This window comes from Neolewinella aurantiaca, from assembly GCF_008014675.1.
In the GTDB taxonomy this organism is placed as follows: Bacteria; Bacteroidota; Bacteroidia; order Chitinophagales; family Saprospiraceae; genus Neolewinella; species Neolewinella aurantiaca.
Window position 1 is genome coordinate 173,015 of the sequence record NZ_VOXD01000004.1, and the last position, 57,671, is coordinate 230,685.

At 54.0% G+C, this 57,671-nt stretch carries 47 protein-coding genes (2 of these 47 running past the window's edge); 12 read left to right on the forward strand and 35 right to left on the reverse strand.

From position 1 onward, the window contains the following. The 7 genes from FUA23_RS04140 to FUA23_RS04170 all read left to right on the forward strand — a co-directional run. Positions 1–151, forward strand: partial view of a DUF5916 domain-containing protein gene (locus FUA23_RS04140; protein WP_147929458.1) — the final stretch only. The gene continues 2,492 nt to the left of window position 1, outside the view; the window shows 151 of its 2,643 coding nt (coding positions 2,493–2,643); the start codon falls outside the window, past its left edge; the stop codon is at positions 149–151. Between the two features lie 418 nt (positions 152–569). Further along, on the forward strand, positions 570–866 hold the full coding sequence (locus tag FUA23_RS04145; protein ID WP_262713692.1) for an HU family DNA-binding protein: 297 nt from the start codon (positions 570–572) through the stop codon (positions 864–866). Between the two features lie 249 nt (positions 867–1,115). Continuing rightward, positions 1,116–1,961 carry a transketolase gene (locus FUA23_RS04150; RefSeq protein ID WP_147929460.1) on the forward strand — a complete coding sequence of 282 codons (846 nt, stop codon included), beginning with the start codon at positions 1,116–1,118 and terminating at the stop codon, positions 1,959–1,961. A 135-nt stretch (positions 1,962–2,096) separates the two neighbouring features. Beyond that, positions 2,097–3,059 carry a transketolase family protein gene (locus FUA23_RS04155; protein WP_147929461.1) on the forward strand — a complete coding sequence of 321 codons (963 nt, stop codon included), beginning with the start codon at positions 2,097–2,099 and terminating at the stop codon, positions 3,057–3,059. 213 nt (positions 3,060–3,272) lie between these two features. After that, positions 3,273–3,842, forward strand: a complete 570-nt coding sequence (locus tag FUA23_RS04160) for a GNAT family N-acetyltransferase (RefSeq protein WP_147929462.1) — start codon at positions 3,273–3,275, stop codon at positions 3,840–3,842. Positions 3,843–4,107: 265 nt separating this feature from the next. Next, entirely contained in the window at positions 4,108–5,460 is a 1,353-nt protein-coding gene (locus tag FUA23_RS04165) for a cryptochrome/photolyase family protein (protein ID WP_147929463.1), read from the forward strand. Positions 5,461–5,602: 142 nt separating this feature from the next. Beyond that, complete coding sequence (locus tag FUA23_RS04170; protein ID WP_147929464.1) at positions 5,603–6,856, forward strand: hypothetical protein; 1,254 nt, start codon at positions 5,603–5,605, stop codon at positions 6,854–6,856. Between the two features lie 36 nt (positions 6,857–6,892). On the opposite strand, the gene FUA23_RS04175 is transcribed toward FUA23_RS04170, so the two are convergent. Further along, positions 6,893–8,005, reverse strand: a complete 1,113-nt coding sequence (locus FUA23_RS04175; RefSeq protein WP_147929465.1) for a hypothetical protein — start codon at positions 8,003–8,005, stop codon at positions 6,893–6,895. 153 nt (positions 8,006–8,158) lie between these two features. Then, positions 8,159–9,358 carry an ATP-grasp domain-containing protein gene (locus FUA23_RS04180; protein WP_147929512.1) on the reverse strand — a complete coding sequence of 400 codons (1,200 nt, stop codon included), beginning with the start codon at positions 9,356–9,358 and terminating at the stop codon, positions 8,159–8,161. A gap of 329 nt (positions 9,359–9,687) precedes the next feature. Between FUA23_RS04180 and FUA23_RS04185 the strand changes: the two genes are divergently transcribed. After that, entirely contained in the window at positions 9,688–10,245 is a 558-nt protein-coding gene (locus tag FUA23_RS04185; protein ID WP_147929466.1) for a thioredoxin family protein, read from the forward strand. 98 nt (positions 10,246–10,343) lie between these two features. Here FUA23_RS04185 and FUA23_RS04190 read toward each other — a convergent pair whose 3' ends face one another. The 3 genes from FUA23_RS04190 to FUA23_RS04200 all read right to left on the reverse strand — a co-directional run bounded on the left by FUA23_RS04190 (position 10,344) and on the right by FUA23_RS04200 (position 12,402). Then, positions 10,344–11,324 (reverse strand): glycosyltransferase family 2 protein, encoded by a 981-nt coding sequence (locus FUA23_RS04190; protein ID WP_147929467.1) that lies wholly within the window; start codon positions 11,322–11,324, stop codon positions 10,344–10,346. A gap of 90 nt (positions 11,325–11,414) precedes the next feature. Further along, complete coding sequence (locus FUA23_RS04195; RefSeq protein ID WP_222706988.1) at positions 11,415–11,915, reverse strand: TlpA family protein disulfide reductase; 501 nt, start codon at positions 11,913–11,915, stop codon at positions 11,415–11,417. Then, positions 11,905–12,402: a hypothetical protein gene (locus FUA23_RS04200; RefSeq protein ID WP_147929469.1), complete on the reverse strand. Its 498-nt coding sequence runs from the start codon at positions 12,400–12,402 to the stop codon at positions 11,905–11,907. Before FUA23_RS04200 ends, FUA23_RS04195 begins: the two co-directional genes overlap by 11 nt. A 13-nt stretch (positions 12,403–12,415) precedes the next feature. Between FUA23_RS04200 and FUA23_RS04205 the strand changes: the two genes are divergently transcribed. Both FUA23_RS04205 and FUA23_RS04210 read left to right on the forward strand, forming a co-directional pair. Beyond that, the gene (locus FUA23_RS04205) at positions 12,416–13,120 is read left to right on the forward strand and encodes a glycosyltransferase family 2 protein (protein WP_147929470.1); all 705 of its coding nucleotides are present in this window, start codon (positions 12,416–12,418) and stop codon (positions 13,118–13,120) included. A 6-nt stretch (positions 13,121–13,126) separates the two neighbouring features. Next, on the forward strand, positions 13,127–14,743 hold the full coding sequence (locus FUA23_RS04210; RefSeq protein ID WP_147929471.1) for a cellulose synthase family protein: 1,617 nt from the start codon (positions 13,127–13,129) through the stop codon (positions 14,741–14,743). A gap of 328 nt (positions 14,744–15,071) precedes the next feature. Here the strand turns inward: FUA23_RS04210 and FUA23_RS04215 are convergent, their stop codons facing one another. The 10 genes from FUA23_RS04215 to FUA23_RS04260 all read right to left on the reverse strand — a co-directional run bounded on the left by FUA23_RS04215 (position 15,072) and on the right by FUA23_RS04260 (position 28,854). Next, a complete protein-coding gene (locus FUA23_RS04215; protein WP_147929472.1) occupies positions 15,072–15,452 on the reverse strand; it encodes a DUF3127 domain-containing protein in 381 nt (126 codons plus the stop codon). Between the two features lie 138 nt (positions 15,453–15,590). Further along, positions 15,591–16,070 carry a Fur family transcriptional regulator gene (locus tag FUA23_RS04220; protein WP_147929473.1) on the reverse strand — a complete coding sequence of 160 codons (480 nt, stop codon included), beginning with the start codon at positions 16,068–16,070 and terminating at the stop codon, positions 15,591–15,593. 59 nt (positions 16,071–16,129) lie between these two features. Continuing rightward, positions 16,130–18,352 (reverse strand): RelA/SpoT family protein, encoded by a 2,223-nt coding sequence (locus tag FUA23_RS04225; RefSeq protein WP_147929474.1) that lies wholly within the window; start codon positions 18,350–18,352, stop codon positions 16,130–16,132. Positions 18,353–18,478: 126 nt separating this feature from the next. Then, on the reverse strand, positions 18,479–18,991 hold the full coding sequence (locus FUA23_RS04230) for an RNA polymerase sigma factor (RefSeq protein ID WP_147929475.1): 513 nt from the start codon (positions 18,989–18,991) through the stop codon (positions 18,479–18,481). A gap of 282 nt (positions 18,992–19,273) precedes the next feature. Beyond that, positions 19,274–19,723 carry a GbsR/MarR family transcriptional regulator gene (locus FUA23_RS04235; RefSeq protein ID WP_147929476.1) on the reverse strand — a complete coding sequence of 150 codons (450 nt, stop codon included), beginning with the start codon at positions 19,721–19,723 and terminating at the stop codon, positions 19,274–19,276. A 272-nt stretch (positions 19,724–19,995) separates the two neighbouring features. After that, positions 19,996–23,166 carry an efflux RND transporter permease subunit gene (locus tag FUA23_RS04240; protein WP_147929477.1) on the reverse strand — a complete coding sequence of 1,057 codons (3,171 nt, stop codon included), beginning with the start codon at positions 23,164–23,166 and terminating at the stop codon, positions 19,996–19,998. Between the two features lie 265 nt (positions 23,167–23,431). Continuing rightward, on the reverse strand, positions 23,432–24,553 hold the full coding sequence (locus tag FUA23_RS04245; protein ID WP_147929478.1) for an efflux RND transporter periplasmic adaptor subunit: 1,122 nt from the start codon (positions 24,551–24,553) through the stop codon (positions 23,432–23,434). Between the two features lie 78 nt (positions 24,554–24,631). Then, positions 24,632–27,082, reverse strand: a complete 2,451-nt coding sequence (locus FUA23_RS04250; RefSeq protein ID WP_147929479.1) for a TolC family protein — start codon at positions 27,080–27,082, stop codon at positions 24,632–24,634. Between the two features lie 185 nt (positions 27,083–27,267). Then, positions 27,268–27,864 carry a TetR/AcrR family transcriptional regulator gene (locus FUA23_RS04255; RefSeq protein ID WP_147929480.1) on the reverse strand — a complete coding sequence of 199 codons (597 nt, stop codon included), beginning with the start codon at positions 27,862–27,864 and terminating at the stop codon, positions 27,268–27,270. Positions 27,865–28,353: 489 nt separating this feature from the next. Next, positions 28,354–28,854, reverse strand: a complete 501-nt coding sequence (locus tag FUA23_RS04260) for a GbsR/MarR family transcriptional regulator (RefSeq protein WP_147929481.1) — start codon at positions 28,852–28,854, stop codon at positions 28,354–28,356. A gap of 466 nt (positions 28,855–29,320) precedes the next feature. On the opposite strand from FUA23_RS04260, the gene FUA23_RS04265 reads away from it, so the two are divergent. After that, entirely contained in the window at positions 29,321–30,370 is a 1,050-nt protein-coding gene (locus FUA23_RS04265; RefSeq protein ID WP_147929482.1) for a T9SS type A sorting domain-containing protein, read from the forward strand. Positions 30,371–30,376: 6 nt separating this feature from the next. Here the strand turns inward: FUA23_RS04265 and FUA23_RS04270 are convergent, their stop codons facing one another. Next, the gene (locus FUA23_RS04270; protein WP_147929483.1) at positions 30,377–33,745 is read right to left on the reverse strand and encodes a hypothetical protein; all 3,369 of its coding nucleotides are present in this window, start codon (positions 33,743–33,745) and stop codon (positions 30,377–30,379) included. Positions 33,746–33,909: 164 nt separating this feature from the next. Further along, entirely contained in the window at positions 33,910–34,575 is a 666-nt protein-coding gene (locus tag FUA23_RS04275) for a hypothetical protein (protein ID WP_147929484.1), read from the reverse strand. A gap of 291 nt (positions 34,576–34,866) precedes the next feature. Between FUA23_RS04275 and FUA23_RS04280 the strand changes: the two genes are divergently transcribed. Further along, positions 34,867–37,530, forward strand: a complete 2,664-nt coding sequence (locus FUA23_RS04280) for an AAA family ATPase (RefSeq protein ID WP_147929485.1) — start codon at positions 34,867–34,869, stop codon at positions 37,528–37,530. 65 nt (positions 37,531–37,595) lie between these two features. Here FUA23_RS04280 and FUA23_RS04285 read toward each other — a convergent pair whose 3' ends face one another. The 18 genes from FUA23_RS04285 to FUA23_RS04370 all read right to left on the reverse strand — a co-directional run. After that, positions 37,596–38,495, reverse strand: a complete 900-nt coding sequence (locus tag FUA23_RS04285) for a hypothetical protein (RefSeq protein WP_147929486.1) — start codon at positions 38,493–38,495, stop codon at positions 37,596–37,598. 244 nt (positions 38,496–38,739) lie between these two features. After that, positions 38,740–39,837 (reverse strand): endonuclease/exonuclease/phosphatase family protein, encoded by a 1,098-nt coding sequence (locus FUA23_RS04290; protein ID WP_147929487.1) that lies wholly within the window; start codon positions 39,835–39,837, stop codon positions 38,740–38,742. Between the two features lie 135 nt (positions 39,838–39,972). After that, complete coding sequence (locus FUA23_RS04295; RefSeq protein WP_147929488.1) at positions 39,973–41,028, reverse strand: response regulator; 1,056 nt, start codon at positions 41,026–41,028, stop codon at positions 39,973–39,975. A gap of 4 nt (positions 41,029–41,032) precedes the next feature. Further along, positions 41,033–42,238 carry a PAS domain-containing sensor histidine kinase gene (locus tag FUA23_RS04300; RefSeq protein WP_246144018.1) on the reverse strand — a complete coding sequence of 402 codons (1,206 nt, stop codon included), beginning with the start codon at positions 42,236–42,238 and terminating at the stop codon, positions 41,033–41,035. Between the two features lie 102 nt (positions 42,239–42,340). Further along, on the reverse strand, positions 42,341–42,571 hold the full coding sequence (locus tag FUA23_RS04305; RefSeq protein WP_147929489.1) for a hypothetical protein: 231 nt from the start codon (positions 42,569–42,571) through the stop codon (positions 42,341–42,343). Positions 42,572–42,695: 124 nt separating this feature from the next. Then, positions 42,696–43,100 (reverse strand): CBS domain-containing protein, encoded by a 405-nt coding sequence (locus FUA23_RS04310; protein WP_246144019.1) that lies wholly within the window; start codon positions 43,098–43,100, stop codon positions 42,696–42,698. 41 nt (positions 43,101–43,141) lie between these two features. Then, positions 43,142–43,825, reverse strand: a complete 684-nt coding sequence (locus tag FUA23_RS04315) for a sulfite exporter TauE/SafE family protein (RefSeq protein WP_147929490.1) — start codon at positions 43,823–43,825, stop codon at positions 43,142–43,144. Next, a complete protein-coding gene (locus tag FUA23_RS04320) occupies positions 43,825–44,265 on the reverse strand; it encodes a FixH family protein (protein ID WP_147929491.1) in 441 nt (146 codons plus the stop codon). The genes FUA23_RS04315 and FUA23_RS04320 overlap by 1 nt, the downstream gene beginning before the upstream one ends. 2 nt (positions 44,266–44,267) lie before the next feature. Beyond that, positions 44,268–45,860, reverse strand: coding sequence for a 4Fe-4S dicluster domain-containing protein (locus FUA23_RS04325; protein WP_147929492.1), 1,593 nt, complete (start codon positions 45,858–45,860; stop codon positions 44,268–44,270). 3 nt (positions 45,861–45,863) lie between these two features. After that, positions 45,864–46,772 carry a cbb3-type cytochrome c oxidase N-terminal domain-containing protein gene (locus FUA23_RS04330; RefSeq protein WP_147929493.1) on the reverse strand — a complete coding sequence of 303 codons (909 nt, stop codon included), beginning with the start codon at positions 46,770–46,772 and terminating at the stop codon, positions 45,864–45,866. After that, positions 46,769–46,957, reverse strand: coding sequence for a hypothetical protein (locus FUA23_RS04335; protein WP_147929494.1), 189 nt, complete (start codon positions 46,955–46,957; stop codon positions 46,769–46,771). Before FUA23_RS04335 ends, FUA23_RS04330 begins: the two co-directional genes overlap by 4 nt. Before the next feature lie 82 nt (positions 46,958–47,039). Beyond that, complete coding sequence (ccoN, locus tag FUA23_RS04340; RefSeq protein WP_147929495.1) at positions 47,040–49,196, reverse strand: cytochrome-c oxidase, cbb3-type subunit I; 2,157 nt, start codon at positions 49,194–49,196, stop codon at positions 47,040–47,042. Further along, positions 49,189–49,347, reverse strand: coding sequence for a cbb3-type cytochrome oxidase assembly protein CcoS (ccoS, locus tag FUA23_RS04345; RefSeq protein ID WP_147929496.1), 159 nt, complete (start codon positions 49,345–49,347; stop codon positions 49,189–49,191). The genes ccoN and ccoS overlap by 8 nt, the downstream gene beginning before the upstream one ends. Positions 49,348–49,431: 84 nt before the next feature. Beyond that, complete coding sequence (locus tag FUA23_RS04350) at positions 49,432–51,903, reverse strand: heavy metal translocating P-type ATPase (protein WP_147929497.1); 2,472 nt, start codon at positions 51,901–51,903, stop codon at positions 49,432–49,434. Between the two features lie 61 nt (positions 51,904–51,964). Continuing rightward, on the reverse strand, positions 51,965–53,314 hold the full coding sequence (gene hemN / locus FUA23_RS04355; protein ID WP_147929498.1) for an oxygen-independent coproporphyrinogen III oxidase: 1,350 nt from the start codon (positions 53,312–53,314) through the stop codon (positions 51,965–51,967). 236 nt (positions 53,315–53,550) lie between these two features. Then, positions 53,551–54,771, reverse strand: coding sequence for a glycosyltransferase family 4 protein (locus tag FUA23_RS04360; protein ID WP_147929499.1), 1,221 nt, complete (start codon positions 54,769–54,771; stop codon positions 53,551–53,553). Between the two features lie 517 nt (positions 54,772–55,288). Continuing rightward, entirely contained in the window at positions 55,289–57,124 is a 1,836-nt protein-coding gene (locus FUA23_RS04365; RefSeq protein WP_147929500.1) for a M1 family metallopeptidase, read from the reverse strand. Between the two features lie 168 nt (positions 57,125–57,292). Then, a protein-coding gene (locus FUA23_RS04370; protein ID WP_147929501.1) for an extracellular solute-binding protein crosses the window boundary here: on the reverse strand, positions 57,293–57,671 show its 3' portion. The gene runs 722 nt beyond the window's last position; 379 of the gene's 1,101 nt are visible here — the last part of the coding sequence; its start codon lies beyond the right edge, outside the window; the stop codon is at positions 57,293–57,295.

A 57,671-nucleotide genomic window follows, 5' to 3' on the forward strand; every position in this document is an offset into this window, starting at 1 on the left:
CAGTTCAACGGTGTTTTTGGTATGGTCTCAGGGTACTTCGGGCGGCACCGATCCGGCCAAGGGCGTTTTCTCTGCCTTGTCCGAAGATTTATTTGCCGGAGACCTGCGGAACACTTTTTTGGTAAAGGGAACTTACCGGCTGGTGAGGTAGCAGCGTGCACGATTTAGCTGGTCTTTATCAGGATTTGGCTGTTCTTTAAGTTGGAACTGCAGAGAACATCAATTTTCTTCTGCCTTTAATTCATCTTTCTTCTCGTCTTTTTATCAAACAATCCTGAGCTTGCTTTATGACGTGGCTTACCGTTTTTTTTTAGGGCCGTCTTGGTGGTGTGTTCGATCGCTGCGCAGCCTGATTTGCGCGCACACCCTGTGGAAACAAAGGTTACGGAGAAGGAGATAAGAATAACAATAAAGTAAACCCGTAGCTGTTTCATACGTTGTAGCGATTGTGCATTTGCCTTTGAGAACGCCAAAATTGGGCATTTAAGCACGAAAAACCTTATCAAATCAAAAATTTAGCTCAAAAATGTTGCAAGGGGCTTTCTCCCGACCAATATTTGCCGCTCTTAATCCATATCCAAAATCCTGAACCAATGAATAAAGGAGAACTCGTGGCGTCTATCGCCGACAATGCTGGTCTTACTCAAAGCCAAGCCGAAGCTGCTCTTAGCGCCACTCTCGACGCCATCCAGGGCGCCCTCAAAGGCGGCGACAGCGTAAGCCTCGTAGGCTTTGGTACTTTCTCTGCCAACGAACGCCCTGCGCGCGAAGGCCGTAACCCACGTACCGGTGAGACCATCCAGATTGCTGCTAAAACCGTTGCTAAATTCAAGCCCGGTAAGAAACTCAGCGATGCTTTGAACTAGTCTTAACCGACCAGTTAATCTTAAATGATCAGCGACCCGCTCTCCTTGTGAGGGTGGGTCGCTTTCGTTTTCGGCAAACCCCGGCACGCAGGGAGCGACCTGAAGGTGGAAGAGATCACCGGCAGGAGAGCGAACATCCTCACCATTTCTACCTTATAAAAAGTAATGCACAGTTAACGGCAAAAGACTTAGCTTTGCATTTAACTTATCTCCCGAAAAAATCGTTTTCGGAGAAACAACCAAGATTTTATGGCAGACATCCAAGAACTAGAACGCATCGCCAGCCAGGTGAGACGCGACATCATCCGCCAGGTTTACCTTTGTCAGAGTGGTCACCCCGGTGGTTCCCTCGGCAACGCTGACCTGCTTACAGCGCTATATTTTGAGGTGATGGAGAATGACCCCAGCTTCAATATGGAAGGCAAGGGTGAAGATATTTTTCTCCTCTCCAACGGTCACATCAGTCCGGTGTTTTACTCCGTACTTGCGCACCGCGGTTACTTCCCGGTGAAGGAACTGGCGACTTTCCGCCAGATCAACTCCCGCGTTCAGGGCCACCCAACTACCCACGAAGGACTGCCGGGTATCCGGATCGCATCCGGCTCTTTGGGCCAGGGCCCGTCCGTAGCCTGCGGTATGGCACTCGCCAAACGCATGAACGGAGACGACAAGACCATCTTTGTACTTACCGGCGACGGCGAGCAGCAGGAAGGCCAGATCTGGGAAGCAGCACTCTTTGCTCCCCACAACAAACTGGAGAACCTGGTACTCATCATCGATGACAACGGCCAGCAAATCGACGGACCTACCGAAGATGTACTCAAGCTTGGCAGCTTTGAGGACAAGTACAAGGCTTTTGGTTGGGACATCATGCACATGGACGGCAACAACATGGCCGAGACAGTAAAGGTGCTCAAAGAAGCCCAGGCCAAGCGCAACGGTAAGCCAACCTGTATTGTGATGAAAACAGCAATGGGTAAAGGGGTAGACTTCATGGAAGGAACCCACCACTGGCACGGAAAGGCCCCGAGCGAAGAGCAGACAAAAGTTGCTCTGGCTCAACTGGAAGAAACCCTTGGTGACTTCCCGGCATAACCGGCCCTTCCTTAGCTGCTAACGAGCACCCCGGTTACCTCAACTTGTAACCTTCACTGCTACCGTCCCCCCCCCCCCCAACATTGCACCTGCGCGCCCGCCCAGATGCCTCTCCTAATAAAGAATTTCATAGCTATGCTATCCTTAGATAAATTGCAACAAACTGGCAAAAAAGCCACCCGCGATGGTTTCGGCGCCGGCCTTAAAGCCGCTGGCGATCAGCACGACAACGTAGTCATGCTTACCGCCGACCTGCGCGGCTCCATGAAGTCTGAAGACTTCATCAATACTTACCCCGATCGTTTCATTCAGTGTGGTATTTCCGAAGCCAACATGATGGGCGTTGCCGCCGGTCTTGCTACTTCGGGTAAGATCCCGATGACGACGACTTTTGCCAACTTCAGTACCGGCCGCGTTTACGATCAGATCCGTCAGAGTATCGCTTACAGCGATAAAAACGTGAAGATTTGTGCCAGCCACGCCGGCCTTACCCTCGGCGAAGATGGTGCTACCCACCAGATTCTTGAGGACATCGGTATGATGCGGATGCTTCCCGGCATGACGGTCATCAACCCTTGTGACTACAACCAGACCAAAGCTGCTGTGCAAGCCATTGCCGACCACCACGGCCCGGTTTACCTGCGTTTCGGTCGTCCCGGATGGCCCATCTTCATCCCCGAAGATCAGGAGTTCGTGATCGGTAAAGCGCTGCACCTCAACGAAGGCTCCGATGTGTCCATCTTCGCGACCGGCCACCTCGTATGGCACGCCGTTGAAGCTGCGCGTGAACTCGAAGCCGAAGGCATTAGCGTTGACCTCATCAATATCCACACGATTAAGCCGCTCGACGAAGAGGCGGTGATCGCCAGTGCCAAAAAGACCGGCGCGGTGGTGTCCTGCGAGGAGCACAACAAATACGGTGGCCTGGGCTCTGCTATCGCGGAATGCCTGAGCAAAAACCAGCCTACCTTCCAGGAGTACGTCGCTACTGACGATACCTTTGGTGAGTCTGGAACCGCCGCTCAGTTGCTTGACAAGTACGGCCTTGGTGTCAAAGACATCGTTGCCGCAGCTAAGCGGGCGATTGCGAAGAAATAGTATTCAGCCTGTCGCTGTTTCGATGCACGATAAAACGGCTCTCTTACTTCGGTAGGAGAGCCGTTTTTTTATGGCGCGGACGCAGGTGCAAAAAAAAGTTCAAGAGGCAAGGAGTACCGCTGGCGCGGCTTCAGCCGCAGCCTTTGAAAATAATCTTTGTAAGGCAAGGGCTAAAGCCGAACCTGCTGTAACTTGACCCCAAACTGGTACATCATGGAAAACCCCATCCGCATTACTCTGGCCCGTAAGAAAACCGAACTGAAGCAGATCATTGAACTTCAGAAGAAAAACCTGCTGGAAACAGTAGATGAAAATACGGCCAAAGATCAGGGCTTCGTTACGGCGGTACACAAGTACGAAGTACTGGAAGCCATGAACAATGCCGCCGCGACGGTGATTGCTAAAGACGGCAAATATGTGGTTGGTTACGCCCTTACCATGAAGCGGGAGTTTGCCAACGACGTCCCAGCCCTCACCGAACTCTTCCACCAGCAAGACGAAGCGATCTGGAACGGTAGCCGCCTCGGCGACGAGAATTATCTCGTGATGGGCCAGATCTGCGTCGCCGAAGAAGCACGCGGTCACCGCGTGGCCGACCGGATGTACAAATACATGCGGTCTTGCTACAGCCTGCATTACCCCTACCTCGTTACGGCCATAGATGCCCGAAACACGCGGTCGCAACGCGTGCATGAGCGGGTGGGCTTTAAGGAGCTTGTGCGCTTTTCATCGGAAGAAACGGGGAAGGACTGGATCATTGTCATCTGGGAATGGCGGGAGTGATTTCTGCACTTATTACGATAAAAGGCCGCGGACCGGAAGCTGAAGGCTGCGCTCTTCTGAGCGCGTGGTTTTTTTTGGGGCAAGGCAGACGCATAGGATTCGATTTTAAGCTTTTAACTCGAGACCATAGTCACCGCCTAAGAGCTTGCAACCCAAAACGCGTAGCGTTTTCACTAGCCCGTCCCCCGTGGAGAGGGGATTTGCATCCGATCCGTAAACCAGGGAGGAGAGTGAACCATTTTCCGACATCCGGGATTATAGCACTATGTCTCAACCAACCCTCTTTTGGCACCGCCGCGATCTAAGAATACACGACAACGCTGGCCTCTACCGCGCGCTCAAGGCTGGCGGGCCGGTTATTCCCATTTTCATTTTCGATTACGAAATCCTGACCCAGTTGCCTTCTGAAGACGCGCGCGTCGTCTTTATCCACAATAGTGTGACGGAGTTAGCGGAAGCATACCGGGAGCATGGCGGAGACCTGCGGGTCTACTATGGCAAGCCACTAAACGTATGGGATGAGATCAGAAAGGAGTATGACCTCGCTGCTGTTTATACGAATCGTGATTACGAGCCCTACGCTAAAGTCCGTGACCTGGCCGTAAAGGAATTACTGGCAAAACACGGTGTCAGTTTTCATGACTTCAAAGATCATATCATCTTTGAGAGCGAGGAAGTACAGAAAAACGACGGAGGCCCCTATACCGTCTACACGCCTTACTGGCGTAAATGGAAGACGATGATGGAAAGCCGGATGGTGCCGTTTGAAGGAGGAGAGGTGAGCTTTTACCTCAAGCCTTACCCAACGGAGAAATACCTGAAAAACCTCAGGCAGGGTAAAGCGAAGGAATCGATCCCGACCCTGGCAGAAATGGGGTTTAAAGAGGTTAAGCCGGACATCCCAGCTAAGGAGGTGCCGCGCAAGGTCATCCGCACTTACGATGAAACCCGCGACATTCCCGGCGTAAAGGGAACCAGTGAGCTGAGCGTACACTTCCGCCACGGAACTGTCTCCATCCGTGAAAAGGCACGCAAGGCACTGGGCCTGAACGAGACCTACCTGAAAGAGCTGGTGTGGAGAGATTTTTATTCCAACATCCTCCAGGCTTTTCCGAAGGTGGTAGATGGCCCCTTCCGCGAAGAGTACAAAGCAATACCGTGGGAAAACAATGAGGAGCAGTTCAAAGCCTGGTGCGAGGGCAAAACGGGAGTACCTATCGTTGACGCAGGAATGCGCCAGCTGAACGAATCGGGTTGGATGCACAACCGGGTGCGGATGATCGTAGCCAGCTATCTCACCAAGCACCTCCTCATCGACTGGCGCTGGGGTGAAGCCTACTTCGCAGAGAAACTGCTGGATTACGAACTGGCCAGTAACAACGGCGGCTGGCAGTGGGCCGCTGGTTGCGGTACCGACGCCCAGCCCTACTTCCGGATATTCAACTACGACAGCCAGCAGAAGAAATTCGATAAAGACTACAAATACGTCAAAGAGTGGGTGCCGGAGTACGGGACTCCCGATTATCCCTCAGAGCCCCTGGTGGAACACAAATGGGGCCGGGAACGCGCACTGCGCGTCTACAAAGAAGCACTTGCGGAGGCAAGAGGAGAGAAGTAAGAAGGAGCACGAGCCAGCTGCCGGAGGAGAGGATTTAGTAAGCTCGCCCTGCACCTGCGATCGCGCCGAAAAAAATACTTGTTTTAACGCCGATAATGGGGTGAGTATGGGGTTGAGTTAGGGTAGTGATAAAACTAACTTTGTGGCAAACCCAATCACCGCAATGAATTCCTTCCTTTCCTCCGTCATGCTGACGGCCCTCACCCTCATTTTTACCACGAACGTTTCTGCTCAGGCACGCCTGAACCTGTTTACCGATTGCCAGTGTAACAAAACCCTGCTGAAGCAGGAAATCAACTATGTCAACCATGCGCTCGACCCGGCCAGCGCACAGGTCAACCTGTTCATCGTCACCAATTACCTGAGCAATGGCGGCAAGGTTTTTAACCTGAGTTTTAAGGGGCAGCACGAACTGGAGGGTAATCAACTGAGCTTTAAGGTGCCCGTATCAGCCGTGATGACCGGCCGGGAAGTAGATGAGGAACTAACAAGCCGGATCAAGCTCGGTCTTGCGGGCTTTCTGGCGGGGACCTCTTACGCCGCCCTGGCTGATGTGAAGGTAGATATCGAAGAGGAAAACCAGGATGAAGCGGAAGACCGAACAGACAATTGGAATGCCTGGATTTTCGAAGCTTATGCCCGCTTCAATACCAATAAGGAGAGCCAACGGGGCCGTACCGATCTGCGTATGGGGTTCGAGGCCGACCGCACAACCCCCGAATTGCGCGTTCGCTTTGCACCGAACTTCTTTTACCGGAGTCAGTCCGTTACCCAAACCGATGGCTCTGAACTCATATCGTTGCGTAAAGACATCTGGGCCAATTCATCGGTGGTGAAGAGTATCGGTGATCATTGGTCGGTTGGCTTTTTTGCCAGCGGAAGTTCCTCTACCTTCCGGAACATCGATTATGGAATCTGGATCGCCCCGGCGATTGAGTACAATTTTTTCAACTACAACGAGGTCCCGTTCAAAGAATTTACGGTCGCTTACCGCGTGGGCTGGACGCACAATGATTACAGCGAAGAGACGGTCTTTTTAAGAACAGAGGAAAGTCTGGTCCGGCAGGTGCTCGACGCCAATCTGAGGATGCGCCAGCGCTGGGGGAACATCTTTGCGGGGCTCTCCGGCGGTAACTATCTCAACGATTTCAGCAAAAACCGCCTCTCGCTCAACGGTCAGGCAGATGTGCGCCTCATCAAAGGGCTTTCTTTCAATGTTGGCGGTAGCTACCAGATCATCAACGACCAAATCAGTTTGCCGCGTGGTGAAGCTTCCGTAGAAGACATCCTTTTGGGCCAGTCTCAGTTAGCGACGAACTTCGAAGCAGACCTCAGTTTTGGGCTCAAATACACCTTCGGGTCGCTTTACAACAACGTGGTCAATACACGACTGTAATCAGGAGGAGCTTTCACTCTGCGTTCAGGATACAGTTTACCTCGATTCGGGGAGCTTAACTCTGATCATCAGTTGCTCGACTTCCGGGCCCCACTCATGAAAGCTGACTATTTTCCCCCGGCTGTCAACCCTGACTGCAGAGGGCAGGTAACCGGTGCAATTGAGGCGCAGACAGGTTTTTGACGTTGCCTGAAACAAAGGGATGAGAATCCCTTCCTCTTCGATCAGGGTTCTGATGTGATCCCCCGAGCTGAAACGGGAAATGGCCACGAGATCGAACGTTTCGCGCTGTTGTTCCGGGATGGACTGGTAGAGGCTGTCCAGTTTCAACAGCTTCTTTTCTCCCCGGAACCCGCCCCAGAAGTATATGATGAGCTCTTTCCCCGGGGTTCGTTTAATGTGGGTGAGGCTACCGTCGGGGTCCTTGACGGGAACCTGCTTGTAGTTGAGGTCTATCTCGGCGGTAAGCGACAGGCCCCGGCTGTTGGTCAGGCGCTCAATGATGATCGAGCCGTAATCTTCTCCGATGGAACGAAGGACATACGTATGTTGCCCGACCCGAAAAACGGTTTGCCGACTCACGGGGCCTACACTTTCCATATCCAGCACGATGGGCATGGTATCGTTGCCCGGAGTGGTGAGCAGTAGTTGATCCGGTTGGGGCTGGTATTCCCGGAAATCCCAGTCGAAAGCCGGGCCGGTGGTATGGATAATTGCGATCCTGATCGAATCTCCGCCCAGCACAACGTCCGCAGCCGGGATGTCTACTCTCACGCGATGGTTGTTGAGCAGAGAAATGATGTTGATTCCGGAGTCGATGGAGTCGATTTTTCGCTCCCACCCGGGGTATTGCTGACGGGAACGGTAACCGGTGGGTGATTCCGTCATTTCGTACCAGATCCGGTCGCTGCGGAATTTGAGGTGTGGCCCTTCCTGAACGATGGTGTCCTGTGTATTCCAGATTTCGGCCCACCTCGTAGAGTCTTCGATGGAATAGTAAATCTGTTTATAACTGTAGGTGACGTTCTTGATGCGTTTGTCTAACCTGATTTCCTGCACGAGGGGGTTGGCTTGAAAATCGGGTGCACACGCGGTGAGTGCACCCAAAAGGGACGCAAGGATCAGAGAAATGAGGGAAGCGGGTTTCATCCTTGCAAGGTCGGGGGCAGGGTGGAGGCGAGCAACTTTCGGGGTGTGAATAAATGGTTAAAACACCGAGCGATCAGCCTGCCGACCGGGCGCGGCCGCAGGTGCAATAATGGTTGTTCGGGAAGGCCCGGACTGTTTTGTGCGGGGCTGACTCTAGTTCAGGCTTTTGTCCGGCGCCGGAGCCGCAGCGTGATAATCCCGCGCAATGATGTCGGCGTATTTGTCGAGCAGTTCACGTACCCTGGCCGAAGAATCGGACGCAACAATCACCCCTACGTGCTGGGGCTTGTCCATTTTCCAGACAACCTCGGGGTCATTGAAAGGAGCCATGTCTGGCCGCTCGAAGCGAGAGAGGGAGACGACGATGCCGGCCTGATCGTAGCGGCGTTCGGGCAAATGATAGGCTTGTTTGTGTGCTTTTGCGGATTCGAGCCTGGCCCATTCTTCCCACAGGCTGATGCCTGTGGCGGCTTCTACCATTTCGGCAAGGTGGGCGCCGCCCACCCGGCTGGCGGTTTCCAAAAAAACGAACTCTCCGGAGGGAAGCTTAATGAACTCGGTGTGGCTGGCGCTGAACTGCATCTTGAAAGCGTGCATCACGTCGGCCGTAAGCCTGCGAAGGTGCTCGGCATCAGCATCGTTGTAGGGGACGCTAACGGAGCGGAAGATGCCCCCGCCGTGCGCCACCTCGAAGGGAGTGTCAAGGTAGCGGGAAACCTGGCAGAAGACGATTTCGCCGTCGACGCTGATCGAGTCGGCATGATAGACATCGCCGGGCCGAAACTGCTCAACGAGGTACTGGCTGCGCTTATCGCCAAGGCTGTGTACTACCCGCCAGAGCTCTTCGGCGGAGTGGACTTTTGTGATTCCCGTGGCGCTGGCTTCGCCGCGCGGCTTCACCAGGCAAGGGTACTCAATGGTGTTCGCAAACTCCGTCAGCTCAATGTCGTTGAACAGCGAAGAGAACTTCGGTACCGGCACGCCCTGGTCACGGGCTTGTATTCGCATAGCGAGCTTATCGCGGAAATAACGGGCCGTGGTTTGGCCCATGCCCGGAATACGAAACTCCTCACGGAGGTAGGCGGCCTTCTCTACGTCAAAATCGTCCATGGCAATGATCCGGTCGATCTTGCGGCTTTTCATCAGCCAGGCCAGGCCTTTGGCCAGGTTGCCGAGGTTGGCCGGTTCGTTGCTGTCGGACTCCATAAACAGCATTTCGTCAATTGCTTCGGTGGGCCAGCCGATGTGCTCCAGCTTCTTCATCGTCAGCAATATGATGTTATTGCCGGCGGCTTTGGCTGCTTTCAGAAAAGGAGCACCTTTATGGTAACAGGAAATGCAGAGGAAAGTCATAGTTAGATCGTTGGTCTTTTGGATCATTGATTTTTCAGAGGAGCCGCTGTTGCACGCCCCAACATTTATTGAGGGCCACGGGAAGGTGTACGCTACGCAAACGGCTGCATTCTTATTAATGCGCAACTGCGAGGCAATAACCTCCGGTAAATCTAACCATAGTTTTGTGAAATGCATTGTTCTCCGATAAACTTACTTTGCATCCTGCGTTTGCGCCTGAAAATGGACCGCAGGTGAACCCAAAAAGCCCCGGAGGTTGTACTATTGTTGCGGTTACCGCCGATATGCCTGCGGTGACCCTGAATTTTTAACAATATAAAACACTAATAATGGCTCTCGTAGAATCCACCATGCTTCCCATCGGTACCAAGGCACCCTGGTTCGAACTGCAAGACACGATCTCACCGGTACAACTGAACCTCGACGATGTCCGGGGCGAAAAGGGCACCCTCGTCTATTTCATCTGCAACCACTGTCCCTACGTAATTTACACGATCGATGAACTGGTGAACGTTGCCATGGATTTTGAAGATAAAGGCGTTGGCGCAGTTGCCATCAGTAGCAATGATGTCGATAATTACCCCCTCGACAGCCCCGACAATATGGAGGCTTTCGCGATGAAGCATTATTTCAATTTCCCCTACCTCTACGACGAAGACCAGTCGGTTGCCAAAGCCTACGCCGCCGCCTGCACACCTGATATTTACCTTTTCGACGGAGAAGATAAACTCTACTACCGCGGCCGCCTCGATGCCAACCGCCCCGGCTCCGGCCTCGGCTCCGACGGGAAAGACCTGCGCGCCGCCATCAAATCTATGCTCGCCGGTGAACCCTCTCCTGAGAAACAGTACCCAAGCGCCGGCTGCAACATCAAATGGAAGTCTTAGAGTCGGGAGTATCTGAGTCGGGAGTCGGGAGTCGTGAGTCACGACTCCCGACTCCCGACTCCTATACTCCCGACTCCCGACTCAGACACTCCCGACTCCTACACTCCCGACTCCCGACTCAGATACTCCTGATTCACCAACTCTCCCCTCCGGACTTCACGCACCTTATACGGCCGTTTGTTCTGGCTTTCGTAGTAAGTACGCATCAGGACTTCTACGATAATGCCAACGGTGATCAATTGGATCCCGGCCATTACGAGCAGGACACCGAGGATGAGAATCGGTCTTCCCCATACATCTTCGCCCATCAGTTTGATCACAAAGAGGTAGACATTGATCAGTGCTCCGATGCTGAAGAGTAACAGGCCGGCCTGCGCAAACAAGTGCATCGGCTTCTGCATGTATTTCTTGAAGAAAAGCATCAGCATAAGATCGCTTACTACTTTAAACGTGCGGCCAAGGCCGTACTTACTGACGCCGAACTGCCGGGCGTGGTGGCGCACGGGAATCTGCGTGATACGGGCGCCTTCCAGGCTGGCAAGTACGGAAATGAAACGGTGGAGCTCACCGTAAATCCCCATGTCTTTCGCTATTTCGGAACGAAATACCTTCAGTGCACAACCGTAGTCGCGGAGGTGGACGCCGCTGAGGTTGCGAATAATCCAGTTGGCGATCCGGCTGGGAATCTTGCGGAGCAGCGCTCCGTCCTGGCGGTTTACGCGCTCTCCCACCACGAGGTCCCATTCGTCGCCCTCAACGAGTTTGAGCATGTCGGGGATGTCGAGCGGATCGTTCTGGAGGTCACCATCCATTGTGGCGATGAAATCGCCCCTTGCGATGTCGATGCCCGCCATAAGTGCGAGGCTTTGACCATAGTTCTTGCGGAACTCCACAAAAACGAGCCGGGGGTCATCGATGCTTTTGAGTTCTTTGACGGTTCCATCGGTACTGCCGTCGTCTACGTAGACGATCTCGTAGTCGGTGATGTTGGCGCCCAAAAGGGCGCCGTTGATCCGGTCGATCAGGGGCCGGATGTTCTCTAGCTCGTTGTAAACGGTTACTACTACGGATAGCTTCATGGAGGCAAAGGTAATGTGGGAAGGCCGGAAGCCGAAGTGTATGATTAGACCTTCGGAGACCCGAAGCTCCTGGTGGAACAGCTGAGGGCCTTATTTCAGTTTTTCAACGATCTGGTTGAGAGGGAGGTTAAGCCCGATCACGATCCCTTCGGGATCGATGAGGTAATTAGTGGGCACCTGCTTGATACCATAAAGGGAAGCAACGTTGCCACTAAGGAATTTGAAGCTGTTCGTTTGGTCCATCACCTGATAGGGCCAGTTGCGGTGATCTTTGGTTATTGCCCGCTGCCAGGCCGCGCTGTCCCGCTCGATGGCAATACTCACGATGGTAAGCCGGTCCCGGGTTTGTTGGTTGAGTTGCACCAGATCGGGGCTTTCGCGGCGGCACGGGCCGCACCAGCTTCCCCAGAAATCAAGCAGGACGTAGCGCCCCCGCAGATCATGCAGGCTGAATGTTTTGCCGTCGGCACGCATGGCGGTGAAGTCGGCAGCGGTGTCTAGCGCTCCTACGTTTGGGGTGAAGTACCAGGCCCGTCCGCCAAACCAGAGGGCAAGGATGACGAGAGGGATGAAAAACTTTCTACCAGGCATCTTCATCGTCGAGAGGTTCAGGTTTAATGGTGTTTTTGGTGTGCAGGCGTTGTACCTGCCGGGCGTAAAGCAGGCGTGCGAGGCCGACGTTGGCTGGCTCGTCAGCGTTGGGGTGGAAAGCTTCGGCAACGGCTGCCTCGCTGACGTCGAGCGTATAGCACAGGCTCATCAGTTGTTCCATCCGGTGTTGCATCCAGTAGTCGACCACGTCGGCCAGTTGGCGGATAAAGGCAGCTTCGTCGGTGCCTTCGGCCGGTTCGGGAAAATCCAGCGATCGGGAGAGCAGGGTAGTTGGTTTGATGGCGGTTTGGCTTGTTCTGTTGGGAGAACCCCTCAGTAGCAGAAGGGTTGAGCGGGAGGCAACGGTGTTCCCCGCAGTGCAGGTGTAGCCGTTCTCCGGCAGGTGGTATCGGCCCCATTTGCGGCTGTTGTCCTGTTCCGACAGTGCCGACCCACCGGGTAGCCGTATCTTTGCGGACCCAACCAAACAGCCAAACTACTTGCCAACCCCGGTCCCCATCATTGATGTTATCATTCCTGCTTACAACGAAGAGGAGAGTATTGCTCTGGTTGTCAATGAGTTGCCGCGCCATCTGGTGCGAGATGTCATTGTGTGCAACAACAACAGCAAAGACGATACGGCTAATGTGGCGCGCAACGCAGGTGCAGTGGTGGTTGACGAAACAAGGCCCGGTTACGGCAGTGCCTGCCTCCGGGGGATGGCTTACATCGCTGCCCGCCCCGAAGCAGAACAGCCGGATATAGTAGTCTTCATCGATGGAGATCACAGCGATTACCCAGAACAACTGCCCGACCTGACGGCTCCGATCCTCAACGACGGCACAGACCTCGTTATCGGCTCTCGCGCCCTCGGAGACCTGGAGCCGGGAAGCATGCAACCCCAACAGATTTTTGGAAACTGGCTGGCGACCACGCTCATCAAGATGATCTACGGCGTCTCGTTTACCGATCTGGGGCCGTTCCGGGCCATCCGCTACGACAAATTAAAATCACTCGGCATGTGTGACCCTGACTTCGGCTGGACCGTCGAAATGCAGGTGCGTGCAGCCAAAGCCGGGTTGCAATGCGTGGAAGTCCCCGTACGCTACCGCAACCGCATCGGTGTTTCCAAGATTTCGGGGACACTGCGTGGCACCATTCTGGCTGGCCACAAGATTCTCTGGACTATTTTCAAACTGATCTGATCTGTTATGACCGGACTAGCGCTTTTCGTTCTCGCCGTCTACACGGTATCTCTGCTGTACATCACGGTTTACTGCTTGCTGCAGTTCAACCTGCTGTACCATTACAAACAGAGCAACAACCCGACGCACCACCCCGTATCCTTTGCGGATATGGTGCCCAATGAAGTCGATGCCCGGGAACCCGCACTCGTAGGAGCGGGTACTCCGGAGGTGCCTTTTACCAAAACCTCCCTTGCACCTGCTGCCGAGCCCCCTTACGCTGCGGCAACCACTGCAACGTACTATCCGTTCGTGACCATTCAGTTGCCCATCTACAACGAGCTTTACGTCATCGCGCGCCTGATCGATGCCTGTACGAAGTTCGATTACCCAAAAGACCGTTTCGAGATTCACATCCTGGACGACAGCACGGACGAAACGGTCGAAATCGTGGCCGATAAAGTCCGGGAATACCAGGCCAAAGGCTTCAACATCGAGCAGATCATCCGCGAAAAACGGCAGGGTTTCAAGGCCGGAGCCTTGCGCGACGCCATGCCCCGCGCCAACGGCGAGTTTGTCGCTATTTTCGACGCCGACTTCGTTCCCGATCCCTCATTCCTGCAACGCACGATTCCTCATTTCGCCGACCCCGAAGTGGGCGTTGTGCAGACCCGCTGGGAACACATCAACGAAGACTACAACATCATTACCCGCCTGCAGGCGTTGCAACTGAACGTACACTTTACCGTAGAGCAAACTGGCCGGATGAACGGCGAGCACCTGCTGCAGTTCAACGGAACTGCCGGCGTATGGCGCGCCAAAACCATCGAAGCCGGCGGCGGCTGGCAGCCCGATACCCTGACCGAAGACCTGGACCTCAGCATCCGCAGCCAACTGGCCGGATACAAGATTCACTTCCTCGAAGAAGTGGGCAGCCCCGCGGAGCTACCCGTTGAGATGAACAGTTTCAAAAGCCAGCAGCACCGCTGGATGAAGGGTGGGGCAGAAACCGCAAAGAAAATGCTGCCAGACGTTTGGCGCTCGGAGCTCGGGCTAAGCCACAAAGTGCAGGCTACGGCCCACCTGCTGGGCAGTACAATTTTCCTGTTCGTGTTCCTCTGCGGCGTGTTTTCCGTTCCCCTGCTCTTCCTGATGGGAGAATTGTCGATCCTTGGTATCAATAAAAACATCTTCGCCATTTTCCTAACCGGATTGCTCTCCGTAATTGGAATTTACTACACCGCCAATGTGAACAGCGTGGCTGTAGAGGGGCAGAGTTTTGGTAAAAAAGTACTGAAGTTCGTTGTGCTCTTCCCTCTTTTTCTGGCGCTGAGTATGGGGCTTTCGCTACACAACACCGTCGCGGTGTTGCAGGGCTACCGTGGCAAGAAGAGTCCGTTCGTCCGTACGCCGAAGTTCAACATCAATACCGTTAAGGATAAACTCTCCGCCAGTAAGTACATGAAAGGCAAGTTGAACCTGATTACCATCGGTGAAGGCCTACTGAGCCTCTACTTCCTGGTGGCACTGGCTGGTGGTTTCTATCTTCAGAATACGACGTTCATCTTTTTCCACGGCTTGCTGGCGTTGGGCTACGGCGCTATTTTCTTCTTTAGCGTTAAGCACCTGAAGCTCGTACAGTAGGCCCGGCTTCAGCCGGAGCCTTACAGTCGCTTTTTCAAGACAAGGGTTGAAGCTGAATCGTAGCGATAGCCCAACACGTTTTCCTCCCCCGAAGAAGGAAGAGGGGGGGGCTACTAATCATAAAAAGCCCACCCTTCAACTTCGAAGGGTGGGCTTTTTATTTAGCGGGAATATTCGTTTACTGCTCAGTGACCGGCCTACCCCGACTATGGCTACTGGTTTAATCTCATTCATCCCTTCCTCAAGAAAATGAAAAAACCGGCCTTCACGCGAAATGAAGGCCGGTTTTTTTTGATTGCAATCTTCAGCTTGAAAGCTGAAGAACCATCTAGAACGGCAGATCGTCCGATGCTTCCGCTGTAGGCTCATCCGTAGTGGAGGCGGTAGGGAAGTCGTTGAAGCTGTCGGCAGCGGGTGCTGCAGAAGGAGTAGCGTTTGCACTCATCTTCTCAACGCGCCACGCGTTGAGGTTGGTGAAGTACTTCTCCTGCCACTGGCGGCCGCGAAGGTCGAAGTGTACTTTGATTTCGTCACCTTCGTTGAGGTCGTCAACGATGGCTGTGCGGTCCTGAGTAGTCTGAAACTTTACGAAGTTGTCGTACTGGCCGCCGTCGTTGGCTTTGATCACGAAGTCGCGTACACGGAAGGACTCGCCTTTCGTTTCAGTCTCGTATTTTTTAACGAGGGTTCCGGTGATTTCGTAAGACATATTAGCTGTTGTTTTTTGTTGTAGTATAGTTGCGCAAAAATACGCGTTTTGTTTGGAACAGTGTAGCTTTCATCAAGATATCTCCTGCAAAACGGGCTGCGCAAAGCGATGACCGAGCCTCTCGTTGCGGGAAGATTCTTACCCCTTGGGCCCGGTTCCGCCCGTGGCTTCGCACGCTCCGGCACAATTTCCGTAAAGATTGAGGGAGTGGGAAGTGACCTCGAAGTTGAGAATCTCGCCCATCATATTCTTAATTTGCTGTACGCGGGGATCGCAAAACTCCAACACTTTTCCGCAGTCGTTGCAGATCAGGTGGTCGTGCTGCTTGTAGCCGTAGCTTTTCTCGTACTGGGCCAGGTTTTTGCCAAACTGGTGTTTCTTCACCAGGTCGCAGCTAACCAACAGTTCGAGTGTATTGTAGACCGTTGCGCGGGAGACACGGTAGTTGTTGGTCTTCATGTGGATGTACAACGACTCAGCATCGAAGTGGTCGCTGCGGTTGTAAATTTCTTCCAAAATGGCGTAGCGCTCCGGCGTACGACGGGCTTTGCGCTCTTTCAGGTGGGCACTGAAAATATCCTTTATGGTCTGAATGTCGGCGGTTGGGTTCGTTTGCATTATTTATCTGTTGTCCGTTGTCGGGAGGCATGATCTGAATTTTCTCCTGACTACTCTTCTCACTCTTCTACCCGGGAAACGGTTGAGACGTGATCTAAGTTTTTCAAAGCTTGAATAGCGAGGTAAAGCTGGTCGGTATTTTTTACCAGAAGGCTCACGTTTGCTTCAAAATAACCATCCTGACCACTGATGTTGAAACTACGGATATTCAGGTCCATTCCTGTTATTTCCCGGCTAATGGTTTCAATCACCCCGGTGCCACTGTCTGTGCCCGTCATTACCAGATGCACTACGAAAGAACTTTCCGATGTGCTCACCCACTCCGCTTTCATGATTCTGTAGCCGTAGTTGGCCATCAGGTTCTGAGCGTTGGGGCATTTACTGCGGTGAATTTTGAGCCCGGCGTTGGCGGTCAGGTATGCGAAGACCTGGTCTCCCTGTACCGGATTGCAGCAGGTTGCCATCGAATACTCGAACTGGTCTCCCGGTTCACCGTTGATGAGGAGGCGGGAATGGCCTTTCTCTTTGTTTGCGGTATTGCGCTTGCGCCCGGGCTCGAAGGTCGTGTCAGGGGGAAGTTCCACGGCTTTGGGAACCAGCTTGCCGTTCTCGACGATGAAAGGGGAGAGGGCCTGAGCGACCGATAAAGACTCCTGCGCAATGTTGAAGAAAAGATCAATGTGGCTGCCTGCGGTATGCTCCTGGGCAAGCTGCTCTACGGCAGTGTTAGTATCTTTAATGTGCAGGTTCTTCAGCTTGCGGAGCAGCGCCTCTTTGCCGAGTTCCCCTTTTTCTTTCCGGTCGGCTTTCATTGCCTGACGGATTTTTGCCTTCGCTTTTCCGGTAATCACCAGCTGAAGCCAGCCTTCGTTCGGTTTCTGACTCTTGTTGGTGATGACCTTGAGCCGGTCGCCGTTACGAAGCTTATAGCTGAGTGGCACGATGCGCTCATCTACGAGTACGCTTTGGCAATGGTAGCCGACTTCGGTATGTACGCTAAAAGCAAAATCAAGAGCCGTGGCGCCTTTGGGCAACGATTTCATATCGCCGTCCGGCGTCCAGACGTAGACTTCTTCGTTGAAGAAGGCATTGTCCCGGAAGTCACCAAGAAACTGGACCGTATCGGAGTTGGGATCGTCGAGGATGTCACGAACGGAGTCGAACCATTGCTCGTACACATCGGGCTGATTACTGACGCCCTTATACTTCCAGTGGGCGGCAAACCCGCGCTCGGCGATTTCATTCATCCGTTCGCTCCGAATCTGAACCTCCACGAAGCGGGCGTCGGGGCCGGCAACCGTGGTGTGAAGACTTTCGTAACCGTTTGACTTAGGAATAGTAACCCAGTCTTTGAGGCGTTCCGGCACCCCCTGGTACACATCGGTTACTACACTGTAGGCTGCCCAACAGGCCAGTTTTTCTTTATTGCGGGGTACATCCATTACAATCCGTACCGCGAACAAGTCGTAGATCTGCTCGAAAGGAACCTGCTTTTTCTTGATCTTATTGTAAATACTGTAGATCGACTTTGGCCGGCCGTAAATACGGTATTCGTAACCCAGGTCGTCAAGTCCTTCCCGCATGGGTTCGATGAAGCGCTCAATGTATTGCTCCCGTGAGCTTTTGGTTTCGCGGAGTTTCTTGGCCACGTTGTCGTACTCGTCCCGTTCCAGTACTTTCATGCAGAGGTCAAGAAATTCGGACCGGAAGTTGTACAAGCCGAGCCGGTGGGCAAGGGGAGCGTAGATGTAGCTCGTTTCGGCAGCAATTTTAAATTGCTTGTGCTCGGGCATACTCTTAATCGTCCGCATATTATGCAGGCGGTCAGCCATTTTGATGAGCACAATCCGGACATCGACGATCAGCGTCCCGAGGACTTTCTTGAAGTTGGCTGCTTGCTGGCTTTCGTTGTTGTAGGCACTGTCCAGCTTGGTCAGGCCGCCCACCATGAGGGAGATACGCTCACCGAACTCAGCCCTGAGGTCATCCAGCGTGACGGGGGTGTCTTCAACTACATCATGCAGCAGGGCGGCGCAGATGGCGGTAGGGCCAAGGCCGATCTCTTCGGCACAGATGCGGGCTACGGCAATGGGGTGGTAAATGTAGGGCTCGCCCGATTTACGCCGCTGGTAGCGGTGGCTGTAATTGGCCAGCTCCATGGCCCGGTCCATCTGCTCACGGTCTGCTGAGCTGGGAGCTTTATGGAGGCAGGCGAGCATCTCTTCGTAGGCCTTGCGGATGCCGGCCTGTTCTTCAACGGTGGTTTCCAGTACTTCGGCCATAGAGCTTGTTTTGGGGAGGCGTGAATGTACGGAAAACGTTTGGCCCGTGCATTCCGCGTCTTCAAAGGTGAGCAAAAACAGCCAATTTGGACATTTTTTACGGCCTGAACGCAGTTTTAAGGCAACTTATCCAGCCAAACGACCTATTTTTTCCAATCGCAACTTCAGCATCTGCCGTGCGGTGAAAACCCGGCTCTTTACCGTCCCGATCGGCATATTCATACTGTTGGCGATCTGCAGGTAAGACATTCCGTTCACGTAGCGCAAAAAACACTGGCGGTACATATCAGGAACGTCTTCAACGATACGGGCCAGGTCCTGAGCACTCATGTTGGATTCGGCAGGGTTGTTGATAATGCTGCGGTCTATCCAACTGTTTACGGGCGGCTGGTCTTTCATCATTTCACGACGGCGCTTCTCCTTGCGGTAATCCGATACAAAAGTATTGTACACGATCGTCTTGATCCAACGCCTCAGGTTAGAGCCTTCTTCGAAGGTCTGATGCCGTTTGTTGGCAAGATAGTAGGCTTCCTGGACAAGGTCGAGCGCTACGGTTTTATCTTTTGTAAGCGAAATCGCAAGGCCAATGCATTCTTTATAAAGCGGGCCGTTGAGTTGCTTGAGTTCCTGGTTGGTCATGATCGATAGTTGAAGGAGAAATTCAAATAAATTCCGTTAGTCCTGTGTGGTATGTTTTATTCTTATTGTTCGCAAATTTACGAACTAAACATGACTGGTGCAACTTTTTCTGCGCGGTCGCAGGGGCAAAAACGGTTGTAAAAGAAAGATAAAACAGGGGGGAGAGGCCCGGGTACAGCTATTCTGCCGCGGGGAAGGGAAAAGACCGGAACAAAGCACTTTATCCCTTGTCGGGGTCAGATGCAGGAGTGGTCAGGTAAGGATGTGCTGGGCAGGAACTGGTTAGCGTTGGTCCCATTTTGCCATAATCATGGGGAACTCTTCGGAGAGAAACTCAAAAAAATTCTGAATGTTGAGCAGACTGTCGTTCAGGGCTTTGCTGTCCATGTTTTCACGGATGAGCCTGATTTCGCGCATCGTATCCACAAAAGGACCTACTGCAGCGAACTGGACCTTGATCTGTTCGAGCCACTTCCCGGGACTGACCTTGAAGTAACGTTTGCGGTCGCCTGGCTTGGTCATGTAATCTACCCGGCCCTCGTTCATAAGCCTTTTCAGGGCATTGCTGATGGTACTCTTGCTGGCGGAGAGAAATTCCTGAATAGCGAAAAAATCCATCTGAGGAGGATCGGAAAGTAGTAAGAGTGAAAAAACCCGCGCTTCCATCGGAGTGAGGCCTGTACTCTCAAAAAAAATACCGATTTCTTCTACTTTTTCTTTCAGGTTATCCATGTGAGTACAATGTATCTTAAAGGTTGCTCGCAATATATTATTAATAATCCGATTAGCTATGTTGTTTAAACAAGAATCGGCTGCGGCAAACTATTCAAACTCACTCCCGGGTCCGCTGAAACGGGGCCAGAAGGCTTTGTTTCAGCGGACCGGACAGGCCCACGAATTAGGGGTGAGTTTGTATTCCTGATTGCAAAAAAAAGAGCTGGGGAGGAGAGGGGCTTTTGCAAACTATCATTGCACCTGCGCTGCTCGCCCTCGTCACTTGCTGCTTATTCTGCCGGAGCGACCTTCTTCTTCTCCGTAATCCGGAACAGCAATTTATAGGTGACCGGAACGAAGAGAAGTGTGACCACCGTTGCAAAAAGAAGGCCGATCATAATCGAGATGGCCATTGGTTCCCACATCAGGCCTCCGCCGAGGTAGAGCGGAATGAGACCCAGCGCGGTAGTGAACGTGGTGAGAAGAATAGGCCGGAACCGTTGCTGGCACGCATCGATGATGGCCCGGAATTCTGTCTTGCCAGCCTTCTCTTCGATTTCTATCCGGTCGATAAGTACAATCGCGTTATTGATCAGGATGCCCGCCAGAGAGATGACCCCGAGGAAGGCCATAAAGCCGAAATAAGAGTTGAAAATCAGCAACCCGAGAATTACTCCGATGATTCCGAGAGGAATCGTTGCCAGTACAATCCCCATTTTTCGAAAACTGTTGAACTGAACCATCAGGAGGAGGACGATGATGAAACCGGCCAGAGGAAGTTTGTTCGCTACCGCAAGCATTGCTTCTTCGCTTCGCTCACTTTCTCCGCCAAGGTCAAAAGTGTAACCGGGAGGCCAGGTTTTCTGCAGTTCTTTGAGCTTTGGGGTTATTTCCGAAGTAAGGTCGGTGGCGGTGAACCCTTCGCGGGCATCGGCGGAGATGGTCATTGTCCGGTACAGGTCGCGGCGCTTGATCTTGGCGTATTGCCAGGCTACATTAACTTCGGCAACCTGGGTAAGGGGAACATTCTTTCCGCTGCCCTGAGCAAATACGTTCAGACTTTTGAGGTCCCGGACTTCATAGTCTTCGGCGCCGATGCCGCGCATAATGATCGGTAAAGCATCTTCGTTTTCGCGGAAGGAGCCGGCGTTGTAACCCGAGAGGCTGGTCCGCAGCGAAACGGCAATGTCCTGGTTCGTTACTCCGGCCCGGTTGGCTTTGTCCTGATCGATGTCGATCACTACTTTTTTGTTTTTCGGCCCCCAGTCGTCAGAAATATTCGTCGCCGTTGGCAATTCCACCAATAACCCTTTGATGACTTCGGAGATAGCGTAGAGCTCAGCAATGTCCTCGCCACTCACACGTATGGCAACATCGCTGCCTCCTCCTCCGCCTGCTCCGAGGGGGCTGACGGTAATGTCAGCGTCCGGGAAGTTCTCGAAGGTGTATTCTTCCAGGCGGCGGATCATTTCGTTGTTGGCCTCGAAACTGCTTGTGTTCATCAGAATGTGGGCGTAGCCGGAGTTGGCCTCTCCGGGCTGGTACCCGAGGTCATAAGATTCGGGGCCTTCGCTCACGAAGCTGGTGAAGTCGGTGATTCCGGTTGTGTCTTCGTTGCCTTTGGCAACGAGCAGGCTGTCGTTGATGTATTGCTCGATCTCAGCAACGATTTCGGAGGTTCTGTCGATGTCGGTCCCCAACGGCAGGTCGATATCCATCGTTATCAGGTTGCGGTCACTGTCCGGAAAAAACGTAAAGGGAATGTACGAGAACAGGAACAGGGAGCCGAAGAACATCCCGATGATGGCAATCAGGGTCAGCCACGGGTGTTTGAGGGCCCGGTAAATGAGGTTGGCGTAATGGTTGTTGAGGCGGGCGAAGATATCTGGTTTCGCCTCCTGATCAGGAGCAGCCTCTCCGTTATCCGGATTTTGCCCCTCAACCATTTTGGCACCTGCGCCTGCGCCCTTTTCGTTTTTCTTTACCCGGATCAGGGTAACACCGAGCATGGTTACTACCGTCATGGCCATGATCCAACTGCTGAGCAGCGCGAAGGTGATGACCACAAAGAGTGGCCCCATCATTTCGCCCATCGTGTTTTCGGCAAGGAAGAAAGCCAGAAAGGCCGCTGAGGTAGTGAGGGAAGAGATCAACAGCGGAATGGCGAGCTCCGACGTGGCCGCGTAGGCCGCTTCTTTGGGCTTCATGCCTTCTTCCATCCGTACCATCATCGCTTCTGCAATCACGATTGCATTGTCTACCAGCAGGCCGAGGGCCATAATGAGTGCGGCCAGGGTTACCTGGTTCAGACCGATCTCAAACACGTTCATCAGCAAGAGGGTCATCACAATCGCAAGAGGGATCAGGCTTGCCACCACGAGGCCCGTCCGCCAGCCCAGGAAAAGGAACATCACGAAGAGGACGATCCCTACCGATTGGAGTACGTTGCTGACAAAACCGCTTACGCTTTTCTGCACAAAGGCATCCTGGCTGGCGATTCGTTCGATCTTCATTCCCAGCGGCAGCGTCTGGTTGTACACCGCCACTTTTTCGTCGATTTGCTCTCCGAGTTCGATGAGATTGGCTCCGTCTTTTACGGCAATGCCCACAACGAGCCCCTGTTCTCCGTCTACCCGCACAATCCGCTCTGCAGGGGTGGTGTAACCACGGGAAATCTCGGCGATTTCACCAAGTTTTGCGGTCTGGGTGTCGTCGAGCTGAATAATGATGTTCTCCAGGTCGGTAATACTCTCGAAGTTGCCCGTTGGCTCCAAAACAACACGTTGGTCTCCGAGGGCTACGTCACCTCCGGGGAACACGATATTTGTAGCCGAAATTGTTTGCTGAAGTCTGTTGGCCGAAAGGCCGTACCGGGACAGGCGGGCATTGTCGAATTCGACAAAAATCTGCTCGGTCCGTAAGCCACTTATCTTTACTTCGGCAGCATCGTTGAGTTTCACGAGGTCGTCGCGAATGTCTTCCGCTTCGTCCTCTAGTTCTTTGAGGCTGTACCCTCCGCCGGCCAGGCCGAGCTGGATGCCGTAAACTACTCCAATGCCATCGTCCTTTACGTTGATCGTTCCTACGCCGTCCGGCAGCGTGGGTTGTAGTTCTTCCATTTTGCGGCGGAGCCGGTCCCAAACGGGTTGCATGTCCGCTTTTTCGACGCCGGCATCGAGTTCGATACTAACCACACTAAGGCCGACGCGGCTTTCGCTACTGATGCGTTTTACCTCGGAAAGCTCCTGGGCAACGCGCTCGATGCGCTCGGTTACCAACTCCTCGACGCGTTCGGCGCTGGCACCGGAAAAGGGCGTTACCACGTTGGCCACCCGGATCGTAAAGGGGGGCATGGCGTTGCGGGACAAGCTGTTGTAACCCACCAACCCCAGAATTGTAACCATAATCACGACCAGGTAGGTGACCCGGTTGTTGGTGATGGCTATTCTTGAAATATTCATTTACTGTTTTTTATGGGCGCGGACGCCGGTGCTAAGTAGGTTGCAGGAGCAGGTTTACTGACGAAAGATCAACCCTCGTTGAGTGGGGGGAGCTGCCATAGTTGCCTCGGTCAGCAAAGGTGAAATTCTGGCGAGGTGATTTTATTATCTGGCGAACTGACAAGTTGAAGGCATAGCCGCAGCTACGGCAAAACCTGGCGGTGAAGCCGGATGGTAAAAGCGGCCGCCAAAAATCATCTGGGGTGGCCGAGGCAACTATAACGATTCAGTCCAGCAACCTGACTTCCATACCATCCAGAAGAGACTTGAGGCCGGCGGTTGCAACCTTGTCTCCGGCCTTCAGGCCACTCGTTACTTCGAACCCTTTTTCGTGGAGATCGCCGATGGTAACCTTAGTCTTGTTGGCCACGTAATTGCCGTGCTCTCCGGGTGTGAGCAGGTAAACGAATTTTCCTTCCGGGCCCTCGGTTACTGATTCAATGGGAGTGAGAATGAGTGCCCGGGCGTTGCTGTCCTCGCCAAAGGTGAACCTGACGTTGGCCGCCATCCCCGGCCTTACTGTCTTTCCCGCTTTTTCGATCCGGACGGTTACGGGATAGCTGGGGGCATCGCCGGCGGCGTAAGCGACTTCGGTAACGGTTCCTTCGTAGGTCTGACCGCTAAGTGCAGGGAAGGTGATGTCCACTTTCATTCCCTGACTGATAGCGCCAATTCTGCTTTCGGGAAGGTTGACTTCTACTTCAGGGTCTTCTTCGGTAGAGAGGTGAACGATGGCTTTTCCCGAACCGACGAACTCGTTTCGCTCAACGTTGAGCATTGTAATGATGCCGGTAAACGGAGCCGTCAGCCGGGTATAGCTCACCTGGTTTCTGGCAGCCCGAACCTGAGATCCGCTGGCGTCCAACTGGCTTTTGGAAGCTTCCAGTTGCGCCTGCGCACTTTGGAACTGGCTGCGCGCCTGCTCAAAATCACTCAGGCTGATGCTGTTGCTCTCGTAGAGTTTCAGCATCCGGTCGTAAGCGGCCCGGGCGGCCACCAGCTGGGTTTCAGCGCTCTTTACGTTGGCTTCGCTGGCTTCGTACTGGGCCCTGGACTGACTGCTCTGAACCTGAAGGTCGGCGGGGTCGAGGGTAGCAATCAACTGGCCGCGGGTTACGCGGTCTCCCAGTTTTACCCGCAATTCCCGGATGGTTCCTCCAACACGAAACGAAAGGGGCGTCTCTCCGGCAGCCGTTGCCACACCGGTGTAAGACTGACTGGTGCTGCCGTCGTCAGGAAAGACTTCACCGTAACGAACGGCACGGACAGGTACTTCTGGAAGGGCTTCTTCTCCTCCGCCACAAGCAGTGAACAGGGCGAGAAAAGGAAGAAAGAATAAGTATCTCATTAGTTGTTGTTTGGCCCGGAGTTAAGTGCGACCTCCGGGTCTCGTTATTTCTTTGGGGTTGGGGCGGCTGAGCTGGCGCTACCGTTCATCGTCAGCGGAGCTCTCTGGCGAAAATTCCATGAATCGTTTCACAAATTCCAGTTGTTCTGCCTCGCCGGCAAGAAACTGGTAAGAACCGGTACTGCGCTGCAGTGCCGCAAAGTCTGCAACGAACTGGTAGCCGGCGTTGGTCGCATTGATCTCGGACTGAAGGGTCACGTTTTGCGCATCCACGAGGCTGGTAATATTGGTGGCTCCCGCCCGGTAGAGGTCTTCTACGATACCGAAGTTTTTCGAGGCAGTCGCTGCAGCATTACGGGCAAGCTGGAGGTTACGGTAGCTGGCAACTACGGTCTCTATGCTGGAGTAGAGGCGTTGCATCAGTTGGTTCTCCACGTCCTGGCGTTGTGCTTGTGCCTGCAGGGTTGCCACTTTCGCTTTTTCGGCCTGGAACTTGCGCGCACCTCCCTGGAAGATGGGGAAGCTGGCGTTGATGGCAACGTTGTAGGTTCCACGTGGCCGGTCTGCTCCGCCCACAAGGTCCGCAAATTCCGGCGGTAGCTCCGCGGCCCCGTAGTTGGCGATCCGGTAATCATACTCACCGGCGAGCGCCACAGTAGGGAGGTAAAAAGCCCGCTTGGCAGAAAGTAATTGTCGCTCCTGGGCTTTGATGGCTGCGTCCAGCTGGCGCAGGGTAGGGAGGTTACGTTTGGCTTCTGCTTTCAGGAACAGGGCGAACCGGTCCAGGTCGCGCTGGTTGTTGAGCAGGGGAAGCATCGTAAGGCCAACGATTCCCAGCAGAGTGTCCTGGCCCTGAAACGCAGGGAGTTGAAATTCTTCGCCCGTAGGCCGGTTGAGGATCTGGTTCAGGTTGTAGCGGGCCTGAGCCAATTGAGCGGTAGCATTGTTGACTTCGATGCGGTTGAGCGCAAGCTCGCTCTCCCAGCGGTAAACATCGGCCACACCGACAGCACCGGCTTCCTGCTTGGCCCCGGCAGCATCGAGGTTGGCCCGGGTTACGGCAAGGTTCTCGTTTTGTAAGTCAGCGAAGACCTTCGCCTGAAGGGTGTTAAGGTAGGCGGTTATCACGTCGAGCACCACGTCGAGTTGGCTGGTTTGCAGCGCTGCGCGCTGCCCCTCAAGCAGTAACTCATTGATGGCGACGTTGGCAAGGGCAGGTTCGGAAAGAATGACCTGGGAAAGGGAAGCATTCGCGGTCCAGTTTACCGTTCCCTGCTGACCGAAGGAGCTGGCTACGGTCGTTTTGTCGATCGTATACATCGTCGTCGCGACATCGAGTTGGGGAAGAAGGTTACTCCTCGCGATGCCGACGTCTGTATCGGCCAGGGCCACGTCATATTTGCTGAGTTCATACCCAAGGTTATTGGCGAGCCCTTCCAGAATAGCTGCTTCGAGGGTAAGGATGCGGGCGTCGGGCAGTTCGTTGGGGTTCAGGATCACGGCTTCCCGCATTGTTTTCCAGGACGGGTAAATGCCCGCTTCGCGGGCCGTAGCCATGTTGATGATGAGACCAGAGTTAAAAGTAACCAGCTCAGTATTTAGCTCTGAGGCCGGAATGCCGTCCATAATGCGCAGCACATCCAGGGCAATGCGGCGGGGGATTTTGCTGAGGTTCTCGGATGATGAATATGCCGCCAGTACCCCGAGGTCGAGAAAGGGACGGTCGAGCAGGCCGAAGGTCGCTGTACCTCTTTGCGCCAGGCTGTCTAACAGTATCGTTTGCTGAAGACTGTCAAGTATCCCCTCCAGCGGAGAAAAATAAGCCGCTCTTGCAGCGGGCGGAATCTGACGGAGAATTTCGGGGACGGAGCCGGTAGCCTCTATATAGTCTACGGGCGTTTCGGCGACTTCGTTGATCACCGATGCGAGCGCCGGCCTGAGATGCCTGGTCGTAATTACGGTTAGACGCTCGTAATCGGCAATCTCTCTTAAGGCACTCAAGTCGCGGCCGATGTCGAAGGGGGATTCCACGAAAGTGAAGTTGGTGATCCCCGTTCCTTTCGCAGAAGGCCGCTCTGCACCTGCGTCCCCGCCTGAATCCTGTGCCTCTTCAGACTGATCCGGAGTGTCGAGCACAATGGAAGCAATGGTAGGCTTTGGGTATGTGCCACGGGCCGCAAGGGCAGAACTTGTGGTAAGTCCGCTACCGATCACAAAGTCAGATTCAGCATACGCCCGGTCGATGAGAGCGGCAATGTCTGCGGCCCTGCCTCCGGTGTACAGGGTCTCGATGGTAAGGTCGTACCGGCTGCCGAGGAGCGCTTCAACCTCATCCGAAATGAGGTTGTCCAGACTCATGTCGGAGGCAGTATCGAGATCGGAGAGCAGTGTCACGCGCAGCGGCGCCTGAGCAAACAGGCTGATAGCAAAACCGAGATAGGCCACGAGCCAGAGAGCGGAGCGCCTGGCCAGTCTGGTGCCGGAACCATATGAATATCGCCTTTCGTTCTGTGAAGTTTCTTTAGACATTTAATGTGCGGTTGACTTGGAGTTGACTCCTAAACGACTATAAAACCGTTATGTTCGGTAAGTTGCGAACTAATTACTCAAAAAATCGAATGTACCTGCATTACCACCGTGTTCAACGCGTGACCGGTTGGCTCAGTGAAGGTGCACTTCTCTGTTTTTGTCGTTGGATATCAAGTTGTTAACCTCTAATTTCTGGCATTTGTGCGTCCGGATATCCCGAAGAACAGTAACCTGCTGAGGTGATCGATCCTTTCGGCAGGATCGGGGAAGATCGCAATCATCGCTTCGTCTTCCATCTTGATACTGATTTCATCGAGCCAGTAGAGGATGAATTCTACGTTTGTATCCTGATCGATTTCAGCACGTCCGATGCTCTCGTACAGGTAGTGAGAGAGTCTTTCACTAGCCTTCTTTTTACCATCTTCGATCAGCTTTTTAAACTTGGGGTCCTCGCTCCGTAACATGTCGTACAGAAACTCGTCACTGATGCCCTGGGAGTGTTTGGTCTTCACTCGTATCACCTTCCGTAAGCGAGCAGAAAGACTTTCCGGACGTTCCATGATTTCTTCGTAGTCGGCGTGACTCTCGCGGATTAGGCTGCGCATCAATTCGTAAGCGATGGCTTCCTTATTCGGGAAGTTGCGGTAGAAGGTCATTTTGCTGAGCCCGGCCGTAGAGCAGATTTCTTCTACCGATACACGCTTGATGCCATGAACCCAGAATAAATCTTTCGCTGCCTTCAACAGCGCCGTTTTGGAAGTGGTAGAGGATGTCACCTGCATTGTTACTATAGTTTTTTAAAGTTACGATTGGTGTATCTTTGGTCAAAGATCGTAACTATTGCGTGGAATACGCAGAGAAGGCTGCATTTGTTGTTCTCCCCATTGTCATTAATTCTGTTGGGATCGGGTATACAATACAAAAGTCGCTCCGGCAAGATGCGGGAGCGACCATAAATAATACACAAATTCAATCCTAATGAACGTAGTTCTTTAGCGGAGGGGCCGTCAGAAGATGACCACGGGGCATGCGGTTAACGGAGCTACCGAAGTCTGTGAAGAAGGCCGTGCTTCCACAACGGTTGTGCCGAAACGGAAGGGCTCGTTCAGAGGTATTCGTTGCTCGCCCGGGGCGGTAAACTACCAAACGTACACCAGCAATATCTTATTCTTCCCAATAGCGGTGGAAAGAAATGGTTCATGAATTTGAGCTAACCAGCCGCTAAACAGGCTTATAACTCAAGTGTTCAACGGGATGAAGGTAATTAGAAATTATTTCTTTTTACTATCGATGCCGGTTTGTTTGTTCCACCGTTGCATCACGCCTTCTATCTCCTCGCTCAGAAATTTGAAAAATGATTGGATTTCGCAGAGCTGTTGATTAAACTCTGTACTGCCTGTACCTTCACGCATAGCAATGATCTGATTCATCGTCGTTGCAATCGGGCTGACGGTTGCTGCCTGTTCTTTTAATCTGCGCAACCATTTGTCGGGGCTAACCTTAAAGTACCGGCGCCGGTCTCCCGGTTTGGTCATGTAGTCTACCCGGCCATCGTTCAACAGGCGCTTGAGGGAGTTGCTGATGGTGCTCTTGCTTGCGCCCAGAAATCTCTGGATGGCAAAAAAGTCCAGCTCCGGAGGGTCAGAAACGAGGAGGAGGGCAAAAACCCTGGCTTCCATCGGTGTCAGGTTGGTCTTCTCAAAGAAAATTCCAAGTTCTTCGACTGATTGCTTCAATTCCAGCGATTCGGTATGGTTTTGTGCAGAAGACATTGCTAAGAATTTTATTGCTCAGAACTCTTGTCAGATTCACTGACCTGAACCCTGAAAGGATAGAAGGCATTTGGGGCGCTGACGCAGGTGCACTATTGGTTTTCAAAAAGCATATTCAAACGGAGCGGACATCAATTACGCCAAATGTTATCCAATAAGGGGGTTAAAGATAAAAATGTTCGGTCAGTTCGCTTTTTTTGGAACCAATATTAATTTCGGGCATCGATTTTCGATTCATATAATTCGTTGAGGCTTCCGGGTATAATGTTGCCTTTGCGATAAGGACTCAATTCTAAGCGGGCAAAACCCGGAGGGGATCGCTTTAATGATGTATTTTCGTAACAGTAAAACATTGGATTTGTCCGTAATCCCCATAGGTGGTATTCCTTCCTGCTCAGAGGTCTGCTCCAATTGAATTTTAGCCAACCTTCATTAAGGTCTTTCTTAACCCTCAAAACAAAATCAGATGAGAGTACTTTACGCGTTATTATTTTTAGCCATTCTTTTCTCCGCGGCCCCTGCTACCGCCCAGATGTCGATTCTGTTCGTCGAGGACAGCGATGACGAGTTCGGCAACGCCGAGACTTTTGCAAATGCAATCGAGTCGGTAGGTTATCCTAACACATTCTACAACACGATTGACAGTGCATCCGGGCCTTCTGCTGAGTACATGTCTGGGTTCGACCTCGTGATTTGGCATACTTCTACCGATGGGGTAGGCCTTGAATTATGGAATGGCGCGGACGAAGATAACCAAGAGCTGGTTTCCTTCCTCGATGATGGTGGCCGCTTGTGGCTGGTAGGGCTTGATTTCCTTTTTGACCGCTACGCTGCTCCCGGGCCTACTTTTTTCGAAGAGGGCGAATTCCCTTACGATTACCTGGGCATCACCTCCTACAATGTCCAGAGCCAGGGCAACGACGGCGGACTTGGCGTGCCGGCAGTTGCACCAGACACCAATCAAGTGATCAACGATTTGCCGGAACTGACCTGGCAGTTCCCCGCCCTCAACTGGGTAGACGGTGTCGACCTGCGGCCTGAGGCCGCACCCCTCTACCGGATGGCCGGAGACAATTATCCCCTCGCCGAAGCGATCTGTGGCGTTTACCACGATAACCGGACGGCCAAGGTGGTTACCTACTTCTTCGACCTGGCCCTGGTCGCAAACGATCAGTTGCTGCAGGACGCAGTTCGCCCCGTTCTTTCGTTTTTCGAAAACTTCACTACTTCCACGTCTGCCAACAGTGTATTACAGCAGGACTTTGCTGTGTTTCCTAATCCGGCCACCGGCTCATTTTCCCTCAGGGTTGACCTGGAAAACGCTGCTGTAGTGGAGGTTAGTCTGCTGGACTACCTCGGCCGTGTCGTCAGGGAGCCGGTGCAAGCCCGGCAGTTACCTGCGGGTTACAATCTGGTCAGCGAGCTCGACCTCAACAATCTGGCCAACGGCACCTATTTTGTAAAGCTGACGGTAGAGGGAAAGTCCGGCCTGCGGCCACTCGTGGTACAAAACTGATGAGGTTTACTTGTTGAAGAACCGGAATATCGGTACGTCCACACTGAGGGTAAGCATGGCCCGGGTACTCCGGGCGTCGCGTTCTCTGTTTTCTCCGTCGAGGGTAAATTTGCGTACACTTGGCCCGTCCTGAACGCCAAAACCAAGCGTGAAGGGCGATTGGGGGAAATTGTACATGATGTGCAGACCGGGGGCGATCACGTTTGCAGGTCGGAACTCGGGCAGGCGGTCTACCGTGGCCCCATCCCCATTTTCGCGCCTGCTTTCGAGCCGGAATGCCGTTAGAGCTCCGAGATCGAGCAATGAGCCGAAAAGAGTGATGGATTTGCTGCCACCGATGTTGCGGCTGTAACTCACGCCTACGGGAACAAAGAGAGAAGCCCCAAAGACTTCCTCTTCCAGCTCCGGAGCCGATATCCCCGGAGGTAGCACTAACCCTTCCCGGCTTAGTGCCGCACCGAAATAGGCCCCGAGTTCTACGCTGGAAGGTTTGTTGCGCTTGATCTGGGAGCTTCCGGTTGGCAGGGCAATAGAAGAAACTGCTGCCTCGAAGTCGGCCGGGTCATCGGCCTTGGCTACGTCGGCCATGAAGGTACCGTAGCGGAATAATTTCTCACGGAAGCGATCGGTACGTTCCGGATTGAGCTTTTTGATTTTGTTCTGCACGCGGGAAAGTTCTTCCTGAATCCGGCGAATCTTCAGGTCCCGGATGCCGTTGTTGGCATCTTCGAGGGCGTAGGCGTCGAGACCGGGAGTGTTGAGTTCCATCTCGTAGCGCGAGAGCAGGGCTTTGTCTCTGTTGTTGCCCAGCATGGGGAGCGCATCGGCGGTGGGGACCGCAAGGCCAACGGCCTTCAGGTTTTCGTCTTCGTCTACCACGTAGCTCTCGATCAGGTGGAGGAGCTCATCCCGTCGTTCCGTGAGTTTTCTTTCTTTATGGCTGGCGGTCGGTGCTACGTTGAATAGCTTGAGGAGGTTCAGCAGGTTGTCTACGGCGTACCGGTATTCTCCGGTTTGGCTGAGGCGGAACATCTCGTTGAGCTGTCGGCTCACCTCCGGTACATCGGCAAAAGCAGGGTATTTACCGGCAAGGCTCGTTGGCTTTCCTGCCTCCATTCGCGGGTTCAGGATGGGAGCTTCCAGCAGAGATTGGAGGGTAGTGGTGATGAAACTGACGGCCTGAATTTTCCGGATGGCCTTTGGTGATAATTTATCCAGATCCGGCTCGTGGTTCCGGGACTGAAAATCGGAGAGGAAGAGGCCGAAATCAAGGAGGAAGCCGGTAATCCCCTCGGAGGAAAACTTGCCGTCCAGCTCCGGCACCCGGCTCAGCCTTTCGTATCCCATACCGCTGAAGAGTTTCCTGGCGGCGGGGTTCGTTTGGAAGTCGGAGAGTTGCCTGTTGCGCACAAATCCTGTGCCCTGCTCTCCCGCAGAAAGCAGAAAGAATACTTGTTGGGCCATCCCGAATACGGTCTCGAAAGTAGAGAGGTTATGGTAGGCACGGATGAGACTGTCGGCGTTGCTGGCGGTGTGAAATTCTACCGCAGAATGGAGGTCCTCCAGGGCTATTCTCGTGGCGTCGATTGCTGGTTGCAGCGGTGGGAAGTAGGCCGCCTGGCGTGGCGTCTGTTTCATCTTTGCGATGTACGGCGAGGTAGAGCTGCCATTTTTCATCACCCATTCTTCCAGCCGGTTTTTTATGGCGGCAAGGCGCTCGGCGTTGGCTTTTGTATCGGAAGGAATCTCTTCGGTCAGTCGTCTGAGCATTCTCAGTGCGGGGGCATTGGAGTTAGACAGCTCCGCATCGATGTCTTCCTGAAGTTCACGTTTACGCTCTTCGAACGACTGAGCGAGTCGCTTCTGTGCATCGCGTTGCTGTTGCAGGTCGAGCTGAATTTCCACTAAATCCTCTCTGGCCCTGAGCAGATCGTCCAGTAGGTCTTCGTATTTATCCAGATCACCCCGGTGGGCAAGCACTTCGCGTACAGCGGTGAGGCCGGCAGCGCGGAGCTCGTCCGGGCGCAGTTTTTTCGCATCGGGCCCGAAGAGTTCGTCGTACCGCGACACACTGGGGTAGGCTTCGTAATATGCGTAGGGTTCTTTGCCGCGCAGCCAGGCACGGACGATCCCGGTGGCGGGTGGGTTCGCACCGATCTCCCAGTAGTTGTTTTTGAGGGGGAGCGTGGCATCGTTTACGGGGAAGTAAATATCCCGGATGCGGCGCATGATCGGCATCGCCTCGTCGTCACTCAGTTCTGCTTTCTGAATTTCTGTGAGCAGGGGATTGAACTGTCGGTTGCTCAGCTTATCGCGGGCGAGGTCGAAGCGGTTGTTGAGGGTGTCGGTCGCAACAATCAGGTTGTCGAAGGCATTGAGGATCGCCTGGTAGCTGGGGTCCGTGGTATCTGCCTTCGTCATCCGGAGGTCGATTTGTGTCCGGGTATCGACACGGGTTTTCTCCAGTTCTCCGTACGTAAAAGCCAGGATTTCGGCCAGGGAGACGTCGCGCATCTCCAGGTCAAGGATGCGGTAAATCAGGAATATATTGTAGACGACCGGGTCGCGGAAACTTCCCGCCTTGCGCTGGTCGAGATAGTTGCCGAGGTTGAAGGCTACTGCATTTAGGTCTTCTACAAAGGCTTTGCGGATACTTGGCAGGATGGCTTTGTAGTTCAGCAGATCCAGAGTGGGCAGGAATTCGCTGGTTTTTGGGAAAAGGTAATTGAGGTCGTTGCGGTTAATATCCTCCCGTAATTTGGTGAGAAAAGTGTAAGTCAGTTCTTCCTGAGCGCGGCGGCTGATCCAGTCTGAGAGGCCCGCAAGGGCACTGCCCATCAGGTTCGAAGTGGAAAGCCCCAACTGTTGTGAGTTCGCACCCTTAGCGGCAGCTTTCAGGCTCAGCCCGGTTGCCGGAGGTGCGGCGTAGGTGTCATGGATTTTCCCCAGATCAATGACGCCGTTGCGACTGAATAATTCCGCCCCGTTGAGTTTTTTCAGGAACTTCTCCCGTCCGGGAGTTGCCAGTGTTTCGGGGACCGACATGCCGGGTGAAGGTACATAGCTCTCGAGTAGCAGGTCGATTTTCTCCTCAATCAGGTAGCTCCGGATAGCGGGGTTGCCCGCGTAGTGCCCGAGTAGTTCCGGACCCGAAAGCAGTGACCGGATTTTGTCGTGGCTTGGCATACCTCCGTAATAAGCCAGGGTCATCACGATGGTGTCCAGCGAAGGATTGTTGGCCGAAGTGCCAACTTCGCGGGCGAGCTCCGTATGGTGTACAATGCGGGCCAGGTCAATACCGATGTTTTGGGCGCTGACGCAGGTGCAATGAATAAAGACAAGGAGCAAAGGAAGTAATCCTGAAAACTTTTTCATAGTGGGATGGTCGGGGGAGAAAACAATTAGCATTTAGAAGTCAGTGCCAGGCATGATGAGCTGGCATTGAAGGAAAAATATTCTGAAAATAGATAGTCTGGTCTCTCAAATCTCTCTTTCCGGCCCCCGACGGTTGCCCGGGATCAGCGCAATAATCGGTAAAATCAGACAAACAGTTTGTCCGAGATGAAGTCTGCACCTGCCTGAATAGTACCGGGGAAGGTAGCTCCGGTCGCATCCCGCACATCAGGAATGAGTACTTGTTCCATTTTTGCGCAGTCGGCGTTGGTTGTCGTTATCTGGTTCAGCCTTAGTCGCTCATCGTAGACTGCCCGGGCAAGGGTGAAGGCGTTGCGGGCAGCGGTATAAGTCTCCGGATCGGCAGAGTCACCAGCCAGCATCAGGTTTAACCTCGTACGATCTATTGCCGACCGGAACGAGGCCAGGTTGTCTATCATCCGCTGATTAACAGGAGGGATTTGCCCTCCTTTCTCGTCTTCCGGTGCAACTTCACCGTCGGCTGCGGTTTCTGTCTGCGGGTGGAATTCATTGACCCATTTTATTAACTCCTCCTGAATGGCAAATTGGTCGGCATCGGCATCATCGATGCCTGCCTTGAGTTTCTCCAGCGGAGCCATGTCAGTTTCCTGCTCAGCAGGAAAGGGAGTGAGCGCACGTAGCCGGTTCAGGCGGAGCACGAGTGCAATGACGTCCTGTTTAGCGTCTTCACTCACCAGTGCCTGGGTCTTCACGAGTGCAAGCCGGCGTTGGTAGAGTTGCCGGCAAATACCCGTGACTTCAGTCAGCAGTTTTTCGCGAAAGGGGGGCATGGGGTGTGTTCTGAATGGGTGTTGATTACAATTGAGCTGGTAAGGTAACGCATTTAACACGACTTTAAGTGTGCCCCGGCTAAGGCCGGATGTCGATCAATCCAATACTGTTACTAAGAGATGTAGCGTAACTTTTAGGTGCGAATTGACGTTTATCCGGGCGGAAGCACCCCAAAACGTAAGCCCGGCCATAAGTGTTCAGCGTTGCATATAGTAAAATAACACCGATTGCCCGAAAGTCTTACCCCTGCTTTCTTGCGTAGCACCTTTTTTACCCTTTACTTTACTGAAATGACCAGCAGCAAGGAACAATCCGATACCTCCCTCCCGCCCTACAAGTTCAAAGAGCTTAAGGTCTATAATTCCACAGAGTATCTCTGGGAAAACGTAAAGAAGTACCGGCAGGTGTTTGATCGGTTCGAAACCGCCTATATCTATACCGAACTCTCGCTCTTCAACAAGCGCTTCGACCTTGAAGACTGGTCTCTGCGGGTAGACCTCAAGTGTTTCAGTATCGATAATCAGGTACGAACTGAAATGTGCAACCTCACCATCGAAAAAGAGGTGAGTAAATTCGACAGCGTTATCTACCTCAGAGAAGGGTGGGGGAACCAAAAAAGAGGAACTTTCTGGAAACGAGGTACTTATTTCTGGGAAGCATACATCGATGGGCAAAAGATCGGAAGTAAGTACTTCTACGTCATCGAACCGCACGATAATATGCCCGACCCGCTCGACGATGACTGGGAAATCAAAGAGTCGGTCGAGAAGTACATCGAGCCGGTTTCCGCGCGGCTCTACGAAGGCCCTTACGATGATGTTACCGAAGACGACCGCGTCTACCTCCGGGAGTTTGCTGTCAAAGAAACAAGATACATCTACCTGGAACTGACTTTCCGAAACCTCCAGCCTGACGAAGAATGGCACTTGGAACTGTTTACCAAGTTCCATAACCAGGCCCGGGAACTGAAAGGACAGGTTGTTCGTCTTCACCACGTCCGGAAAAATCAGGAGCTTATAAAAATCACGGCTGGCTGGGGGGCTGCAACCCCAAATCTCTGGCGTATCAATAATTATACGGCCGATATTGTCTTCCTCGACCGGCTGATTGCCAGCATCCCCTTCGTCGTAGACGACGAGGCTGTTCCCGGATCGCCGGCAGTTTACCTGCCCGGCAAAGAGAATACCATGGTTCTCGCTCCGGCTGCCGAAGAAACAGATGAGAGTTTCGACGAAATAATGGCCCGCCTCAACGCTCTCACCGGTCTGCACGAAGTAAAACGGCAGATCAGAGAACATGCTGTTTATATCCGGTTTCTTCAGCTTCGCCAGAAGCGGGGCTTCGATATGGACAAAGGCATGGATGTTCATTCCATCTTTATCGGTAACCCCGGAACGGGCAAAACCACCGTGGCCCGCATGATGGGCAAGCTGTACCGCAAAATGGGGCTCCTCTCCAGTGGGCATACCGTCGTTGCCGACCGCGTTGATCTTGTCGGAGAATATATCGGCCAAACCGCACCCAAAACGCGCGAAGTGATCGAGAAAGCCCGGGGTGGCGTTCTGTTTATCGACGAAGCCTACGCCCTGGCCCGTAGCAACGACGATGGCAAGGACTTCGGTCGTGAGGTAATCGAAATCCTGGTGAAGGAAATGAGTAACGGACAGGGGGACCTGGCCGTCATTGTCGCCGGATATCCGGAGGAGATGAAGCGCTTTCTCGACAGCAATACCGGGCTCAAGTCACGCTTCAAACACAATTATGATTTCCGGGACTTCATGCCGCAGGAGCTGAGTACCATCGCCGATTATGCCTCCGACGGCCTGGGCGTAGAGCTTACTTTGTCGGCCAAAGCCCGTATCGACGAGATAATCACCCGCGCATTCCGTACCCGCGACCGAACTTTCGGCAACGCCCGCTACGTCCACGACCTCATCGAGAAGGCCAAGGTTCAGATGGGCCTTCGGCTCATGAATAGCGGAGGGGTCGCTAAACTGACCAACCAGCAGTTGAGCACCATCGAACTAGAAGACGTCAACAAGATTGAAGGCATCAAGAAAAAGGAACCGCCTGCGATCCCCGTCAACGACGAGTTACTCGCCGAGGCGCTAGCAGAACTGGACGCGCTTACGGGAATGGACAACATCAAGCGCCAGCTGCACGACCTGGTCAGCCTCGTTCGGTACTACCGCCAGATCGGGCGCAATGTGCTCAACAGCTTTCACCTGCATGCGGTCCTGATCGGTAACCCGGGAACGGGAAAAACCACCGTAGCCCGCATCCTGGCTAAGCTCTATAACGCACTCGGTATTCTGGAACGTGGCCACATCGTTGAAACCGACCGGCAGGGAATGGTGGCCGGGTACGTAGGCCAGACCGCAGAAAAAACCGCAAAGAAGGTCGAAGAAGCGATCGGTGGAGTACTCTTCATTGATGAGGCATATGCCCTCACGCAAAAATCATCCCAACGCGGTGATTTCGGAGACGAAGCCATTCAGGCACTTCTTAAAAGGATGGAAGACCGCCGCGGCGAGTTCTTCGTTTGCGTGGCTGGTTACCCCGACAATATGGACGTTTTCCTGAAGGCCAACCCCGGCCTCAGCAGCCGTTTCGACAAAACCCTCCGCTTCGAGGACTACAACCCGGAGCAACTGCTGGAAATTGCACGCCGTATGATGGCGGAGAACGGAGCCCAACTCACTCCCGCTGCCGAGAAACACCTGGCCGCATACCTCCGCTTTCTCTACAAGTATCGCGATGCCTTCTTCGGCAACGCCCGCTCTGTCCGAAAAATCGTTGTCGATATTATCCGCCGGCACGATCTGCGCCGGTCTGCCGACGTCGCCGCTATAGAAGACAAAGGCAAAACTGTCCGTATCCTCAAAGCCGACGTGGAGCACCTGAAGTTGGATACCAAAGAGCTTTCCATCCAGCGTAAACGGATCGGATTTTAGTGGTGCAACCACTAAAATCCGATTACCTCTGGTACCTGCTCCGGTAGAGATTCTGTTGTCTGCTGCTAGAAGTCGGTAAATTCAGCATCCCGGACGCTGTTCAGGACACCAATGGCGCTCAGCTGAAAACGACCTCCACGATCGCCCGAAAGTACGAGCCCGTTGTAAGGGAGGTAGTCGTTCCAGGGGGTCTCCATTGCCGGCTCTTCATCCTTTGCGTCCCGGAAAAATTGCCAGGTGTTGATGCGCCAGGTCACTTTGTCGACGTACAGGCGGTACATGTTCTGGGGGGTGTTGCCAACCTTCTCGAAGGTCATGTCGAGAATATAGCTTGGGCGGACGGCCTGAGGGTCGGTACGTACTTCACCGCCGTATTTCAGGGTTACGCCGCTGTCTTTCAGCTTGAAGTGCTGAACGAGCCAGTAGCTGTCGTTGATCCACATGCTGTGACCTTTGGTCAGTTCTGCGGCCAGTTCTTCGGGGTCGGTTACTTCTACGCCGTTCTTTTTCACCTTCCCTTTCAGGTTGTCAGCGTCGGAGAAATCAACAAGGTAAATGGTGCTGTCGCCCTGCATTGAGATGCGGACGCGTTTTTCGAGTTTGTCCCACAACAGAGTACGGGCCCCGAAGAAATTCCAGGTGAAATACCGGGTGTTGGCGTATGCTTCCCAGCCACCGTGGTACTTCACGATGCTGTCGGCCAGGCGGAGGGCCCGTCCGTCCGATCCGGCTGCATTGAACCCTTCGGCAGCGGGGTAAACGCCGGATTCCCCAACGGGCCACGGCTGAGCTTCCAGGATGATGGTCTTTTTGCCGTCCTTCATGAATTTTTCGCCGGGTTTGGGGCTGTCGGATGAAACTGCGGTTTCCGCAGTGGCAGTCTCAGATTCGCCGGCAGTTCCGGGTTCGCAGGAGATAGCCAGCAGGCCCAGGCAAATGCAAAGGAAAAAAGATATTGGTTTCATTGTTATGGTTGATTTTGAGGATATGGGCGCGAACGCGGGTGCAAGGTACGGGGGGCGGCGGTATTGCCCTCCGAAATACCTTATTTGGTGCAGGGAGCAACGATCTCCTAAAGCTCAAGACGCATAAACAGGACGCACACAAGGGCTGGAAACCTACCCTTTGAACAGAAACGATAAGGCAGGGAGACCGTCCGTCTGACTTTGCCTTCAACCCTTCATTGCACCTGCGGCCGCGCCCGCTTTACTACAACAATTCCACCTCCATGTAAACCGGCTGGTGGTCGCTGTACCGAAAAGCCTGTTCGATGCCACGTACCGTTTTGATGCGCAGGTTAGGGCTGAGGAGGAAAAAATCGATTACCGTTCGTCGTGTTTTATGCAACGCGTACGGCGCAGCACTCTCACGATTGGTAGCTACCGTAGGGTCATAGGCGTAGCCCCACCCATCGGGCATGAACTCGAAGTCGACCGAGAGCGGAAGCTGTGCTGTCTTTACTGTCGGGTTCATACTGAACCAGTTGAAGCCGGGCGGCACCTGGTTCCAGTCTGCACCGACCACGACGTAGCGGCCAGCGGCATAATCATCGAGTGCGAGTTCCTTGATTTTACCCATTTGCTGAGCGCGGATGCTGCCGTCAGCATCGTAAGCAGAAAAATGAATGTTATATACGGCCAGTTCTTTCCCACCTTTAACCGGGATGACCTGCCGCAACGCACAACGGTCCAGTTGAAAGAGTTTCGTAGGCCAGGCGTACTCGCCGGGAAGTTGAATCCGCTCAGCGGAGATGGGTTGGTACCGCGACAGGCTTACCAAGCCTCCAACTACGTAGCCGTAATGATCCCAGGGCTGAAAGAAAGGCAGCGGCACCCGCTTGCTTTTGAAGTTGGAGGCGTAATGCGCGGCGTAATCCGACCGGGCATCACGCGCTACCGCCAGTTGGTTGATGTAGTGGCTGCGCCGGGCGGCGGTGTCGACTTCCTGCAGCAGGTAGATATCGGCTGCATTTCCCTTCAGCGTTACCTCCTGGCCGACCACATTGCTCTTCACCCGCTCTTCGCTCATGCGTACCGTACCCGGCTTTGTCCACCAAAAACCAGCGGCCTGGTTGTAAAAGAAGAAGTCTTTGTCGCCGATGCCACCGTAGCCTACGTTCCAGGTCATAAAGCTCACGATGGAGTCGTTGATTACGGTTTCGGCAGCCGTTTGTCCGTTGCTTTCCCGCAGGCTTTCCGTTCCTTGCGGTTGCCAATCGGTCAATGTCCCGAGAATGAGGAAGCCCACGATGTAGAGGAGGAAAAACAGGGCGAGTCCTCCGAGGAACTTTAATAGTTTGCGTAACATAAGGGCGAAGTTAGGGCGAACACGCCTTTCGATGGTCGTTGGTCTGTCAATCTACTCCTGCAACGATAAACCCGGGCTCAGGTGCTCTGAGTCTCAGGTTTGCATCAAGGTAGCACGGGCTGGCAATAACAACGATTAAACGAGTAAACTGCGCAGGCTCTCGAAGTCCTGAATCACCAGTTGTTTGCCACTAACGAGAATCAATCCGTCCTTTTTGAAGTCCGATAAGGACCGAATGACGCTTTCCTTGGTGGTACCTACCATTTGAGCCAGTTCTTCCCGGGAAAGTTCAATCGGGGCACCGTCATACTTTTCGTACAGATCGCAAAGCGTAAGGGCGGTCCGGCGGCGGACACTGTCGTACGCCTGTTGCACGAGTCTTTTGCTTCTTTCCACCACCCGGCCGGCCATCAGCCGCATCAAGGCCTCGGTTACTGTCCGGTCGGCGTTGATGAGTTTCATCAGCTGGTCAGTAGCGATGGACTGAAGTACCGTTCCGTCGGATGTAACTTTGGCGGTGTAATGAGAAGGGCTCCGCTCGAGTGCCGAGGAAATACCGAAAATCTCTCCGGCTCCCAGTTCTGCAATTACGTAGCTACGCCCGTATTCATGGGATCTGCTCAGGTGGACTTTCCCCGATTCGATGCGGTAAATGAAATGGGGGTAATCGCCTTCTCCCAGAATCTGATGCCCCTGGTCCAGTACTTGTCGCCGGGCTGGTTCTTCGAAGGCTTGCTTAAGGCGAAGGTGCCCTCCTTCCGGATCGCTGAGGTGAGGCGTCATCTGCCCGGGCGTAGATGCTGTTCCTTTACGTGCCTTTGCTTTTTTCAGGCGGGTACGGATCACATTCAGCAACTCATCTTTGTAAAACGGCTTGGTGATGTAGTCGTCGGCACCCAGGTTCATGCCCCTGCGGATGTCTTCGGTTTCGGTGCGGGCGGTAATGAAAACAAACGGGACGGCTGCTGTGCGGTCATTTTCGCTCAGCATATTCAACACGCCATAACCGTCCAGTTCCGGCATCATCACATCGCAAAGGATGAGGTCCGGCGGATGCTGAATGGCAGTCTTTACACCCGCAAGCCCGTTGGGCTCCGCAAGGACATTATAACCGTACAGCTCAAGGATTTCTTCCAGGTTTTCCCGAACTTCTTCGTTGTCTTCTATGATGAGAATTGTGGTCGTATCCATGACTTTAAATATCCTTTTGTGCGGGTAGTAAAATAGTGAAAGTGGAGCCTTGACTCAGTTCGCTCTCAAACTCTATTTTGCCGTCCAACAGTTGTAAATAATGGTTTACGATGTTGAGCCCCAGGCCAGTTCCTTTCACGTTCTCGACGTTGCGGGCCCGGAAAAAACGATCAAACAGGTGGGTCTGGTCCTCCGCCGGAATACCGATGCCCCGGTCTGCAACACTTATGAAGCAGCGCTCGTCCTGCCAGCCCGAGGTGATGGTTATTTCCATTCCCGGCGAAGAGTATTTGGCGGCGTTCGAGATAAGGTTGATCAGTATGTGCCGCAAAAGTTTGGGGTCGGTAACGATGCGGCTGGGTTCTTCGGCGAGCTTGAGTATTACCTTTTGCCCTTCCTTTAGTTGCCCTTCACTGCTTTCCACACTGGTGGATATTATTGCCCGCAGATCGGTAAGGCGCGGCGAAACGGCAATCTGCCCCTGTTCTAACTGAGAGAGGGAGAGGAAGTCGTTCAGCACGTCGGTGAGCTGGTTAACAGCGTCTTTTATCCGGCCGATGTGTTTTTCGCGCTTGGGCTGCTGGACCTCTTCCCGGTACAACTCAATCAGTTCTACCGAACTGAGTACGGTACTGAGCGGTGTTTTGAATTCGTGGCTTGCCATACTCAGGAAACGGCTTTTGAGTTCGTTCAATTCCCGCTCTTTCCCGAGTGCCCGCTGTAATTCTTTTTCGCGCTGGCGCAGGGCAGCAGTTCTTTCTTCTACTTTGTCTTCCAGCTCGGCATTAAGCTGCACTACGCGGTCCTGAGCCCGTTTGAAATCGGTCAGGTCGTGTAGCATTCCGGTGTAAATGGTCTGTTGTTCCAGATTAACTTCACTCACCGCCAGTCGGAGGGGGAACTCTTCTCCATTCTTCCTGCGGCCGGTCACTTCCCGCCCGATCCCTATTATCCGGGGCTGTTGGGTCTTGTGGTAGCGTTCGAGGTACTCATCGTGGTGGGTACGATCATAGCTGCCCATCAGTATGTTTACTTTTTGGCCCTTCAACTCTTCTGCTTCGTATCCGAAGAGGGCGCAGGCTGCAAAGTTCAGGTTCTCGATTATCCCCTCGGTGCTCATCGTGATGATGCCGTCGGTTGCCATTTCGAAAAGAGCTTTCAGCCGGTGGCTGTCTTCCTGACTCATTTTTCCGGGGTTGCCCATCATCATAGCGTGCTTTGTTGAGGGCTAAAGATAAAGGGTCTGTACACAAAAGTGCCCCCGATGGCTATCGGAGGCACAAGAAATGTGAATGTTTGAGAGACCTTGATTTCAGGCGGCATTTTTAGTCTTTCGTGCATCAGGTTTCATGGAAACCTGTGTGGCAACTTCGGCCACCTCTTTTTCTGGCATAAAGCTTACGCCAAGGATAGCACTGAGAAAGAGAGGGAGTGCCAGAACGGCGATCAGTGGCTGACCAGAAAATAATCCACCAATGACACATGCCATCATGAGGAAAAAACGGATCAGGACTTTGTCGAAAGTGCAAGCGAAGAAGCGCATTTGTTTTGTGGTTTTGTTATGTCACAAATTTCGGGCGGTAAGGCTTCCCGAACACTGACGCAAATCACGGAGTGTGGTGATTTATATCAGGCGCGGCCGCAGGTGCACACACGGTTGGGAGGGATCAGGCGTAGTCTTCCAGCCGAATCTCCTCCTGGTCGATAAGCCGGACCAGATCCAGGGTAGTCAGGATGCCCGCCAGCTTTCCGTCCTCGATGACGGGCAGAGCATGAAACTTATTCATGCAGAACAGGTTGGCGGCCGTTCTTACGGTATCGGTGGGCTCTAACTTGGCTACGTGGGAGGTCATTATCTCTTTCACCAAATGCATCCCTGCTCCGTTATCGGGCAGCTTCAGGAAGTCCGCAGGGCTGACGATCCCGATCAGGGCTTTCTCCGGGCTCAGTACGGGGAGGTGATGGATGTTGTGCTTTTTGAACAGACCGAGTGCTACAGCCACCGGAGTGTGTTCGCTGACGGTCACTACGTCCGTCGTCATCAGGGTGGATACTTTGGCTAATAAATTCATGGTAGTTTATTTTAAGGTTGAGAAATCGGATGAGCCACTGTTTAATGGCACATTGGCGGGAAGGCCATATCCTGATGGGCCAGGAAGTCGTAAGGGATGTGGGTCATCCAGCCGCGGTAAAGCAGGAGCAATCCTGCAATCGTCATCAGGATGGGGGTGGCGGCCGCTAAGCGGGCCGCGTCTAAGCGGAAAAGCCGCCGGCCGGCGTAGATCGTCGCTGTCAGCAGAGGCAGCGTCCCCAGCCCGAAGGCAAGCATAAAACCGGCTCCGGCCAGTGGGCCGGAGGTGTTGGCAGCTCCAATCACTGCGAGGTAAACCAAACCACAGGGGAGCAAACCGTTGCAGCATCCCAGAATGAACTGGCCGGATACTCCGCGCTTGCCCAGGAAGCCGGAAATCTTTGCCCTTAGGGCAATCTGAAAGCGGGCGTACGCGGGTAAGCGCTGCAGCATGTTTCCCGGGTCGAGCCGGAGCAACGCAAAAGCAATGAGCAGCGCTCCCGAAACCAGCGCGATCATGCTCTGGGCGTTCCATAGCCGCATCCCGAGGCCGAAGGCCCCGAGCAAACTGCCAAGTAATACGTACACCAGTATCCGTCCGGACTGATAGGCAAAGGCGCTTTGCCAGCGGTTCCCGTTTCCTGCAGCGAGCATCAAAGGACCGCACATGCCTACGCAGTGAAGACTACCCGTAAGGCCCAGCGAAAAGGCAACGAGGAGTTCCATCAGCGGATGTTGAGGTCAAGTTCGTCGTAGTATTTCACCCCGCCGGACTGCCACTCCACAATCGCTTCGTAACGCCCCGGGTTCATACCCCGCAAGGGTAAAGACATGGTCCCCTCCGGATTAACTTCGAGTGCTACCCGTCGGTCATCGGATTTCGTGCTCGGGCGGTACAGTAGCACGGTACCCTCTACTTTTTCTTCCAGCGATGGAGGAAACTGTAGCGCGTACCCTTCGTCCGAGCTCACAATCCGCAAGGGATCAGCCAAAGAGTTACTGTTTAACCGCCGGTCGTACTCTTGCTGGTAGTTGATGTCGCGGGCGTAGTAGTTCTCGTAAACGAGACTGTTGTCGAAGGTGCGGCTCTTGATCACCACTACCACCAGGGTAGCTACGAAAATGACGTAAAAGGTGAAAATACCGTGGCCCCAGTTGAATTTCATGGTTATCGCTTTTTAGGGTGAACGAAGGTGGTTGTCAGGGTTTCCAACATTTTCTCGCCGGTCCAGACTTCAATTTCGAGATTGCCGTCAAAGCCGGCTTCCGGGTCGGCTGGCAGGTCAACGAATACGGCACCTTCCGCAATCTCTCCGGGAACCGCCAGCGGCGGCTCTCCGATGAAACGAACCTTAGCGCCGGCAACGTCCGCCACCTCAAAACGAAGCGGCAACTCGCTGCCCGTCTTGTTGATGATCTGATAGGTGTAGAGGTTGTTGATAGATCCGTCCGTGTTTTCCTGATAGAGTGTACCGGGGGTGCGGAGCATGATTACATCGAGGCCGTCGCGGCCACCGAGCAAAAAGATGTTCAGTGCAATTAGCGCCAGTAGTACTACGGAATAAGCAATCACCCGCGGTGTCCATATTCTGCGCTTCCGGCGGGCAACGCCGCTTTCACTATCGTAGCGAATCAGACCGCGGGGGCGGTCTATTTTGTCCATCACTGTGTCGCAGGCATCGATGCAGGCCGTACAGTTTATACATTCCATCTGGATGCCGTCCCGGATGTCGATACCCGTCGGGCATACCTGTACGCAGAGCGTACAGTCAATGCAGTCGCTTTTGCGGAGGGGCTCGGCGTCCATCAGCATCACTTCTCCGGTGTCGGAGAATGATAAGGGCGCGGTCGCAGGTGCAGCGGATGTTTTTGAGGGGCCATGCCCGTTTTTCGCCAGCTCTGCTTCCATTCTGTGCAGCATCTGGTCTGCGCAGCTGCCTTTGCCGTCGCGGCAATTGGCACAATCGCTGCAACTGCTCTTTTTGGGTTTGCCTTTACGGATCTTGGTCCGGGGTTCGCCGCGCTCGTAATCATAGATTACGTTGATACTGTCGTTGTCGAGCAATACGCCTTGCAGGCGTCCGTACGGACAAATGGCGATGCAAACCTGCTCCCGCATATTGGCGAAGACGAAGTAGAAAACCCCGATGAAGACCACAATGGCCAGGAAGCCCATCGGAGCACTTGCCGGCGACTGGCTAACGGTCTCAAGCACTGCGTCTATCCCAATGATGTAAGCCAGGAAGGTATGGGCAATCACAGCCGCAACCAGAAGGAACAGGCTGTGTTTCATCACTCTCTTCCTGATCTTGTCTTTGGTCCAGGGGGACTTGGCCAGCTTACGCTGAGCATTGGCATCGCCTTCGACCCAGTATTCTATCTTCCGGAAAACCATTTCCATAAAGATCGTCTGCGGGCAAACCCACCCGCAGAACAGCCGGCCAAAAACCACCGTGAACAGCGCGATAAACACTACTCCGGTAATCATCAGGATGGCAAAGAGATGGAAATCCTGAGGCGTGAACGAAAGACCGAACAGGATGAAGCGTCGCTCCAGCACGTTCAGCAAAAGGACCGGTTCGCCCCCAACCTTGATCCAGGGAAGGCCAAAAAGAATCAGCAACAGTACATAACTGAGGTAACTCCTCCAGTTATAGTAGCGTCCGGCAGGTTTTTTAGGGAAAACCCATTTACGCTTGCCGTCGGCATCGACGGTGCCGATGGTGTCCCTGAAACTATCCTTGTTGGCCTTCTTGTCCATTGTTTATTCGGTTGTAGTTTCTACTTCTTCCTCTTCCCGTGGTTCGTAGAGTTCGCCCTGGGGTTCCTTGGCGTTGGCGGGCTCGGTTCCACCCATGCTGGTGATGAAACTGGCAACTTCCTGCATGTCGCGGGGGCGTAGCTCGCTTTTCCATGCAATCATCCCTTTTTCGGGGACACCGTACTTGATCGTCTTGAAGATGTCCGCAATGCTGCCGCCGTGCAGCCAGTAAGCGTCGGTAAGGTTGGGGCCGATTCCGCCTTCGGCAAGCTGACCGTGGCACACCGCACATTTGGCTGTGAACAGGGTCTGGCCGTTCGAAAGGGCATCGGCGTCAACCAGCAGGGTTACGTTGGATTCGTCAATGGCGTTTTTCTGGGTAGCCAGGTAGGCTTTAACGTCATCAGCAGCCTGATCCATCTGGACCTCGTACGCCTCGTGCGAACTCAGGCCGTAGTCAGAGAAGTGGTTGAAGTAGATGTAGACAGGAGCAAAGGCAATTGCGATATAGAATAAGCCTTTCCACCACGGAGGCAGGTTGTTGTCCAGCTCCATGATGCCGTCGTAGTTGTGGTCCAGAAGGATTTCTTCTTCCATTTCCACCGGTACCTCGTCGGTAAGCCGGTCGTAGAGTTGCTTCCACCAGGGGATGGTTGCCGAAGCCGGAACAGGAACGCCCACTTTCTCCAGAACTTCAGGGTGGTACTTTTCTAACATCCGGAGGCGCTGCATCCGCATGAAGACGAAACTGAGATTGATCACAGCTCCCATGCCGGCTGCAAACACCAGCAGCATGAGCACCAGTAACAGTTGCTCCATCGGTGACATCCCTGTGAGCAGGCCGGTTGGGGCTGGCTCGACAACGGGAGCGGTAGCTTGTAAGAACAGCGGATTGTTGGTTAGGAAATTCACTGGATATCAGTTTTATCGTTTGAGGAATAGCTGTCGATCAAAGGTTGCTGTTCAACCTCAGCATAGCTCCCGCGTCCGCGCCCTAAAACCATGATCAGTACGAGGGTGAAAACAAAGACGAAGGTGAGCAAGGCCATGATGGCGAGCCAGTTTATGTCGGATCCTGCGAGGAGGTATTTTGCCATTTTATTAGAATTTGAAGCTAGAAGTCAGAAGCTAGGAAGGTGGAAGCCGGGTTTTCAGACCCGGCTTCCGGTTGCCGGTGGACTATTTTTCGGGTTCTGCCTGTATGTCGGTACCAAGTCGCTGCAGGTAAGCAATCAGGGCTACGATCTGCCGTTCTTCCAGTTCCTCGTCTTCGACGCCCTGGTCACGGAGGTCGGCCGCAATCTCAGCAGCCTGCTCTTTGAGGTCGTCGATGGCGACGTCGGCGTAGCCGTCGGGGTAGGGCGTGCCCAGGCTCTGCAGTACCCGGATTTTAGCGGGCAGGTAGCTCGCGTCGTACTTACGCTCGAGCATCCATGAGTAGGGAGGCATGATACTGCCCGGGCTCGTGGAGTTGGGGTCTTCCATGTGGCGGTAGTGCCAGAGGTTGAGGTACTTGCCACCAAGGCGGTGAACGTCGGGCCCGGTCCGCTTACTTCCCCACAGGTGAGGGCGGTCGTAGATGAATTCGCCAGACATCGAGTACTGCCCGTAACGCTCCGTCTCAGAGCGGAAAGGCCGGATCATCTGGCTGTGGCAGTTGTTACAGCCGTTTGCGATGTAGATGTCGCGTCCCTCTAGTTCCAGTGGAGTGTACGGTTTGACGGAGGCGATGGTCGGTACGTTGTCGTCGACAATAACCATCGGGAAGATCTCCGCTAACCCGCCAATCAGAATTACTACGGTGGAACCAACGAGCATCTGTACGGGACGGCGCTCGATCCAACGGTGCCAGTTTTCACCTTTGTGCCCTCCGGGACTAGCCGCCAGGGGCGGAGCGGAAGCTGGTTCGTTGGGCAGGAAGTCACCCTGTTTTACCGTTTTGATCAGGTTGTAGATCATGATGAACACGCCCGCTACGTAGATCGTACCACCAAAGGCACGCAGCATGTACATCGGGAGAATGGCATCGACCGTTTCGAGGAAGTTACCGTACTGCAGCAGACCGTCGGGGGTGAATTGTTTCCACATGGCGCTCTGCGTCCATCCGGCCCAGTACAGAGGGACGGCGTAAAAGAGCGTACCCAGGGTTGCGATCCAGAAGTGGACGTTGGCGAGGCTCGTGCTGTAAAGTTTAGTCCGGAAGATTTTCGGGAAGATGTAATAGAGCACACCGAAGGTGAGCATACCGTTCCAGCCCAGGGTTCCGATGTGAACGTGGCCTACCGTCCAGTCGGTGTAGTGACTGATGGCGTTGACGCTTTTGATGGAGAGCAACGGCCCTTCCAGCGTAGCCATACCGTAGGCGGTGATGGCCACCACAAACATTTTCAGAACCGGATCTTCGCGTACTTTATCCCACGCTCCGCGGAGGGTGAGCAGGCCGTTGAGCATACCACCCCAACTTGGGGCAATAAGCATCAGGCTGAATACCATACCGAGGCTTTGGGCCCAATCAGGAAGACTGGTGTAAAGCAAGTGGTGAGGGCCGGCCCAGATGTAGATGAAAATCAGCGCCCAGAAGTGAATGATCGAAAGCCGGTAACTGAAAACGGGGCGGTTGGCTGCTTTGGGCAGGAAGTAGTACATCAGGCCCAGGTAAGGTGTGGTCAGGAAGAATGCCACCGCATTGTGTCCGTACCACCACTGTATCAAAGCGTCCTGTACCCCGGCGAAGACGGGGTAACTGTGGATGAAGTTGTAGGGGAGCTCAAGACTGTTGCCTACGTGAAGTACCGTTACCGTTACCCAGGTGCCGATGTAGAACCAGATCGCAACGTAAAGGTGCCGCTCGCGGCGCTTGAGGATGGTCATGAACATATTGATCCCGAAAATGATCCAGATCAGCGCAATACCGATATCGATTGGCCATTCCAGCTCAGCGTATTCTTTACTGGTCGTTATCCCCAGTGGAAGGGTAATCGCCGCCGCCAGAATGATGGCTTGCCAGCCGTAGAAGTGAATCGCGCTCAGCAGGTCGGAGTACATTCTCGTCTTCAGCAATCGCTGTAACGAGTAGTAAACGCCCATGTAAATGCCGTTGCCGACAAAAGCGAAAATCACCGCATTAGTGTGCAGCGGACGGAGGCGACCAAAAGTCAGCTCAGCGGTGAAATTGAGCGATGGCCATACCAGTTGGAGTGCAGCCCAGAGGCCAACGATCATCCCGATCAGGCCCCAAAAGGCCGTAGCGTAGGCAAACCGTTTGACGCTTGTATTGTCGTACTCAAAATGCTCCAGCGCGAGTTTTTCGGCGGGTGTAGCAGTTGTTTCAGTCATCTTCAGATGCTTTGGGGTCCTCGAATAAGATTCTAATGGATGGGGTAACCTCATCGTCGTACTGGCCGGTACCAACCGCCCAGAAAAAAGCAACCAGGAAGCCGATGGCTACCAGAAGGCTGACGATGATGAGTAGTAAGATTACTTTCATGGGTATTCCCTTATTTACGACTGCAAGGTGCGGGTAAGTCGCGGGGTATGAAATGAGGCGTGTCAGGGGAAGGAATGACATTTGTCATTGGTGGGTCGTGACCGCCGACAAGCTGTCGTATTTGCTGTCATTAGCCTGATCTTGTACACTTTTTTGGTACACAATTCCTGCACCCAGAGAAGCGACAATGACAATCGTCACGGAACTGAGGGGCATCAGTATTGCCGCAATAACCGGGCTTAGTGCTCCGGTCACGGCGTAAGAGAGTCCTACTACGTTATAAGCGAAGGCCAGTAAATAAGTGATGATCATCACCCATTTCATTCGGCCGGAGGCGAGCAGTACATCTGGCAACGAGGTGAGGCGGTCAGATTTCACAATGCCGTCACAAGCCGGGTTGAAGCGTGCTTCGTCTTCGTTGACCGCAAGCCCGACGTTGGCCGTAGCAAGCGCCCCGGCATCGTTCAGGCCATCTCCAACCATGAGGACGTGAGCGTTCCGTCGCTGTAAGTCGTTGATGTGGCTGCGTTTATTGAAAGGCGTTTGCCGGAAGAGTATCTTTTCCGGAGCCAGGTAGGGTTCCCAAAATGGGTCTGCCGGAGGTTGGTCTCCCGACAGCAGCCAGGTGTCGCCGCTTTCTCCAACGGAGTAAAGCATTTCGTCTATTCCGTCCCGCAAAACGGTCTGTTGGGCTTTGAGGCTAAAGCACAATAGGTCATCTACAACCGCAAAGGTGCCTTCCTGGTAATGGGGGAAGCCACAGAAGGCCGGGCTCCCGATCCTGAAGTTGTGCCCCTGGTGTTCCAGTAAGATACCCTGACCGGTCCGCTCGGTCACATTCCCGATTCGGGGGTGAACATGAGATTGCTCTCCGGACGCCAGGGCCTCTGAGATGGCCTGACTGCGTGGATGACTTGATTGCCGGGCCATGGCCAGGAATACTGCTTCGTAGTCTGCGGATCGGGGCATGACGAACGTCAGTTCAGTGTCTTTCTGCTCTTCGGTGAGGGTGCCCGTTTTGTCGAAGACAAACGTATCCGTTTTCCCCAGCCGCTCGATCACCGCCGGACCACGGAAGTAATAGCCCGAACGCGCCAGTAAACGTTGTAACGTGCCGTAAGCAAAAGGAGCGGCGAGGGCGAGGGCGCAGGGGCAGGCAATTATTAAAACAGCAGTGGCCGCCCGGTAGGCAAGGGAGGTGTCGGTTTGGTACCAGTAGGCGAGGGTGCCGGCAGCCAGCAGCAGAATGGTGGCGGTAAATATCCGGATGAGCCATTCGGGAGGTGCAACGTCAGCACGCTTGGTGTTTTCTCCTTCCCGTAACCAAAGCTGAAGCAGGTAGCTCTGGTCGGGTGGCTTGGTTACCGCAATGCGAAGTGAGGAAGACGTAGCGCGGCCACCGGCAAAAACTTCGTCTCCTTCGTTGGCCGGGCGGGGCGCAGCCTCGCCGGTAACAAAGCTGTAGTCGATGCCGTGGGCTGCGGGGCTAAGCAACCGGCCATCGGCCGGGATGAGGTTGCCGGGGCGAACAGAAAGGATGTCGCCTGCCGCCAGGTCTTCGCTGGCTACGGGCTCGGGGGTGCCGTCTTTGGCCTCGCGGTAAGCCGCTACGGGGAAGTAGTCGCGGTAGTCGCGGTCGAAATTGAGGCGGGCAAAGCTGTACGTCTGGAACCACCGCCCGATGAGCAGAAAGAAAACAAGTCCGGCGAGGCTGTCGAGGTAACCGGATCCCACACCAGCTATGATTTCGTACACCGAGCGGCCAAACAACGCCAGCATACCGAGGGCAATGGGTAAGTCGATGGTCACCTGCCGGCTGCGTACTGCGTACCAGGCAGTAGTGAAAAAGCCCCGTCCGGCGTAAAGAACAACCGGAAGACTGAGAACGAGCAGGAGGTAGTTCATTGCTTCACCAACCCACCTTGCACCTGCGCCCGCGCCCGCCAGCATTTCCGATAAGCCGAAGTACTCGGGAAAACTGAGCAGCATGATGTTGCCAAAACAAAAACCCGCCACGCCAATGCGGTAAATGAGCGCCCGGTTTGTTTTTCCGGCAACCACCTCGCCCTGCACCCGGAAGTGCGGCGGGTAGCCGATCCGGTCCAGCATCTCCGCCACCTGGCGCAGTTCCAGCACCCGGGGATCAAAGACAATCGTAGCCAGTTTGTTGCTGAAATTAATGCTGCACGACCTTACTCCGGGTAAAAGCTGAGGAAGCCTTTCTAAAAGCCAAATGCAGGACGAACAATGAATGCCCGGTAATTCCAGTTCAACGTGGCAGCGTGTGTCGTCGCGGTAACGAACAAATCGTTCCGCCAGCTTCGGTACCTCCAGCCACGCGTAATCGCGGTCGTTTACTGCTTGTTGTTTGGCGCCAGCCCGGTCATCGATCCGGTAAAAGTCAAGAAGGTTGTTGTCCTTCAGGATCGAGTAAACCGTAGCGCAGCCCGAACAGCAAAAGGTGTGCTGGCCCTGCGTTACGGTGTCTTTTCCGCAGGCGTCTCCGCAATGCGTACAGTGAGATGATACCATGGATGAAGCTGGAGGCTGTCCCATTTTGTGTGATGGTTTAGACTTGTAAAAGCAAATGGTTTTCGGGCGCCATCCCCCGTGGTGATCAGATTGACTGACTGAAAGTCTTTGCCGAGGGCTGCCGCGCCCAGTAGTAGTCGTCGAGCGGAAGGCAGATGTTGCGCAAAAAGGGTTTGCCGTGGGCCGTGACTTCAACACGGTAGGGTGAGCGGGTGATTATGCCGTCGGCGGCCATGTCGTTCCAGTGTTCCACCGCCCGGCCGAGTGCCTCACACCGCTGCTCTTCGGCGTACCATTCGGTGTACCCCTTACACATCAGGTTCAGGATGTGGCGGCGAACTATCTGGTCTTCACTGCTGAGTTTATGCCCCTTCACAAGCGGCAGACGTCCTTCCCCGATTACGGCTTGCGTATAGGCTTCCACTTTTTTCTCGTTCTGAACGAAAGTGTCCCAACTGTCCCCGATCGAGGAACAGCCAAGGGCCAGGGTAACGGGTGTATTGGCGGTGGTGTACCCCATGAAGTTGCGGTGCAGCCGGCCGTTTGCTGCGGCCCGGGCGAGATCGTCTTCGGGCAGCGAGAAGTGGTCGAGGCCAATATCTTCGTAGCCGCTGCTTTCCAGCAAATCGCGGCCGGTGGCGTACAACTGCCATTTTTTGTCCCCCTTTGGCAGGTCATTTTCGTCGTAAGCCCGCTGCCCGGGACTAACCCAGGGTACGTGGGCGTATCCATAAAAAGCGATGCGCTCAGGGCGCATTTCCTGGATTTTTACAACGCTGCGAACGATGTCGTTCTGTGTTTGCCGGGGCAAACCGTAGATCACGTCGAAGTTGATCGATTTATAACCAATCTTCCGGGCGGCCTCTACGGTTCGTTCCACTTCTTCGGCCGTTTGGCGGCGGTTGATCAGGCGCATGATCTCCGGATTGAAGTCCTGCACCCCGATACTGACCCGGTTGAAGCCCCGGTCTGCAAGCGACTGCAGGTGTTCGGGAGTGGTGCTGTTGGGGTGAGCCTCGAACCCGAAGGAATGATCATCGGCTACATCGGCATCCTTCAGGATGCCGTCGATCAGGCGCCCGAGTTCGGCGGGAGAGAAAAAAGTAGGCGTTCCGCCGCCGAGATGAAGCTCTTTCAGGCGCGGCCGCAGGTGCAGGGAACGGACGTAAATAGCCCACTCTGCCAGAACCGCATCGATGTACGGCGCTTCTACTTCGTGCCGTTTGGTAATACGCTTGTTGCAGCCGCAATACGTGCAAAGCTCTTCGCAGAATGGCAGGTGGATATAAAGACTAACATCCCGGGTTTCCGCCAGACGGGTGTTCAAACTGCCCAGCCATTGGTCCTGTACGGGAGCTTGTACGTCCCAATAAGGTACGGTTGGGTAACTCGTATAACGGGGAACAGGTTTGTTGTATTTATTGATGAGCGTCACGCGGAGGGGATTGTTTGACCCAAAGGTCAGGCACCACTCGTACGTGTTCGCTGACGAATGTCAGCAGAGGAAATGATCTTGATCACAGTGCCGGAAAACGAGATGCCAACCGGGGGGGGGAGACGCAACTATATATAGCTGCTGACCATGGTACAGATCCCCGGCGCAAAACTCCGGCGGGCCACTTCCGGGCGGCTAATAAGCCCTTTCCTTAAGCGGTGACCAGACGGAACCCGCTAGGCCGAAGCCACCGCCTGAGCAGTAAGTTTATGGTACCGCTCCAGCAGTTTCTCCGCCAGAACACGACGATCATATTTCTTATGGAAGCGCGCCGCTGCTGCCCGACCGATGCGTTCGAGTTTGCGGCCCCGGGCCAGACAATCCTCGACGGCCTCAACGAATTGCGCCGGCGTATCGGCGATGAAAAGATCACGACGGTGCTTCGCAGAAATTCCTTCCAAACCGATGGAAGAGGAGATCACTACCCGGCCCAAAGACATTGCTTCCAGAATCTTGGCCCGCATCCCGCCGCCGCTGAGCAGCGGTACGATGCTGATGCTGTGCGCCGAAACGAAGGTGCAGGCACAGTCTACCTCGCCGTGAACAACTACGTTTTTCATCCGGAGTTGCTTCAGGCTTTGCGGCATGTTGCGGCCGGCGATGTGAAACTCGATTTCAGGAAAGCGACGATGCATCTCCGGCCAGACATCGTTGAGGAACCACTGCAGGCCTTCCAGGTTAGGCAGCCAGTCCAGCGAGCCGATGAAGTGAAGACTTGGTGTCTCGCGGTAGCTGTCGTAGGTCGGTTCTCCGCAAACGGTGTCGAGGCCGATGGGCAGAACGTGCCGCTCGCCCCGGAACCCCATCCGCTCGAAGCGCTTACCATCACGATCGGTGATGGGCAACAGGAGGTCGTATTGGTTCAGTTGAGCTGTTTCGTATTCTTTGAGTTGGCGCGTCAGGTGACGTAAGTACCAGCGCTTGGGCGCAAAGCGGATGTTGGCGCTGCAGCGTTCCCAGATTTCGTGTTCCACATTGTGGGAGCGCATTACTACCTGCGCCGAAGAATTGCGACGGATGGTGGGTACGTAGGGGGAGAGGTAAAGCGTCTCGAGCTGAACGACCGCAAAATCTTCTTCAGAGAGCCACTTAGCCAGGGCTGTGTGGTACTCCGGGATGTCGAACCGGCTGATGTGGTAAGACGTGCCACGCACCAGGTTGCCGAGGGCATCGAAGGGGCTGATCGTGTTGTCCACATTAACGGTTCTGACTTCGCGGTAGTGGGCCATTTTCTCCGGTAGCTCTGTACCGCTGAAAAAGTGCTTGCTCGTGTTCATCGCCAAAAGGCTAACCTCGCATCCCAATTCGCTGAGGCTCTTACTGAGGCCGTGGATGGCCTGGCTTTCACCGTCTTTAAGCGGGTAGGGAAACTTCTTGGTTAGTAGTAATAACTTCATACTGTGGTGGCGATGTGGTCTCAAAAGTCCAAAAGGTTAAGGACATGCTCTTCGTAGGGTTGATACCCCCGCAGAGGTAAACGTTGCCTTCAGGCAAATCTTTTTACGGACAGGAAGAGATGGGCGCGAAACGCAGGTACAAAGAAAGGGATGCACCACCAATGATCACAGGAAAGCCGGCTCCGACTCATGACTTTGGGCCGTTAACTTTAGGACTGTCGGAGGCAGGACATTAGCCTTTATCGTTGCGAGATGGTTTTCCCGCGATTGGCCCAACGGGCGTTTGCGCAGACAACCGTCGCCGTTACCTCAGGGCACCCGGCAGCAGTTAACCGTTCGTTGGTTGCCCTCAGATATAAGCCCCGTCCGGGGTTCCGAACGGGGCTTACTTCCTAAGAAAAAACGTGAAACGGATTTTGCATCCTGCGGCCGCGCCCCGGTAAAGGGAACATCAGCCGGTTGCTTAGTCGTCGAGCAAAAGAGCATTCAATGACTGCGACCAGATGCCGGGCCGGTTTTAGTTCTCCCAGACGTTGTTCTCTACATCGTCCTCAAACATCCGCTGCGTAGGGTTGATCATGACGGACTTGATGTCGTCCTTCGCCGCATCTACCTTAATGATGTAGGTAGGGTAGACCCAGCCCCAGTCCTGAAGGACGTTCCAGTTGCTGGCGTAGCCCGGCTGCTGTTTGGTGCCGCGCATAATCTGAGGAGCAATGTAGTACCATTTTTCTTCGCTGTTCTGCATCGTCACAAGCACTTCCAGTGGCATTGGCATACGGCCAATCTTCTCCAGGGTGACACTCGTTGTGTTGCCTTCGCCTGCTGCCACTTCCTTGACGCCGTAATCGGCGTAGTTGGTGGAGTTGACCCAGTATTCGTTGTACCAGTCGAGCTCGAAGCCAGACTCTTTTTCCGCGATGCGGATGAAGTCGTTGGGGTTGGGGTGTTTGAATGCCCATTCGTTGAAGTAACGAAGCATGATGCGTTGGTGTACTTCTTCGCCAACGATGTAGCGAAGCTGCTCCTGATAAACAGCGCCGTTGGTGTAGGCCGCAACGCCGTAGGCGGCGTTGGTCGCGTAGTGATCCGAGTGGGTGCTGAGGGCTTCCTGCTTTCCGCTGGAGCGGAAGTTGCGGAGGCCAAAGTAGGTGCGGGCGAATGGGTTTTCAACCGCGTCGCCACCCACAAGACCTTTTTTACGCAGGTGGTTCATTACGTCGGCGCTGGCCCAGCTTGTGAAGCCTTCGTCCATCCAGGGGTGCAGTGCTTCGTTGGTGCCCAGGAGGTGCTGGTACCAGCTGTGCATGAGTTCGTGAACGGAAACACCCACCAGGCTGGGGAAGCTGCGCTCTCCGGTAATCAGGGTACCCATGGGGTATTCCATACCGCCGTCGCCACCCTGGATGAAGCTGTACTGCTCGTAGGGGTAGTGACCGTAGTGCGTATTGATGTAGTTGAAGGCTTCATCCATGACCTTGGGGAGGTTCTCCCAGTTGGTGCTGGTTTTCTCGCCTTCCTGGTAAAAGAAGTGCATGGTCATTCCGTCGGCCCGCTTCAGGTTGGTGTGGCGGTAGTTGGGGTCGGCGGCCCACATGAAGTCTCCTACCTTCGGAGCTTTGAAGTGGTAGGTGATTTTCTTCTTGCGTTTTTTGGGCTCCTCACCGTAGCCGTAACCGATTTCATCGGGGTTTTGCAGGTAACCGGTTCCGCCGATGACGTAATTGCGGTCGATGGTGATTTTTACGTCGAAATCGCTCCAGATGTGGTAAAACTCACGACCAATGTATGGGTCAGCGTGCCAGCCCTGGTAGTCGTATTCGGCCATTTTAGGGTACCACTGGGCCATGCTGAACTCGATGCCTTCGGCGTTATCGCGGCCGCTGCGACGGATTTGCAATGGCACCTGAGCGTCCCATTCCAGTTCAAAGGTGGTTGAAGTACCGGGCATGATAGGTTTTGCAAGGGTCACTTCCATCACGGTTCCCTCAACGATGTACGCCTGAGGCGTACCGTCGCGGAGCAGTGCTTTGGGCTTGATGTAGCCGATCTCGTCTTCGTTCAGCTTACTGATGCGATCGCCAACGCGGCGGTCGGCATCGGGCAGGGTGAGGTTGCGGACGTCCATCATGCTTCCGGGCTGAAAAGCGTTGAAGTAAAGGTGGTAAAAGACCCGGTGTAGCGTGTCGGGAGAGTTGTTGTAGTACGTCAGGGTTTGCTTGCCTTCGTACTGGTGCTTCTTGACGTCCATATCAATCTCCATCTCGTATTTGGCACGTTGCTGCCAGCGATCGGGCTGAGCCGCGAGGCTGATGGTAGAGAAGAGAAGGACGAGCAGGAGTAGATTACGCATGGTGGAGTAGTTGGTCTTTTAGTTGGTAGAACTTTGGAGATAAGGTATAAAAGCCGCTAATGTTTGGCCCGGGCCAGTGGCTGTGCTGCGGAATCGGGACCAATCAGCAGCCGGAAGCCTGGCATCAACAACCCAAAAATAAGGGGGCTGGAAGTTAGCCTTTAAGTGCTAATTTCCGGCTCCTTGTGCTACCTCGTTGATGATGGCCCAGGCGTTGCCCAGGTTCTTGTCGATGTCTTCTCCTGATACTTTATTACCGATGTTGTCGGGGAATCCGAAGAGGTAAGAATTGGCTTCGGTGAAGGATTCACACGGGAACTCGAACCACGCATTCGTCATGATTTCCTGCATCGGCTTGTCGTAGTAATGATTGATCAGGCGTGCGCCGAGCTGGCGGTTGGGGCTGTTGGCCGGCATCGTTATGCAGGTCATGTTGAAGAAGTTGATGTCGGTCGCTTCGGTGTGGGGGAAGCGAACGCGCCAGGCTTCCGCCGCCGCAAAGTGCTGCGGGTTGCCGTTGAGGAACCATCGGACCGCTGCGCCCAAA

Excerpts from the sequence above, each read along its gene's own strand:
- FUA23_RS04305 (WP_147929489.1), bottom strand. The coding sequence starts at position 42,571 with ATGCGCTTCTTCGCTTGCACTTTCGACAAAGTCCTGATCCGTTTTTTC.
- FUA23_RS04270 (WP_147929483.1), bottom strand. The coding sequence starts at position 33,745 with ATGAAAAAGTTTTCAGGATTACTTCCTTTGCTCCTTGTCTTTATTCAT.
- FUA23_RS04325 (WP_147929492.1), bottom strand. The coding sequence starts at position 45,860 with ATGGACAAGAAGGCCAACAAGGATAGTTTCAGGGACACCATCGGCACC.
- FUA23_RS04265 (WP_147929482.1), top strand. The coding sequence starts at position 29,321 with ATGAGAGTACTTTACGCGTTATTATTTTTAGCCATTCTTTTCTCCGCG.
- FUA23_RS04215 (WP_147929472.1), bottom strand. The coding sequence starts at position 15,452 with ATGTCTTACGAAATCACCGGAACCCTCGTTAAAAAATACGAGACTGAA.
- FUA23_RS04235 (WP_147929476.1), bottom strand. The coding sequence starts at position 19,723 with ATGGATAACCTGAAAGAAAAAGTAGAAGAAATCGGTATTTTTTTTGAG.
- FUA23_RS04220 (WP_147929473.1), bottom strand. The coding sequence starts at position 16,070 with ATGCAAACGAACCCAACCGCCGACATTCAGACCATAAAGGATATTTTC.
- FUA23_RS04295 (WP_147929488.1), bottom strand. The coding sequence starts at position 41,028 with ATGGATACGACCACAATTCTCATCATAGAAGACAACGAAGAAGTTCGG.
- FUA23_RS04175 (WP_147929465.1), bottom strand. The coding sequence starts at position 8,005 with ATGAAACCCGCTTCCCTCATTTCTCTGATCCTTGCGTCCCTTTTGGGT.
- FUA23_RS04160 (WP_147929462.1), top strand. The coding sequence starts at position 3,273 with ATGGAAAACCCCATCCGCATTACTCTGGCCCGTAAGAAAACCGAACTG.
- FUA23_RS04285 (WP_147929486.1), bottom strand. The coding sequence starts at position 38,495 with ATGAAACCAATATCTTTTTTCCTTTGCATTTGCCTGGGCCTGCTGGCT.
- FUA23_RS04195 (WP_222706988.1), bottom strand. The coding sequence starts at position 11,915 with ATGCCTGGTAGAAAGTTTTTCATCCCTCTCGTCATCCTTGCCCTCTGG.
- FUA23_RS04360 (WP_147929499.1), bottom strand. The coding sequence starts at position 54,771 with ATGAAGTTATTACTACTAACCAAGAAGTTTCCCTACCCGCTTAAAGAC.
- FUA23_RS04245 (WP_147929478.1), bottom strand. The coding sequence starts at position 24,553 with ATGAGATACTTATTCTTTCTTCCTTTTCTCGCCCTGTTCACTGCTTGT.
- FUA23_RS04365 (WP_147929500.1), bottom strand. The coding sequence starts at position 57,124 with ATGCGTAATCTACTCCTGCTCGTCCTTCTCTTCTCTACCATCAGCCTC.
- FUA23_RS04230 (WP_147929475.1), bottom strand. The coding sequence starts at position 18,991 with ATGACCAACCAGGAACTCAAGCAACTCAACGGCCCGCTTTATAAAGAA.
- FUA23_RS04150 (WP_147929460.1), top strand. The coding sequence starts at position 1,116 with ATGGCAGACATCCAAGAACTAGAACGCATCGCCAGCCAGGTGAGACGC.
- FUA23_RS04320 (WP_147929491.1), bottom strand. The coding sequence starts at position 44,265 with ATGAAATTCAACTGGGGCCACGGTATTTTCACCTTTTACGTCATTTTC.
- FUA23_RS04350 (WP_147929497.1), bottom strand. The coding sequence starts at position 51,903 with ATGGGACAGCCTCCAGCTTCATCCATGGTATCATCTCACTGTACGCAT.
- FUA23_RS04255 (WP_147929480.1), bottom strand. The coding sequence starts at position 27,864 with ATGCAGGTGACATCCTCTACCACTTCCAAAACGGCGCTGTTGAAGGCA.
- FUA23_RS04225 (WP_147929474.1), bottom strand. The coding sequence starts at position 18,352 with ATGGCCGAAGTACTGGAAACCACCGTTGAAGAACAGGCCGGCATCCGC.
- FUA23_RS04185 (WP_147929466.1), top strand. The coding sequence starts at position 9,688 with ATGGCTCTCGTAGAATCCACCATGCTTCCCATCGGTACCAAGGCACCC.
- FUA23_RS04310 (WP_246144019.1), bottom strand. The coding sequence starts at position 43,100 with ATGAATTTATTAGCCAAAGTATCCACCCTGATGACGACGGACGTAGTG.
- FUA23_RS04240 (WP_147929477.1), bottom strand. The coding sequence starts at position 23,166 with ATGAATATTTCAAGAATAGCCATCACCAACAACCGGGTCACCTACCTG.
- FUA23_RS04210 (WP_147929471.1), top strand. The coding sequence starts at position 13,127 with ATGACCGGACTAGCGCTTTTCGTTCTCGCCGTCTACACGGTATCTCTG.
- FUA23_RS04335 (WP_147929494.1), bottom strand. The coding sequence starts at position 46,957 with ATGGCAAAATACCTCCTCGCAGGATCCGACATAAACTGGCTCGCCATC.
- FUA23_RS04280 (WP_147929485.1), top strand. The coding sequence starts at position 34,867 with ATGACCAGCAGCAAGGAACAATCCGATACCTCCCTCCCGCCCTACAAG.
- FUA23_RS04250 (WP_147929479.1), bottom strand. The coding sequence starts at position 27,082 with ATGTCTAAAGAAACTTCACAGAACGAAAGGCGATATTCATATGGTTCC.
- FUA23_RS04165 (WP_147929463.1), top strand. The coding sequence starts at position 4,108 with ATGTCTCAACCAACCCTCTTTTGGCACCGCCGCGATCTAAGAATACAC.
- ccoN (WP_147929495.1), bottom strand. The coding sequence starts at position 49,196 with ATGACTGAAACAACTGCTACACCCGCCGAAAAACTCGCGCTGGAGCAT.
- FUA23_RS04190 (WP_147929467.1), bottom strand. The coding sequence starts at position 11,324 with ATGAAGCTATCCGTAGTAGTAACCGTTTACAACGAGCTAGAGAACATC.
- FUA23_RS04290 (WP_147929487.1), bottom strand. The coding sequence starts at position 39,837 with ATGTTACGCAAACTATTAAAGTTCCTCGGAGGACTCGCCCTGTTTTTC.
- FUA23_RS04155 (WP_147929461.1), top strand. The coding sequence starts at position 2,097 with ATGCTATCCTTAGATAAATTGCAACAAACTGGCAAAAAAGCCACCCGC.
- FUA23_RS04300 (WP_246144018.1), bottom strand. The coding sequence starts at position 42,238 with ATGATGATGGGCAACCCCGGAAAAATGAGTCAGGAAGACAGCCACCGG.
- FUA23_RS04275 (WP_147929484.1), bottom strand. The coding sequence starts at position 34,575 with ATGCCCCCCTTTCGCGAAAAACTGCTGACTGAAGTCACGGGTATTTGC.
- FUA23_RS04315 (WP_147929490.1), bottom strand. The coding sequence starts at position 43,825 with ATGGAACTCCTCGTTGCCTTTTCGCTGGGCCTTACGGGTAGTCTTCAC.
- FUA23_RS04180 (WP_147929512.1), bottom strand. The coding sequence starts at position 9,358 with ATGACTTTCCTCTGCATTTCCTGTTACCATAAAGGTGCTCCTTTTCTG.
- ccoS (WP_147929496.1), bottom strand. The coding sequence starts at position 49,347 with ATGAAAGTAATCTTACTACTCATCATCGTCAGCCTTCTGGTAGCCATC.
- FUA23_RS04260 (WP_147929481.1), bottom strand. The coding sequence starts at position 28,854 with ATGTCTTCTGCACAAAACCATACCGAATCGCTGGAATTGAAGCAATCA.